This window comes from Streptomyces sp. NPDC057010 (assembly GCF_042673805.1).
Taxonomy (GTDB): Bacteria; Actinomycetota; Actinomycetes; order Streptomycetales; family Streptomycetaceae; genus Streptomyces.
This window is the reverse complement of the sequence record NZ_JBHUSC010000035.1, coordinates 1-55,105: the sequence shown is the minus strand read 5'-3', so window position 1 is coordinate 55,105 and position 55,105 is coordinate 1. Positions and strand designations below refer to the sequence as shown.

Annotated in this window: 53 protein-coding genes and 1 riboswitch (1 of these 54 cut by a window edge); of the genes, 23 read left to right on the top strand and 30 right to left on the bottom strand. The window is 73.5% G+C overall.

Annotation, left to right across the window (positions count from 1 at the left end):
• Together ACFTXQ_RS25490 and ACFTXQ_RS25485 are read left to right on the top strand one after the other, a co-directional pair.
• On the top strand, positions 1-702 hold the 3' portion of the coding sequence (locus ACFTXQ_RS25490) for an SURF1 family protein (RefSeq protein ID WP_382644535.1). Its footprint begins 111 nt before the window's first position; 702 of the gene's 813 nt are visible here — the last part of the coding sequence; the start codon falls outside the window, past its left edge; its stop codon occupies positions 700-702.
• 9 nt (positions 703-711) lie between these two features.
• Entirely contained in the window at positions 712-1,467 is a 756-nt protein-coding gene (locus ACFTXQ_RS25485; protein WP_382644534.1) for an SDR family oxidoreductase, read from the top strand.
• A gap of 156 nt (positions 1,468-1,623) precedes the next feature.
• Here ACFTXQ_RS25485 and amaP read toward each other — a convergent pair whose 3' ends face one another.
• The 8 genes from amaP to ACFTXQ_RS25445 form a co-directional block, all read right to left on the bottom strand.
• Positions 1,624-2,181, bottom strand: coding sequence for an alkaline shock response membrane anchor protein AmaP (amaP, locus tag ACFTXQ_RS25480; RefSeq protein ID WP_382644532.1), 558 nt, complete (start codon positions 2,179-2,181; stop codon positions 1,624-1,626).
• A 4-nt stretch (positions 2,182-2,185) separates the two neighbouring features.
• Positions 2,186-2,719, bottom strand: coding sequence for a DUF6286 domain-containing protein (locus ACFTXQ_RS25475; protein ID WP_382644530.1), 534 nt, complete (start codon positions 2,717-2,719; stop codon positions 2,186-2,188).
• Entirely contained in the window at positions 2,716-3,087 is a 372-nt protein-coding gene (locus ACFTXQ_RS25470; protein ID WP_382644528.1) for a hypothetical protein, read from the bottom strand. The genes ACFTXQ_RS25475 and ACFTXQ_RS25470 overlap by 4 nt, the downstream gene beginning before the upstream one ends.
• Positions 3,088-3,094: 7 nt before the next feature.
• Positions 3,095-3,280, bottom strand: a complete 186-nt coding sequence (locus ACFTXQ_RS25465; protein ID WP_030010792.1) for a hypothetical protein — start codon at positions 3,278-3,280, stop codon at positions 3,095-3,097.
• An 18-nt stretch (positions 3,281-3,298) separates the two neighbouring features.
• Complete coding sequence (locus ACFTXQ_RS25460; RefSeq protein ID WP_382644526.1) at positions 3,299-3,742, bottom strand: Asp23/Gls24 family envelope stress response protein; 444 nt, start codon at positions 3,740-3,742, stop codon at positions 3,299-3,301.
• An 85-nt stretch (positions 3,743-3,827) separates the two neighbouring features.
• Complete coding sequence (locus ACFTXQ_RS25455; protein ID WP_382644525.1) at positions 3,828-4,607, bottom strand: enoyl-CoA hydratase/isomerase family protein; 780 nt, start codon at positions 4,605-4,607, stop codon at positions 3,828-3,830.
• A 194-nt stretch (positions 4,608-4,801) separates the two neighbouring features.
• The gene (locus tag ACFTXQ_RS25450) at positions 4,802-5,023 is read right to left on the bottom strand and encodes a helix-turn-helix domain-containing protein (protein ID WP_030010789.1); all 222 of its coding nucleotides are present in this window, start codon (positions 5,021-5,023) and stop codon (positions 4,802-4,804) included.
• 353 nt (positions 5,024-5,376) lie between these two features.
• A complete protein-coding gene (locus ACFTXQ_RS25445) occupies positions 5,377-6,975 on the bottom strand; it encodes an ABC-F family ATP-binding cassette domain-containing protein (protein WP_382644522.1) in 1,599 nt (532 codons plus the stop codon).
• 275 nt (positions 6,976-7,250) lie between these two features.
• Here ACFTXQ_RS25445 and ACFTXQ_RS25440 point away from each other — a divergent pair, with 275 nt between their 5' ends.
• Entirely contained in the window at positions 7,251-8,141 is an 891-nt protein-coding gene (locus ACFTXQ_RS25440; RefSeq protein WP_382644520.1) for a neutral zinc metallopeptidase, read from the top strand.
• Between the two features lie 69 nt (positions 8,142-8,210).
• On the top strand, positions 8,211-8,606 hold the full coding sequence (locus ACFTXQ_RS25435; RefSeq protein ID WP_382644518.1) for a VOC family protein: 396 nt from the start codon (positions 8,211-8,213) through the stop codon (positions 8,604-8,606).
• 35 nt (positions 8,607-8,641) lie between these two features.
• Here ACFTXQ_RS25435 and ACFTXQ_RS25430 read toward each other — a convergent pair whose 3' ends face one another.
• Both ACFTXQ_RS25430 and ACFTXQ_RS25425 read right to left on the bottom strand, forming a co-directional pair.
• Positions 8,642-10,051 (bottom strand): hypothetical protein, encoded by a 1,410-nt coding sequence (locus tag ACFTXQ_RS25430; RefSeq protein WP_382644516.1) that lies wholly within the window; start codon positions 10,049-10,051, stop codon positions 8,642-8,644.
• 128 nt (positions 10,052-10,179) lie between these two features.
• Positions 10,180-11,349, bottom strand: coding sequence for an alpha/beta hydrolase family protein (locus ACFTXQ_RS25425; RefSeq protein ID WP_382644514.1), 1,170 nt, complete (start codon positions 11,347-11,349; stop codon positions 10,180-10,182).
• A gap of 321 nt (positions 11,350-11,670) precedes the next feature.
• Between ACFTXQ_RS25425 and ACFTXQ_RS25420 the strand changes: the two genes are divergently transcribed.
• The 4 genes from ACFTXQ_RS25420 to ACFTXQ_RS25405 all read left to right on the top strand — a co-directional run bounded on the left by ACFTXQ_RS25420 (position 11,671) and on the right by ACFTXQ_RS25405 (position 15,941).
• Complete coding sequence (locus ACFTXQ_RS25420; protein WP_382644512.1) at positions 11,671-12,933, top strand: anion permease; 1,263 nt, start codon at positions 11,671-11,673, stop codon at positions 12,931-12,933.
• 33 nt (positions 12,934-12,966) lie between these two features.
• The gene (locus ACFTXQ_RS25415) at positions 12,967-13,188 is read left to right on the top strand and encodes a hypothetical protein (RefSeq protein ID WP_382644510.1); all 222 of its coding nucleotides are present in this window, start codon (positions 12,967-12,969) and stop codon (positions 13,186-13,188) included.
• A 137-nt stretch (positions 13,189-13,325) separates the two neighbouring features.
• Positions 13,326-13,409, top strand: a riboswitch (cobalamin riboswitch).
• A gap of 58 nt (positions 13,410-13,467) precedes the next feature.
• Positions 13,468-14,424, top strand: a complete 957-nt coding sequence (locus ACFTXQ_RS25410; RefSeq protein WP_382644508.1) for a cobalamin biosynthesis protein — start codon at positions 13,468-13,470, stop codon at positions 14,422-14,424.
• Positions 14,421-15,941, top strand: a complete 1,521-nt coding sequence (locus ACFTXQ_RS25405; RefSeq protein ID WP_382644506.1) for a cobyric acid synthase — start codon at positions 14,421-14,423, stop codon at positions 15,939-15,941. The genes ACFTXQ_RS25410 and ACFTXQ_RS25405 overlap by 4 nt, the downstream gene beginning before the upstream one ends.
• 109 nt (positions 15,942-16,050) lie before the next feature.
• Here ACFTXQ_RS25405 and ACFTXQ_RS25400 read toward each other — a convergent pair whose 3' ends face one another.
• Positions 16,051-17,271, bottom strand: a complete 1,221-nt coding sequence (locus ACFTXQ_RS25400) for an RNA-guided endonuclease InsQ/TnpB family protein (RefSeq protein WP_382644505.1) — start codon at positions 17,269-17,271, stop codon at positions 16,051-16,053.
• A 146-nt stretch (positions 17,272-17,417) separates the two neighbouring features.
• Between ACFTXQ_RS25400 and ACFTXQ_RS25395 the strand changes: the two genes are divergently transcribed.
• Genes ACFTXQ_RS25395 through ACFTXQ_RS25385 form a run of 3 tightly spaced genes read left to right on the top strand, consistent with a single transcriptional unit; the run spans position 17,418 to position 21,627 of the window.
• On the top strand, positions 17,418-19,523 hold the full coding sequence (locus ACFTXQ_RS25395) for a putative cobaltochelatase (protein ID WP_382644503.1): 2,106 nt from the start codon (positions 17,418-17,420) through the stop codon (positions 19,521-19,523).
• Positions 19,523-20,122 (top strand): cob(I)yrinic acid a,c-diamide adenosyltransferase, encoded by a 600-nt coding sequence (cobO, locus tag ACFTXQ_RS25390; protein ID WP_053678569.1) that lies wholly within the window; start codon positions 19,523-19,525, stop codon positions 20,120-20,122. Before ACFTXQ_RS25395 ends, cobO begins: the two co-directional genes overlap by 1 nt.
• Before the next feature lie 8 nt (positions 20,123-20,130).
• Positions 20,131-21,627 (top strand): cobyrinate a,c-diamide synthase, encoded by a 1,497-nt coding sequence (locus ACFTXQ_RS25385; RefSeq protein ID WP_382644570.1) that lies wholly within the window; start codon positions 20,131-20,133, stop codon positions 21,625-21,627.
• 2 nt (positions 21,628-21,629) lie between these two features.
• On the opposite strand, the gene ACFTXQ_RS25380 is transcribed toward ACFTXQ_RS25385, so the two are convergent.
• Positions 21,630-22,355, bottom strand: a complete 726-nt coding sequence (locus tag ACFTXQ_RS25380; RefSeq protein ID WP_382644501.1) for a ZIP family metal transporter — start codon at positions 22,353-22,355, stop codon at positions 21,630-21,632.
• Between the two features lie 107 nt (positions 22,356-22,462).
• Here ACFTXQ_RS25380 and cobC point away from each other — a divergent pair, with 107 nt between their 5' ends.
• On the top strand, positions 22,463-23,914 hold the full coding sequence (gene cobC / locus ACFTXQ_RS25375; protein ID WP_382644499.1) for an Rv2231c family pyridoxal phosphate-dependent protein CobC: 1,452 nt from the start codon (positions 22,463-22,465) through the stop codon (positions 23,912-23,914).
• A 417-nt stretch (positions 23,915-24,331) separates the two neighbouring features.
• Positions 24,332-25,537, top strand: a complete 1,206-nt coding sequence (locus ACFTXQ_RS25370; protein WP_382644497.1) for a CapA family protein — start codon at positions 24,332-24,334, stop codon at positions 25,535-25,537.
• 43 nt (positions 25,538-25,580) lie between these two features.
• On the opposite strand, the gene ACFTXQ_RS25365 is transcribed toward ACFTXQ_RS25370, so the two are convergent.
• Both ACFTXQ_RS25365 and ACFTXQ_RS25360 read right to left on the bottom strand, forming a co-directional pair.
• A complete protein-coding gene (locus tag ACFTXQ_RS25365; protein WP_382644495.1) occupies positions 25,581-26,489 on the bottom strand; it encodes an SCO1860 family LAETG-anchored protein in 909 nt (302 codons plus the stop codon).
• Between the two features lie 305 nt (positions 26,490-26,794).
• Positions 26,795-27,907, bottom strand: a complete 1,113-nt coding sequence (locus ACFTXQ_RS25360) for an amidohydrolase family protein (protein WP_382644493.1) — start codon at positions 27,905-27,907, stop codon at positions 26,795-26,797.
• A 65-nt stretch (positions 27,908-27,972) separates the two neighbouring features.
• On the opposite strand from ACFTXQ_RS25360, the gene ACFTXQ_RS25355 reads away from it, so the two are divergent.
• Positions 27,973-29,058 carry a pyridoxal-phosphate-dependent aminotransferase family protein gene (locus ACFTXQ_RS25355; protein ID WP_382644491.1) on the top strand — a complete coding sequence of 362 codons (1,086 nt, stop codon included), beginning with the start codon at positions 27,973-27,975 and terminating at the stop codon, positions 29,056-29,058.
• Positions 29,059-29,074: 16 nt separating this feature from the next.
• Here ACFTXQ_RS25355 and ACFTXQ_RS25350 read toward each other — a convergent pair whose 3' ends face one another.
• The 8 genes from ACFTXQ_RS25350 to ACFTXQ_RS25315 all read right to left on the bottom strand — a co-directional run bounded on the left by ACFTXQ_RS25350 (position 29,075) and on the right by ACFTXQ_RS25315 (position 36,909).
• Positions 29,075-30,130 carry an aminotransferase class V-fold PLP-dependent enzyme gene (locus ACFTXQ_RS25350; protein WP_382644489.1) on the bottom strand — a complete coding sequence of 352 codons (1,056 nt, stop codon included), beginning with the start codon at positions 30,128-30,130 and terminating at the stop codon, positions 29,075-29,077.
• 70 nt (positions 30,131-30,200) lie between these two features.
• Complete coding sequence (locus ACFTXQ_RS25345) at positions 30,201-30,908, bottom strand: DsbA family oxidoreductase (RefSeq protein WP_382644487.1); 708 nt, start codon at positions 30,906-30,908, stop codon at positions 30,201-30,203.
• A 67-nt stretch (positions 30,909-30,975) separates the two neighbouring features.
• Positions 30,976-31,467: a GNAT family N-acetyltransferase gene (locus ACFTXQ_RS25340; protein ID WP_382644485.1), complete on the bottom strand. Its 492-nt coding sequence runs from the start codon at positions 31,465-31,467 to the stop codon at positions 30,976-30,978.
• A gap of 63 nt (positions 31,468-31,530) precedes the next feature.
• Complete coding sequence (locus ACFTXQ_RS25335; RefSeq protein ID WP_382644482.1) at positions 31,531-32,985, bottom strand: peptidoglycan D,D-transpeptidase FtsI family protein; 1,455 nt, start codon at positions 32,983-32,985, stop codon at positions 31,531-31,533.
• Positions 32,986-33,047: 62 nt separating this feature from the next.
• Positions 33,048-33,725, bottom strand: a complete 678-nt coding sequence (locus ACFTXQ_RS25330; RefSeq protein ID WP_382644480.1) for a response regulator — start codon at positions 33,723-33,725, stop codon at positions 33,048-33,050.
• Positions 33,722-35,008: a sensor histidine kinase gene (locus ACFTXQ_RS25325; protein WP_382644478.1), complete on the bottom strand. Its 1,287-nt coding sequence runs from the start codon at positions 35,006-35,008 to the stop codon at positions 33,722-33,724. The genes ACFTXQ_RS25330 and ACFTXQ_RS25325 overlap by 4 nt, the downstream gene beginning before the upstream one ends.
• A complete protein-coding gene (locus ACFTXQ_RS25320; protein WP_382644477.1) occupies positions 35,008-35,889 on the bottom strand; it encodes a hypothetical protein in 882 nt (293 codons plus the stop codon). Before ACFTXQ_RS25320 ends, ACFTXQ_RS25325 begins: the two co-directional genes overlap by 1 nt.
• 237 nt (positions 35,890-36,126) lie before the next feature.
• Positions 36,127-36,909 carry an IclR family transcriptional regulator gene (locus ACFTXQ_RS25315; RefSeq protein WP_382644475.1) on the bottom strand — a complete coding sequence of 261 codons (783 nt, stop codon included), beginning with the start codon at positions 36,907-36,909 and terminating at the stop codon, positions 36,127-36,129.
• A 127-nt stretch (positions 36,910-37,036) separates the two neighbouring features.
• Between ACFTXQ_RS25315 and ACFTXQ_RS25310 the strand changes: the two genes are divergently transcribed.
• The 4 genes from ACFTXQ_RS25310 to ACFTXQ_RS25295 all read left to right on the top strand — a co-directional run bounded on the left by ACFTXQ_RS25310 (position 37,037) and on the right by ACFTXQ_RS25295 (position 40,449).
• Positions 37,037-38,587, top strand: a complete 1,551-nt coding sequence (locus tag ACFTXQ_RS25310; RefSeq protein WP_382644473.1) for an aldehyde dehydrogenase (NADP(+)) — start codon at positions 37,037-37,039, stop codon at positions 38,585-38,587.
• Positions 38,588-38,702: 115 nt separating this feature from the next.
• Entirely contained in the window at positions 38,703-38,924 is a 222-nt protein-coding gene (locus ACFTXQ_RS25305) for a hypothetical protein (RefSeq protein WP_382644471.1), read from the top strand.
• 67 nt (positions 38,925-38,991) lie between these two features.
• On the top strand, positions 38,992-40,170 hold the full coding sequence (locus ACFTXQ_RS25300; protein WP_382644469.1) for a TerD family protein: 1,179 nt from the start codon (positions 38,992-38,994) through the stop codon (positions 40,168-40,170).
• Between the two features lie 102 nt (positions 40,171-40,272).
• Positions 40,273-40,449 carry a hypothetical protein gene (locus ACFTXQ_RS25295; protein WP_382644467.1) on the top strand — a complete coding sequence of 59 codons (177 nt, stop codon included), beginning with the start codon at positions 40,273-40,275 and terminating at the stop codon, positions 40,447-40,449.
• 32 nt (positions 40,450-40,481) lie between these two features.
• Here ACFTXQ_RS25295 and ACFTXQ_RS25290 read toward each other — a convergent pair whose 3' ends face one another.
• The 3 genes from ACFTXQ_RS25290 to ACFTXQ_RS25280 form a co-directional block, all read right to left on the bottom strand.
• Complete coding sequence (locus ACFTXQ_RS25290; protein WP_382644465.1) at positions 40,482-41,921, bottom strand: alkaline phosphatase PhoX; 1,440 nt, start codon at positions 41,919-41,921, stop codon at positions 40,482-40,484.
• 243 nt (positions 41,922-42,164) lie between these two features.
• Complete coding sequence (gene argG / locus ACFTXQ_RS25285) at positions 42,165-43,610, bottom strand: argininosuccinate synthase (protein WP_382644463.1); 1,446 nt, start codon at positions 43,608-43,610, stop codon at positions 42,165-42,167.
• 104 nt (positions 43,611-43,714) lie between these two features.
• Positions 43,715-45,190 carry a hypothetical protein gene (locus ACFTXQ_RS25280; protein ID WP_382644461.1) on the bottom strand — a complete coding sequence of 492 codons (1,476 nt, stop codon included), beginning with the start codon at positions 45,188-45,190 and terminating at the stop codon, positions 43,715-43,717.
• Between the two features lie 352 nt (positions 45,191-45,542).
• Here ACFTXQ_RS25280 and ACFTXQ_RS25275 point away from each other — a divergent pair, with 352 nt between their 5' ends.
• From ACFTXQ_RS25275 to ACFTXQ_RS25265, 3 genes are all read left to right on the top strand, one after another.
• On the top strand, positions 45,543-47,384 hold the full coding sequence (locus ACFTXQ_RS25275; RefSeq protein ID WP_382644459.1) for an endonuclease/exonuclease/phosphatase family protein: 1,842 nt from the start codon (positions 45,543-45,545) through the stop codon (positions 47,382-47,384).
• 60 nt (positions 47,385-47,444) lie between these two features.
• Positions 47,445-47,897, top strand: coding sequence for a GNAT family N-acetyltransferase (locus tag ACFTXQ_RS25270; protein ID WP_382644457.1), 453 nt, complete (start codon positions 47,445-47,447; stop codon positions 47,895-47,897).
• 178 nt (positions 47,898-48,075) lie between these two features.
• A complete protein-coding gene (locus tag ACFTXQ_RS25265) occupies positions 48,076-48,330 on the top strand; it encodes a hypothetical protein (RefSeq protein ID WP_382644455.1) in 255 nt (84 codons plus the stop codon).
• A gap of 109 nt (positions 48,331-48,439) precedes the next feature.
• On the opposite strand, the gene dapD is transcribed toward ACFTXQ_RS25265, so the two are convergent.
• Both dapD and ACFTXQ_RS25255 read right to left on the bottom strand, forming a co-directional pair.
• A complete protein-coding gene (gene dapD / locus ACFTXQ_RS25260) occupies positions 48,440-49,420 on the bottom strand; it encodes a 2,3,4,5-tetrahydropyridine-2,6-dicarboxylate N-succinyltransferase (protein ID WP_382644453.1) in 981 nt (326 codons plus the stop codon).
• 9 nt (positions 49,421-49,429) lie between these two features.
• On the bottom strand, positions 49,430-50,659 hold the full coding sequence (locus tag ACFTXQ_RS25255; protein WP_382644568.1) for an MFS transporter: 1,230 nt from the start codon (positions 50,657-50,659) through the stop codon (positions 49,430-49,432).
• A gap of 95 nt (positions 50,660-50,754) precedes the next feature.
• On the opposite strand from ACFTXQ_RS25255, the gene ACFTXQ_RS25250 reads away from it, so the two are divergent.
• Positions 50,755-51,630: a winged helix-turn-helix transcriptional regulator gene (locus ACFTXQ_RS25250; protein WP_382644451.1), complete on the top strand. Its 876-nt coding sequence runs from the start codon at positions 50,755-50,757 to the stop codon at positions 51,628-51,630.
• Positions 51,631-51,831: 201 nt separating this feature from the next.
• On the opposite strand, the gene ACFTXQ_RS25245 is transcribed toward ACFTXQ_RS25250, so the two are convergent.
• Positions 51,832-52,383, bottom strand: a complete 552-nt coding sequence (locus ACFTXQ_RS25245; protein ID WP_382644449.1) for a TetR/AcrR family transcriptional regulator — start codon at positions 52,381-52,383, stop codon at positions 51,832-51,834.
• Positions 52,383-52,703 carry a DMT family transporter gene (locus tag ACFTXQ_RS25240; RefSeq protein ID WP_382644447.1) on the bottom strand — a complete coding sequence of 107 codons (321 nt, stop codon included), beginning with the start codon at positions 52,701-52,703 and terminating at the stop codon, positions 52,383-52,385. The genes ACFTXQ_RS25245 and ACFTXQ_RS25240 overlap by 1 nt, the downstream gene beginning before the upstream one ends.
• 107 nt (positions 52,704-52,810) lie before the next feature.
• On the opposite strand from ACFTXQ_RS25240, the gene ACFTXQ_RS25235 reads away from it, so the two are divergent.
• Positions 52,811-53,623, top strand: a complete 813-nt coding sequence (locus ACFTXQ_RS25235) for a hypothetical protein (RefSeq protein ID WP_382644445.1) — start codon at positions 52,811-52,813, stop codon at positions 53,621-53,623.
• Here the strand turns inward: ACFTXQ_RS25235 and ACFTXQ_RS25230 are convergent.
• Complete coding sequence (locus ACFTXQ_RS25230) at positions 53,610-54,974, bottom strand: hypothetical protein (RefSeq protein ID WP_382644444.1); 1,365 nt, start codon at positions 54,972-54,974, stop codon at positions 53,610-53,612. The two genes, ACFTXQ_RS25235 and ACFTXQ_RS25230, sit on opposite strands and share 14 nt — an antisense overlap.
• Between the last annotated feature and the right edge of the window lie 131 nt (positions 54,975-55,105).

Sequence of the window (55,105 nt, the reverse complement as noted above, 5' to 3'; positions counted from 1 at the left end):
CGGGTCGCGCAGAACGAGCTCATCGAGGCGAACCTGCGGGCGAAGCCGGTCTCCGTGACGGAGGTCACCTCCCCCGGCCACACGGTCCCGCGCGCGGACTTCTGGCGCGCCGTCACCGCGACCGGCACGTACGACACCGCGCACGAGGTGGTCGTACGGATGCGGACCTCGAACGACGACAAGGTCGGCTTCCACGTCGTGACCCCGCTGGTGCTCGGCGACGGCCGGGTGGTGCTGGTCGACCGCGGCTGGGTGCCCGGCGGCGACGACCCCCGCGCCTACCCGCCGGTGCCGGCCGCCCCCGCGGGCGAGGTCACGGTCACCGGCCGGCTGAAGGCCGACGAGACCAGCGGCGGCAGCGGCATCAAGGACCGCAAGGGCCTCCCGGACCGCCAGGTGATGCTGATCAACAGCGCGCAGCAGGCGGAGTACCTGGGCCGGCCCGTCCTCGGCGGCTACCTCGAACTCACCGCTCCGGTCCCCGCGGACGGCAGCCCCGAGACGGTCGCCGAGCCCGACCACGACTCGATCGGGCCCCACATGGCGTACGCGGTGCAGTGGTGGCTGTTCACGGCCGCGGTGCCGGTGGGGTGGCTGGTCCTCGTACGGCGGGAGAAGCGCGACCGCGAGGAAGCGGCCGCGAAAGCCGCATCCGAATCCGAATCCGGCACCGAGTCGGGGCGGGCGACCGCGACGGCGTAGCGTGTCGGCATGGATCTTGGACTGAAGGACCGTGTCTACATCGTCACCGGGGCCACGCGCGGCCTCGGCTTCGCCTCCGCGCGTGAACTGACCGCCGACGGCGCGAAGGTCGTCGTGACGGGCCGGGACGAGAAGCGGGCGGCCGACGCCGCGGCCGCGCTGGGCCCGAACGCCGTGGGTGTGGCGGCCGACAACTCCGACCCGGAGGCGGCGGCGCGGCTGGTGGCGACCGCGCGCGAGCGGTTCGGGCGCCTGGACGGCATCCTCATCAGCGTCGGGGGCCCGGCGCCGGGCATGGCGGCCGACAACACCGACGAGCAGTGGACGGCGGCCTTCGAGTCCGTCTTCCTGGGCGCGGTACGTCTGGCCCGTGCGGCGGCGGCCGAACTGGGCGAGGGCGGGGTCATCGGCTTCGTGCTGTCGGGCTCGGTGCACGAGCCGATCCCCGGCCTGACCATCTCCAACGGGCTGCGCCCGGGGCTGGCGGGCTTCGCGAAGTCCCTCTCCGTGGACCTCGGTCCGCGCGGGATCCGGGTGGTCGGGCTGCTGCCGGCGCGGATCGACACGGACCGGGTGCGGGAGCTGGACGCGCTGTCCGGCGACGCCGCCGCCGCGCGGGCGGGGCACGAGTCGCGCATCCCGCTGCGGCGTTACGGCGCCCCGGAGGAGTTCGGCCGCGCGGCGGCCTTCCTGCTGTCCCCGGCCGCCTCGTACCTGACGGGCATCATGCTCCCGGTCGACGGCGGCTCCCGCCACGGCTTCTGACCCGCCGTCTCTTGGGGCTCCGCCCCAAACCCCGCGCCTCAAACGCCGGCGGGGCTGGACTTGCCCGCGGGCCATCCAGCCGCACCGAGCGGACGGCAGGAGCCGAATCCAGCCCCGTTTTTGAGGCGCGGAGCCCCCGGGAGTGGCGCCGCAGGGCTACGTGACCCGTTGGGCTCGATGGGAGGTGACCCTCAGGCGAGCCTCCGTCGGGAGCTCGGCCAGGCCCGCCGAGTGGCGGGCGTGGGTCAGGACCGGACCGGCGAGGGCTGCCAGGGTGTCGGCCGGAACGGCGTGGGGCTCCAGTTCCAGCGCGACCCGCAGCGCGGGCGAGCCCCGCCGCCCGCGCAACGCGACCCGGCAGCGGGCCACGCCGTCCAGCGCGCCCGCCTCCGCCGCCACCGCCTCCTCCAGGGCGCGCCCCCGCAGCACGGCGAAGGCCCCGTCCCCCGTGTCCACGACCACCGCCGAGAGCCGCGCGCGCCGCAGTTGGGACAGCAGCCACCACAGCGCCAGCAGGACGGCCAGCCCCAGCCCGGCGAGCAGCGCCCACCACCACCAGCCCTCGGCGTGCCAGTACCGGCGCCGGGCCTCCTGCGTCAGCAGCGGGGCGTTCCGGCCGCCGAGCGGCCAGGACGCCGCCAACACCGAGACCCCGGCAGCCAGCAGGACCAGCCCGGCCACCGCGAGCAGGATCCGGTTCACCACCCCGAGCATCCGCTCACCTCCTGACCCGTACCCGCGGATGCGGCGCGTGCGCCAGCCCCAGTTCCTCGATGCCGACCGCGAGCACCGCGTCCAGGTCGGCCCGTACGTCGTCCAGCTCCCGGAAGTGCGAGGTGGCCCGCACCCCGATGTGGGACCGCCCCACCCTGACGCGGACCGACCGCACCCCGGACACCTCCATGGCCCGGTCCCGCAGCACCTGCGCCGCGTCCTTCCGCCCGAGCCCTGCCCGTACGGCCGGATCCGGCGCCCGCATCGGCAGGATCCCGCGCACCCCGGGGGTGAACGCCAGCAGCAGGAGCACCGCCCCGGCCACGGCGAGGGCCCCGCCGCCCAGCAGCACCCCCAGGTCGGCCGGAGTGTGCCGGTCCAGCGCGTGGGCGAGCTCGCGGCGCCAGCCCATGCCGGGCCGGTGGGCGCGCACGGCGGCCAGGTCGTACAGGAACAGCGCCGACGCCCCCAGCAGTACGAGAGCGGTGAGCGCGGCCGGGATCCGCCGGGCGGAGCGGAACCGGTGCGCGCCGCTCACCGCAGCCGCCGGTCCCGGCCGGCGACGGAGCGGGTGTGCGTGGAGTGCAGGTGCTCGATGTCGATGTCCACCTCGGGTACGGACATCTGCGCGCACTCCTCGATGCACCGGACCACCCGGCTCCGTACGGCCGCGCACTGGGCGGCGAGGTCGGAGGGGTAATCGAGCTCCAGGCTCACCCGTACCCGTGCGATGTCGTGGTGCACGGTGACGGTCGCGTGCGGGGCGGCGGCCTGTTCCGGGGGTGCGGCGAGCGCCTCCCGGGCGGCCTGGGCCGCGATCTTGGCGACGACCCGGTCGGCGATACGGGTGGCCCCCCGGTCGGCGGGCGGCACCAGGGGCGGCGTGGCCCGGGACGGAGTGTCCACCGGCGCCTCACCCGCGCCGGTCGTCGCGGCGGCGGAAGAGGTCCCCGGGTTCCAGGTCCCCGTCGAGGAACCGGCCGGCGACGAAGCCGATGGCGCCGAGGGCGGCCACCAGCAGGAAGGCTCCGAAGCCGCCGAAGTATCCGGCGAACGCCAGGGCCATGCCGGCGAAGAGGCCGGCGATCGCCATGCTCATCTGCGTGGCTCCTCTCGGCTACTGGAGCCGGGATTCGGGTTCGTCGTCGGGCTCGTCGGGCAGTTTGACGTCGCTGACCGCGATGTTGACCTCGACGACCTCCAGGCCGGTCATCCGCTCGACCGCCGAGATGACGTTCTCACGGACCGCCCGGGCCACGTCGCGGATCGACACGCCGTAGTCGACGACGATCTCCAGGTCGAGGGCGGTCTGCACCTCGCCGACCTCCGCCTTGACCCCGCGGCTGACGGCGGCCTTCTGCCCCCCGGGGACACGGTCGCGGACGGCGCCGAAGGTACGGGAGAGGCCGCTGCCGCTGCCCATGGCGTGGACGCCGACCACCTCGCGCGCGGCCAGCCCGGCGATCTTCTCGACCACTCCGCCTTCGATGGTGGTGCGGCCCCGGTCGCCGGGCGCCTTGCCGGAGCTCCCGGATGCGGGTGCGGGTGCGGACTCGGTCATCGTTCGTCCCTTCACGCGTGCGGACTCACTCCGCACCACGTTAAGCGCGCACGGCCGCTCCCGCGCCGGGACTACGCCGCTCGCCTCAATCCGACAGGCCCGCCAGGTCGCGCAGGCGCCGCGCCTGAGCGGCGCGCTCGGCGGACCGCTGGTCGTCGTACGGCCGGGACTGCGCGTCGCGCAGCAGGACCTTGGTCTCGATGACGGCGTCCCGCGGCGGCGCCAGCAGCGCGGTGGTGAGGTCCTGGACGGCGGCGTCGAGCTCCTGCGCCGGGACCACGAGGTTGGCGAGGCCGATCCGCTCGGCCTCCTCGGCATGCACGAAGCGGCCCGTCGCGCAGATCTCCAGCGCGCGGGCATAGCCGACGAGCGAGGTCAGCGGCTGGGTACCGGCGAGGTCGGGCACCAGACCCAGGCTGGTCTCGCGCATGGCGAACTGGACGTCGTCCGCGACCACGCGCAGGTCGCACGCGAGCGCGAGCTGGAAGCCGGCGCCGATCGCGTGCCCCTGCACGGCGGCGACGGAGATGATGTCGTTACGCCGCCACCAGGTGAACGCCTCCTGGTACTCGGCGATGGTGGCGTCGAGCAGTTCGTCCGAACCGCGTGCCAGGTCGAGGAAGGACGGCTCGCCCTCGAAACCCTCGGGGGTGAACGCCTGCCGGTCGAGCCCGGCGGAGAAGGACTTGCCCTCGCCGCGCAGCACGACGATCCGGACGGTGCCCGGCAACGACCTTCCGGCCTCCGCCAAAGCCCGCCAGAGCGCGGGGGATTGGGCGTTTCGCTTGGCCGGATTGGTCAGTGTCACCGTGGCGACCGTGTCGTCGACGGTGAGTCGTACGCCGTCCTTGTCGAGCAGAGTCATCCATGCCTCCGGTGTGCAGTCCGCGGCCGCGATCCCGGCCTAAGTGACTGCACAGTAACCACCCAGCCGACCGCGGGGCCGACCGGGGGTCACCGAAGGTTCTGCTGGACCATGTGACGCCTTTGGAGCCTTGCCTTGAAGTGTTGAACGTCGAACATTTGACCTTGAGCCGTTGGTGCCACTGAGAAACGGGGTCAGGCCGTAGCCGCCTTCTTGCCCCGCGTCGCGCCACCGCGACCGCGCAGCGAAACCCCGGACTCACTGAGCATCCGGTGGACGAATCCGTAGGACCGGCCGGTCTCTTCGGCCAGCGCCCGGATACTCGCACCGGAGTCGTACTTCTTCTTCAGGTCTGCCGCGAGCTTGTCGCGCGCGGCGCCGGTTACCCGGCTGCCCTTCTTCAGAGTCTCGGCCACCCGTGCCTCCTCATGGGAAGTGCGCTCTGGACTTCTCATGATCACCCCTCCCACGCTTCCTGGCCACCCATTCAGCAAGGTCGGTACGGTGGCATTTCTCGACTGGTGGACACCCGAGCAGAACGGAATCTTCTCTTCCGCTGCATGACCTCCGTCACACTTCCCCGCCTTCACGGGGAATCGCCAGGTCAGGGGCGGGGCACCGGAAAACGCAAGACCCCGGCCGCTCCCGCTGGGGGGTGCGGCCGGGGCCGTCGTACGCCGTGCAACGGTACGAGACCGTCTCACTCAGATGATGGATCACCCCTGAGCCGAATGATCCATAAGGAATTGGATCAGCGGCCCGGGGGCGGTCAGGCGAGGGCCACCAGGTCCCGGTAGTCCGGTCCCCACAGGTCCTCGACGCCGTCCGGGAGCAGGATGATCCGCTCCGGCTCCAGCGCCTCCACGGCGCCCTCGTCGTGCGTGACGAGGATGACGGCGCCCTTGTACGTGCGCAGGGCGCCCAGGATCTCCTCGCGGCTGGCGGGGTCCAGGTTGTTCGTGGGCTCGTCGAGCAGCAGCACGTTCGCCGAGGAGACGACCAGCGTGGCCAGGGCCAGACGGGTCTTCTCGCCGCCGGAGAGCACGCCCGCGGGCTTGTCCACGTCGTCGCCGGAGAACAGGAAGGAGCCCAGCGTCTTGCGCACGGCGACCAGGTCCAGGTCGGGCGCGGAGGACCGCATGTTCTCCAGGACCGTGCGCTCCGGGTCCAGCGTCTCGTGCTCCTGGGCGTAGTAGCCGAGCTTGAGGCCGTGGCCGGGGGTGACCGTGCCGGTGTCGGGCTTCTCGGTGCCCGAGAGCAGACGGAGCAGGGTGGTCTTGCCGGCGCCGTTGAGGCCGAGGATGACCACGCGGGAGCCCTTGTCGATGGCCAGGTCGACGTCCGTGAAGATCTCCAGGGAGCCGTACGACTTCGACAGGCCCTCGGCGGTCAGCGGGGTCTTGCCGCAGGGCGCCGGGTCCGGGAAGCGCAGCTTGGCGACCTTGTCGGAGACGCGGACGGCCTCCAGGCCGGACAGCAGCCGCTCGGCGCGCTTGGCCATGTTCTGCGCGGCGACGGTCTTGGTCGCCTTGGCGCGCATCTTGTCGGCCTGCGAGTTCAGGGCCGCGGCCTTCTTCTCCGCGTTCTGGCGCTCGCGCTTGCGGCGCTTCTCGTCGGCCTCGCGCTGCTGCTGGTAGAGCTTCCAGCCCATGTTGTAGACGTCGATCTGGGCGCGGTTGGCGTCGAGGTAGAAGACCTTGTTCACGACGGTCTCGACCAGGTCGACGTCGTGGGAGATCACGATGAAGCCGCCGCGGTAGTTCTTCAGGTAGTCCCGCAGCCACACGATGGAGTCGGCGTCGAGGTGGTTGGTGGGCTCGTCGAGGAGCAGGGTGTCGGCGTCCGAGAAGAGGATCCGGGCGAGCTCGACGCGGCGGCGCTGACCACCGGAGAGGGTGTGCAGCGGCTGGGAGAGGACCCGGTCGGGCAGGCTGAGCGCGGCCGCGATGGTGGCGGCCTCGGACTCGGCGGCGTACCCGCCCTTGGTGAGGAACTCGGTCTCCTGGCGCTCGTACTGGCGCAGCGCCTTCTCGCGGGTGGCGCCGGAGCCGGTGGAGATGCGCTCCTCGTTCATCCGCATCTTCTTGAGCAGGACGTCGAGGCCGCGCGCGGAGAGGATCCGGTCGCGGGCCATGACGTCGAGGTCACCGGTGCGCGGGTCCTGCGGGAGGTAGCCGACCTCGCCCGAGCGGGCGATGGTGCCGGCGGCGGGCTGGCCCTCGCCGGCGAGGCACTTGGTGAGGGTGGTCTTGCCCGCTCCGTTGCGGCCGACCAGGCCGATGCGGTCGCCCTTGGCGACGCGGAAGGAGGCGGACTCGATGAGGACGCGGGCGCCGGCGCGCAGCTCGATGCCGGTGGCGGTGATCACGGAAATACTCCAGGGCGGGGGGGACGGCGGAAGGGGGGCAGGACGCGAAGCTTCGACGCCGCTAATCCGCGAGGAGATTTGCCATGGGAGTCATTCTACCGGGGGTGCGCAACTACTTTTCGGGGAGCCGGGGCCCCGGGCGCCTCTCCCGCTTGTCCCCCGTTCGGCCCAGGGATCGCCCCGGCGGGCCGGGGCGCGTATCAGGATGAAGGGGTTGATACTCGCCGCAGGGCGGACAGGTGGCCCCCGGTCGGACGGATAGAGGGCGGTGCGGGATGCAGTTCGACGACGACGCCAGTCTGGACACTTCCGAGGTCGAGGACCGGCGCGGCAGCCGCATCCCCGGCGGGCGGGCCACCGTCGGCGGCGGCATCGTCGGGCTGATCGCCCTGGTCATGGGCCTGCTGTTCGGTGTGGGGCCGGAGCAGCTGGGGCTGTCCTCCGGGGACCAGGAGCCGTCGCCGGCCTCCTCCTCCGTCGACGAGGTGAAGCAGGCCTGCAAGACGGGGCGGTCCGCGAACGCCCGGGAGGACTGCCGGCTGGTCGCCGTGGTCAACAGCACCCAGGACTTCTGGAGGCAGGAGTTCACCCGGCGCGGCGGCACGTACACCCCGGCGTCCACGGTCTTCTTCACCGGCCGGGTGAACACCGCGTGCGGGACGGCCACCTCGGCGGTCGGCCCCTTCTACTGCCCCGGCGACCGCAAGGTCTATCTGGACCTGGGGTTCTTCGAGGACCTGCGGACGAAGTTCGGCGCGAGCGGCGGCCCCTTCGCCCAGGCCTACGTGGTGGCCCACGAGTACGGGCACCACATCCAGAACCTGATGGGGACGCTCCAGCGGGCCCAGGACGGACAGCCGGGCGCCAACAGCAACGCCGTGAAGGTGGAGCTGCAGGCCGACTGCTACGCCGGGGTGTGGGCGCACAACGCGACGCGGACACCGGACGAGTCCACCGGCCGGCCGCTGATCAAGGTCCTGACCGACGCGGACATCAAGGACGGGCTGGACGCGGCGGCCGCGGTGGGCGACGACCGGATCCAGGAGAAGTTCCAGGGCCGGGTGACCCCGGAGTCCTGGACGCACGGGTCGGCCGAGCAGCGCCAGCAGTGGTTCTACCAGGGCTACCGCACGGGCGACATGGCCCAGTGCAACACCTTCCGCTGACGGCTCCGGCTGTCGGTGGCGCCTGCCATGCTGTGACGTGGGTCACCGTCACGAGAGGGAGTGGTCGTCATGGCAGGCGTTCCGTCCATCAGTCCCACGCTGGTCTACCGCGACGCCAAGGCGGCCATCCGGCTGCTGACCGAGGCCTTCGGCTTCAGCCAGGTCGCGGTGTACGAGGGTGAGAACGGCTCGGTGGTGCACGCGGAGCTGGCCTACGGCAACGGCGTGGTGATGCTGGGCAGCAAGGGCACCGGCGGCGTCTTCGACAAGGCCATGGCGGATGCGGGGCCCTCGGGGGTCTATGTCGTCGTCGAGGACGTGGACGCGCACCACCGGCGGGCCGCGGAGCACGGCGCGGAGATCCTGATGGAGCCCACCGACCAGGACTACGGCTCCCGCGACTACATGGCCAGGGACGCCGAGGGCAACATCTGGAGCTTCGGGACGTACGCGCCGCAGGTCTGAGCCGTCAGGGACCCGCGGCGCGTTCGTCCGTACCGCTACGCGCCGCCGGTGTGGACCTGGAAGGCGGCCCGGCGGACCGCCTTGGCCAGGGCCGGGTCGGGGTGGGCGGCGGCCAGCGCGACCAGGACCTGCACGGTGCGCGGATGCCCGACGGCCCGGACCTCGTCCAGCAGCCGCGGGACCGTGGTGCGGACGGCCGAGTCCAGGTGGCGGGCCAGCAGGTCGGCTTCGCCGTGGTCGGCGATGGCCGCCGCGGTGTCCACCCAGAGCCAGGTCGACTCCTCGGGGGTGAGCACGTCCTGCGCGTCGTCGGGGTCGACCCCGTCGTGCTCGGCGAGCCAGAGCAGGGCGTAGGGGCGCAGCGCGGGTTCCCGTACGGTGGCGCGCACCTCCGGCTCGGCGGGGGCCCCGACCACGCGCAGCGCCTCGAAGGCGAGCCCGCGCAACAGGGCGTCCTCGCCGCGGGCGGCCTGCAGGAGCTCGGCGACGGCGTGCCCGACGGGGCGGGCGGCGAGCCAGGCCTGGTACTCGGCGCGGGCCGGGCCGGGGGTGAGCCGGGCGCAGCCGTGCAGCATGGCGGCGGCGGACTGCTCGATGTTCCCGGCGGGGCTCTGCGCGGCGACGCAGATCTGCTCGAGCTTGACCCAGACCGCCCAGCTGCCGAGCGGGGTGAGGGTGGCGCGGGCGGGGCCGAGGGTGACGGCGTCCACGGCGGCGAGTCCGCCCAGTGCCCAGCGCAGCAGCCGGGCGAGCGGGACGGGCCGGTTCTCCGCGGTCCCGGTGGCCGGGGGCCCTGCGTCGTAGGGGACCTCGCACCGCTCGTCGCGCAGTTCGGTGACGCGCTGTCCGAGCAGGTCGAGGAGGTCGGGGACGGTCACGGGGCCGGCCGACAGCTGGAGCAGGGACAGGAGTTGGGGCATCGCCTCGACGACCTCGGCGACGGCCGCGGGGGCGATGTCGGCGGGGGCCGGGTGGACGAGCGACCAGGCGTCGAAGAGGGCGACCCAGCCGCGCAGGACGGCGGTGTCGTCGCGGTCCCACGCGCGCAGCCGCCAGCCGGGCCGGGCATGGCCGCCGTGGACCTCGACGAGTCCGGCGAGCCGGGCGCGGTCCCAGCCGACTCTGATCTGGCCGTGCGTCAGGTTCAGTTCCGCCGCGGCGCGTTCGACGTCGGTGGCGGGCAGGGCGCCCGCGGGGGCGGGCCGGCCCCCGTCCCCGGCACCGAGGTTGCGTTCGGCCCAGCGGGTCAGGCGTACGGCGTCGGCGAGCGAGGCCCGGGCCCGGTTCGCGAGGTCGGCCGTGGCGGGTGTGCCCGCCGGAGGCCTCGGGGCGGGCCGGTTACGTCGGTCCGTCACCGCCTTGCGGGCCGTGGCGACGGAACGCGGGGAGACGAGTCGGAGTCTGGAGTCGCGAGCCAACTGCTCATCAGGCTTTCGGGACGTCACGGAAGCAGTCTCGCCCGTCACTGGCCGAAAGCCCAAACGGAACCGGTCGTTTCCACTGCACACCGGGGGCACATACCGGCATGAACGGCCCTCGGGGTCCCGGCCGCCACAGGCCCTTCACCGTCGCGTCACATGAGGGGGGTCAGGAAACGGCGCAATGCCTCCTCGTAGCGGGCCGGATCGGCGTTCCACATCGCACCGTGGCCGGCCCCGCGCACGGTGTGCAGGGTGACGAGGTCGGGGCGGGCGGCGGCGAGCCGGCGGGAGGGCTCCCAGGGGGCGAGCGTGTCGTCCGGGCCGTGGAAGATCAGTACGGGGACGCGCAGTGCGCCGGGGTCCGCGCCCGGGGGCCGGCGGTCGGCCCGCAGCCCGGCGCGGCCCTCGGCGGCGCGGACCGCGAGCGGCAGCACCACGGCCGGGGTGTGGCGCGCGGCGGCGAGGGCGCGCAGGGTGGCGTGCCAGTCGAGGACGGGCGAGTCCAGGACCAGTCCGCAGATCCGGTCGGCCAGCGCCGAGCGCTCGGCGGCGTGCAGGGCCATGGCGGCGCCGGTGGACCAGCCGTGCAGGACCACGCGCTTGGCGCCGTAGCGCAGGGCGTAGCGGATGCCGGCGTCCACGTCGCGCCACTCCGACTCGCCGAGGTGGCCGAGGCCGTCCGGGGAGGCGGGGGCGCCCAGGTCGCCGCGGTAGGCGAGGTCGAGGACGGGCAGTCGCTGGCGGTGCAGGAAGGGCATGACCACCATCGGGTGCTCCCGGCTGCTGCCGAGCCCGTGCACGGTGATGACCCAGGTGTCGCGGGCCGCGGGCAGGAACCAGGCGGGCAGCGCGCCGAGCTCGCCGGGGACGTCCACGTCGGCGTGGTCGAGGCCGAGGGCGGTGCGCGGGTTCCCGAGGTGGACCTGGGGGGTGAGGGTGACCCGGGTGCCGGGTTCCAGGCTCCCGTGGGTGACGGCGAGGAGCCTGCGTACGACGGTGTCCGGGTCGTGCTCGGCGTCGGTGAGGACCGGTCCGACCACGGCGTGCACCCCGGGGGCGTCCAGTCCGTACGTACCGGGGCGCAGGGAGCCGAGGGTGGGGGCACCCCCGGCCGAAGGCTGGGGGAGGGTCAGGGCGACCCGGCCGGCGGCGGTGGAGTGGACGCTGAGGCGCGGCCCGCCGGGCAGGGGCCGCCCGGGTTCGGGGCGCAGGGCGGCGTCGGCGGCATACCGGCCGCTCGCGACGGCGGCCGCGACGGCGACCGCGCCGGCTCCCAGGAGGGTCGTGGTGACGGCCGCTGCCGTCGTCGTGGCGGTACGCACCGCTCCAGTGTCGAGGCGCACGCTCCGGCGGGCCACCGGAGGAGATCGTTCCGCCCATGGTGCGCAGGAGGCGGAAGCGGAGTGATGTGAGTCACTTCCAGGGTCCCGACGGGGTGGACCTAGGGGGCGGACCAGCCGTGCGGAGGGGTCCGTTCACCCGACTTTGACGTGCATTAATCGATATATCTACGAAAGAATCGGGACGAACAGCCCGATCGCACGCCGACCCAGTACACCGATCGGCCCGAGTCAGTTCACCTTCCGTTCATCCAGGTTGCCTACGGTCGCCGAGCCACTGACGCCAAACAGAAGCCTGGGTAAATGGAGCACATAACGCTTCTCCTCGGGATCGTGATCATCACCGCTCTCGTGTTCGACTTCACGAACGGTTTCCACGACACAGCCAACGCGATGGCGACCACCATCTCGACCGGCGCCCTCAAGCCCAAGACGGCGGTGGCCATGTCCGCCGTGCTCAACCTCGTCGGCGCGTTCATGTCCGTGGAGGTCGCCAAGACGATCTCCAAGGGCCTGGTCAACGAGGAAGGCATCCAGCCAGAAGTGATCTTCGCCGCCCTGGTCGGCGCGATCCTCTGGAACCTCGTCACCTGGCTGGTCGGACTGCCCTCCAGCTCCTCCCACGCCCTGATGGGCGGCCTCATCGGTGCCGCGGTCGCCTCCGCCGGCATCGACGCCGTCAACGGCAGCGTGGTCGTCACCAAGGTGCTCATCCCCGCGATCGCCGCGCCGATCGTGGCCGGTGTGGCCGCGATGCTCGCCGCCAAGGTCACGTACAGGCTGGGCGGCAAGGTCGGCGAGAAGACCGCCACCAAGGGCTACCGCGCCGGTCAGATCGCCTCGGCCGGTCTCGTCTCCCTGGCCCACGGCACCAACGACGCGCAGAAGACGATGGGCATCATCACGCTGGCGCTTGTCGCCGGCGGCGCCCTCTCCCCCGGCTCCAACCCGCCGGTCTGGGTCATCGTCTCCGCCGGCATGGCCATCGCCATGGGCACCTACCTGGGCGGCTGGCGCATCATCCGCACCATGGGCAAGGGCCTGACCGACCTGCAGCCGCAGCAGGGCTTCGCCGCCCAGACCTCGGCCGCCAGCGTCATCCTGGCCTCCTCCTCCCTCGGCTTCTCCCTCTCCACCACCCACGCGTGCTCCGGCGCCGTCATGGGTGCGGGCCTGGGCCGCAAGGGCGGCGTGGTCCGCTGGTCCACCGCCACCCGCATGTTCATCGCCTGGGGCCTGACCCTGCCGGCCGCCGCCCTCGTCGCCTCCGGCGCCGAGTTGGTCATGCGCACCGGTGACGTCGGCGTCGCCGCCGTCGCGGTCTTCCTGGTCGCCGCCTGCGCCGCCATCTGGTTCATCTCCCGCCGCCAGGTCGTCGACCACCACAACGTCAACGACGTGCAGCCGGCCGGCGCCGAGGAGCCGGGTGTCGTCACCACGGCCATGGCCGCCGTCGCCGTCCCGCCCACCGCGGCCGCCGGCACCACCGCCGCCGTGACCGACGAGGACCTCAAGGCCACCATCCCGGCCGCGACGGCTCCGGCGGCTCCGGCCGCCGCGGTCTGACCGGGACACCGAGACACACAGAGGAACGGCAGTATGAAGATCGACTGGGCAGCACTCGGCTCCGTCTTCGGGGTGAGCCTCTCCGCCACCGTCGCGCTCGTGGCCCTGTTCACCCTGGGTCTGGTGGGCCTCTCCAAGCACGAGACCGCCACCGAGCAGGGCGGCACCGCCACCCTCGCCCGCAGCGGTGCCTACGCCTGCTTCGCGCTCGTCGCGGCGGCCGTGGGCTACGGGATCTACCTGATCGTCTCGTAACCGCGGGACACCACGTGTGAACGCTCCCTCCGGGTTCCTCCCGGGGGGAGTTTTCGCGTACCCCGCCGCAGGTCAACGGCGAGTTGACGGGCGTTCGCGGTGCGTGGTGGACTGCCCGAGCCAATACGGCGGCATGGAGAGGAAGTCCGGTGCGAATCCGGCGCGGTCCCGCCACTGTCACCGGGGAGCACGCCCACGTGCGACCCGGGAGCCAGGAACTCTCGCCGCCGGACACGTCGAACCAGGGCGCGGACCCTGAGTGAGGACATACCTGCCACCATGCGTGCCGACCGCGTCTTCGCGTACGGCGTCACGGCGGGCCTGATCGGCGACCGGATCCTCGGGGATCCGCGCCGAGGGCACCCCGTGGCCGCCTTCGGACGAGCCGCCGCCGCCGTCGAGGGCGCCCTGTGGCGCGACGACCGCGCCCGGGGCGCCCTGCACACCCTGATCTGCGCCGGGGGCGCGGCCGCCGTCGGCGCGCTGGGCGCCCGCGCCGTGCGCTCCCGGCCCGCGGCCGCCCGTATCGCACTGACCGCCGCCGCCACCTGGGCCGTCGTGGGCGGCACCTCGCTCGGCCGCGAGGCCCGCGCCATCGGCGGCGCGCTCGCCGCCGGTGACACCGAAGTGGCCCGGGAGCGGCTGCCCCACCTGTGCGGGCGCGACCCGCAGGCCCTGGACGAGCAGCAGATGGCCCGTGCCGTCGTGGAGTCCGTCGCGGAGAACACCTCCGACGCGGTGGTCGGGGCCCTGGTGTGGGGCGCCGTCGCCGGCGTGCCCGGGCTGCTGGCCTTCCGCGCCGTGAACACCCTGGACGCGATGGTCGGCCACAAGTCCCCCCGCCACCTGCGCTACGGCTGGGCCTCCGCCCGCCTCGACGACGTGGCGGGCTGGCCCGGGGCCCGGCTGACCGCGCTGGCCGCCGTCCTGGCCGGACCGGACCGCCGGGGGGCGGTCCGTGCCTGGCGGGCCGACGCCGCCCGGCACCCGAGCCCGAACGCCGGGCCCGTGGAGGCCTCCTTCGCGGGGGCACTGGGCGTACGGCTGGGCGGAACCCTGGCCTACGGCGGGCGCGTCGAGCACCGGGCGGTGCTCAACGGCGCGGCCGGACGCCCGGTGGAGGTCGCGGACATCGAGCGGGCCGTACGGCTGTCGCGGCAGGTCACCTGGCTGGCCCTGGGAGCCTGTGTGGCGGCCCGGGCGCTGGTCTCCCGTACGAGGAGGGGAAAGGCATGAGCGGCACGAAGCGCGGCGGCGGACTGCTGGTCGCGGGCACCACGTCGGACGCGGGCAAGAGCGTGGTCACGGCGGGCATCTGCCGCTGGCTGTCCCGGCAGGGCGTGAAGGTGGCGCCCTTCAAGGCGCAGAACATGTCACTGAACTCCTTCGTGACGCGCGAGGGCGCCGAGATCGGGCGCGCGCAGGCCATGCAGGCCCAGGCCGCCCGGGTGGAGCCGACCGCGCTGATGAACCCGGTGCTGCTCAAGCCCGGCAGCGACCGCAGCAGCCAGGTGGTGCTGCTGGGCAAGCCGGTCGGCGAGATGAGCGCCCGCGGCTACCACGGGGGCCGTCAGGAGCAGCTCCTCGGCATCGTCACGGACTGCCTGGAGCAGCTGCGGGGCACGTATGACGCCGTGATCTGCGAGGGGGCGGGCAGTCCGGCCGAGATCAACCTGCGCCGGACCGACATCGTGAACATGGGCATCGCGCGGGCCGCGCGGTTCCCGGTGGTCGTGGTCGGGGACATCGACCGGGGCGGGGTCTTCGCGTCGTTCTTCGGCACGACGGCGCTGCTGTCCCCGGAGGACCAGTCGCTGATCGCGGGGTACGTGGTCAACAAGTTCCGCGGCGACGTCTCGCTGCTGGAGCCCGGCATGGAGATGCTGCGCGGCATGACCGGGCGGGCGACGTACGGCGTCCTGCCCTTCCGGCACGGGCTCGGCATCGACGAGGAGGACGGGCTCCGGGTCTCCCTGCGGGGAGCGGTACGGGAGTCCGTGGTGGCCCCGCCGCTCGGCGAGGACGTGCTGCGGGTCGCCGTGTGCGCGGTCCCGCTGATGTCGAACTTCACGGACGTCGACGCGCTCGCGGCGGAGCCGGGGGTCGTGGTGCGGTTCGTGGACCGGGCCGAGGAACTCGCCGACGCGGACCTGGTCGTCGTACCCGGTACGCGGGGCACGGTGAAGGCGCTGGAGTGGCTGCGGGAGCGGGGGCTCGCGGACGCGCTGGCGCGGCGGGCCGCCGAGGGGCGGCCGGTGCTCGGCATCTGCGGCGGCTTCCAGGTGCTCGGCGAGCACATCGAGGACGAGGTCGAGTCCCGGGCGGGCTCGGTGGACGGCCTCGGCCTGCTGCCGGTCCGGATCCGCTTCGAGCGGGAGAAGACCCTGGCGCGGCCGGAGGGTTCGGCGCTGGGCGAGGAGGTTTCGGGGTACGAGATCCACCACGGGGTGGCCGAGGTCCTGGGCGGGGAGCCGTTCCTGGACGGCTGCCGGGTCGGGGCCGTGTGGGGCACGCACTGGCACGGCTCGCTGGAGTCGGACGGCTTCCGCCGGGCGTTCCTCCGTGAGGTCGCGGCGGCCGCCGGCCGCCGCTTCGTCCCGGCACCGGACACGTCGTTCTCCGCGCTGCGGGAGGAACAGCTGGACCTGCTGGGCGACTTGATCGCGGAGCACGCCGACACGGATGGCCTGCTGCGGCTGATCGAGTCCGGCGCCCCGGCGGGCCTCCCGTTCCTCCCCCCGGGTGCGCCGTGACACCCCGTGGAGAACTGCCCGCCGCGCCCGGCCGGACGCACCGCGACGCCACACGCCTCACGCGCACTCGTACCGAAGGAGTGAGCAACGCTTGGCTTCCTCCCTTCCCTCAAAGGAAGGGGATTCCCACCCTCGCGGGTGAGGTTTCCTGCTTCACCGCGGACCGCCCCGACCGAGAGGAGGACTCCCGTTGAGGTCTGACACCCGCTCCACAGGCAGCAACCGCCAGCCCGGCGGCCAGAAGATTCACAGCGGCGTTCCCGTCCCGATCATGGGCCGTCCCGCAGCTCGCACACGTCCACTCACGGACGTTGAGGGGCATCTTGTCGGCGAGGGCCCCGCAAGCCGAGCACAGGTGCGTGCTGGGGAACCACCGGTCCACGGTGATCAGCTCCCGCCCGTACCAGGCCGCCTTGTACTCCAGCATGGATCTCAGCTCACGCCAGGCCGCACCCGAGATGGCGCGGGCGAGCTTGTGGTTCTTGAGCATGTTGCGGACGGTGAGGTCCTCGATCACGAGCGTTTGGTTTTCGCGCACGAGTCGAGTCGTCAGTTTGTGCAGGTAATCCCTGCGGCGGTCCGCGATCCGCGCGTGGATCCCAGCCACACGGGTGCGGGCCTTCGCCCGGTTCTTGCTGCCCTTCTCCTTCCGCGACAGTGCCCGCTGAGCACGGACGAGGCGTTCGCGGTCCCTGTGCTCGTGCTTCGGGTTGCCGATCTTCTCACCAGTCGAGAGAGTGGCCAGGGTCGTCAGCCCGACGTCAATGGCCACCGTGCTGGTCGTGACAGGCATCGGGGTGGGAATGTCCTCACACAGCAGGGACACGAACCAGCGCCCGGCACTGTCACGGGAGACAGTGACAGTTGTCGGCTGCAAGCCTGCGGGCAGGGGCCGGGACCGGACGATGTCCAGCGGCTCCGCCATCTTGGCCAGCGTCAGCTGGCCAAGGGCGTAGCGAAACGCGCTGCGCGTGTACTCGGCCGAGGCGTGTGCCTTCCGCTTCGACTTGAAACGGGGGTACTTCGCGCGCTTCCCCCAGAACCCGACGAACGCCGCCTGCAGGTGGCGCAGCGCCTGCTGAAGCGGAACCGAGGACACCATTGCGAGATAAGCGAGTTCCTCGGTTTTCTTCCAGGCCGTGAGCATCACGGAAGTCTGCCCGTACCCCACCCTCGCCCTGCTCGCCGTCCACGCCTCGGTCCGCGCAACGAGGGCCATGTTGTAGACCTTCCGCACGCACCCGAACGTCCTCGACAGCTCAGCTGCCTGCGCGTCGGTCGGATAGAAGCGGTACCTGAACGCCCGCTTCACAGAAGAAGCAGCCCCCACGTCCCAGACGCTAGGGGCGGTCAAGACACGAACACAAGCCCAGGTCACAGCATCACGCAGCGGCACTCCGCCGCTGCCCGGCTCCGAGCCGCGGATGCAGTTCCTCCCCCGGCTGAAGCCGAGGGTTTCCACGCAAGGAGATTGGGATGAGCACGCCCTACCCGTTCACCGCAGTGGTCGGCCAGACCGACCTGCGGCTGGCGCTCCTGCTCAACGCCGTGAGCCCGGCGGTCGGCGGCGTCCTCGTGCGCGGTGAGAAGGGGACCGCCAAGTCCACCGCCGTGCGCGCGCTGTCGGCGCTGCTGCCGCAGGTGGACGTCGTGCCCGGGTGCCGGTTCAGCTGCGCCCCGGCCGCGCCGGACCCGGCCTGCCCCGACGGCCCGCACGAGCCCGGCCCGGGACAGGCACGGCCCGCCCGCATGGTGGAGCTGCCCGTCGGCGCCTCCGAGGACCGGCTCGTCGGGGCGCTCGACATCGAACGGGCCCTCGCGGAAGGCGTGAAGGCCTTCGAGCCCGGGCTGCTCGCCGACGCCCACCGGGGGATCCTCTACGTGGACGAGGTCAACCTCCTCCACGACCACCTGATCGACCTGCTGCTCGACGCCGCCGCCATGGGCGCCTCGTACGTGGAGCGCGAGGGCGTGTCCGTCCGGCACGCCGCCCGGTTCCTGCTCGTCGGAACGATGAACCCCGAGGAGGGCGAGCTGCGGCCGCAGCTCCTGGACCGCTTCGGGCTGACCGTCGAGGTCGCCGCCTCCCGCGAGCCCGCCCAGCGGGTGGAGGTCGTACGCCGCCGGCTCTCCTACGAGGACGACCCGGCCGGTTTCGCGGCCCGGTTCGCCGATGACGAACGGGACGTACGGGCCCGGGTGGTGGCCGCCCGGGCCCTGCTCCCGCAGGTGGCGCTCGGCGACACCGCGCTGCTGCAGATCGCCGCGACGTGCGCCGGCTTCGAGGTCGACGGCATGCGGGCCGACATCGTGATGGCCCGGACCGCGACCGCGCTGGCCGCCTGGGCCGGGCGGACCTCCGTACGGAAGGAGGACGTACGGCAGGCCGCCCTGCTGGCGCTCCCCCACCGGCGCCGCCGCAACCCGTTCGACGCGCCGGGCCTGGACGAGGACAAGCTGGACGAGATCCTGGACCGGTTCGAGGACGAGGAGCCGGAGCCCGAGCCGGAGCCGGACAACGGGCCCGACCCGGAACCGGAGGGCCCGGACGACGACGGCGGCGGCCCCGAGGGGGGCGGCGTACCCCCGCAGGGCGGACCCGAGGGCGGCGGCCCCGCGGAGAGCACCGAGGCCCCCTCGCAGGCACCGGAGCAGCCCGCGCAGCCCGAGGCCCCGCAGCCCTCCGCCCAAGGGGCCGGCGGGCCCGAACAGGCCGCCGTACAGGCCTCCGAGCCGTTCCGTACCAGGATGCTGAGCGTGCCGGGGCTCGGCGAGGGCGCCGCCGGGCGGCGTTCGCGCGCCCGCACCGCCCACGGCCGGACCACCGGCGCCCAGCGCCCCCGCGGCCACCTCGGCAAGCTGCACCTGGCGGCCACCGTGCACGCGGCCGCCCCGCACCAGAAGGTGCGCGGGCGCAGCGGGCCCGGCCTGGTGATCCGCAAGGACGACCTGCGCCAGGCCACGCGGGAGGGCCGCGAGGGCAACCTCGTCCTGTTCGTCGTCGACGCCTCCGGCTCGATGGCCGCCCGGCAGCGCATGAGCGCGGTCAAGGGCGCCGTGCTGTCGCTGCTCCTCGACGCCTACCAGCGCCGGGACAAGGTCGGCCTGATCACCTTCCGGGGTGCCGCGGCCGAACTGGCGCTGCCGCCCACCTCCTCGGTGGACGCCGCCGCGGCCCGGCTGGAGCGGCTGCCCACCGGCGGCCGCACCCCGCTGGCCGCCGGGCTGCTGAAGGCCCGCGAGGTGCTGCGGATCGAGCGGCTGCGGGATCCGAGCCGGCGCCCGCTTCTCGTCGTCGTCACCGACGGGCGGGCCACCTCGGCCGGGGCCGTCGGAGGGGATCCCCGGGAGCTCTCCGCGCGCAGCGCCCGGCTGCTGGCCGCCGAGGGCATCGCCTCGGTCGTCGTGGACTGCGAGTCCGGGCCGGTCCGGCTGGGGCTGGCCGGGGTGCTCGCCGCCGACCTCGGCGGGCCCGCCGTCACGCTGGACGGGCTGCGGGCCGACTCGCTGGCCGGGCTCGTGAAGAACGTACGTACCGCAGTGACATCCACCGCATCCGACACCAACAGGAGGGCCGCGTAATGCCTCAGGGACAGCCGTCCGTCGTTCCGGACGACGGGCTCACGACGCGCCAGCGCCGCAACCGTCCGCTCGTCTTCGTCCACACCGGTCCCGGCAAGGGCAAGTCCACGGCGGCCTTCGGGCTGGCGCTGCGCGCCTGGAACCAGGGCTGGCCGATCGGGGTGTTCCAGTTCGTCAAGTCGGCGAAGTGGAAGGTCGGCGAGGAGAACGCGCTCAAGGTGCTCGGCGCCTCCGGCGAGGGCGGCTCCGTCGTCTGGCACAAGATGGGCGAGGGCTGGTCCTGGGTCCAGCGGGACGCTCAGCTCGACAACGAGCAGGCGGCCAAGGAGGGCTGGGAGCAGGTCAAGCGCGATCTCGCCGCCGAGACGCACCGGCTGTACGTGCTCGACGAGTTCGCGTACCCGATGCACTGGGGCTGGATCGACGTCGACGAGGTCATCGAGGTGCTGCGGAACCGGCCCGGTACCCAGCACGTGGTGATCACGGGCCGGAACGCGCCCGAGAAGCTGGTGGAGTTCGCGGACCTGGTCACGGAGATGACCAAGGTCAAGCACCCGATGGACGCCGGCCAGAAGGGCCAGAAGGGCATCGAGTGGTGACCTCGTCCCTGTTCAACGTGCCTCGGCTGGTCATCGCCGCGCCGTCCTCCGGCAGCGGCAAGACCACCGTGGCCACGGGTCTGATGGCGGCCTTCTCGGAGCGCGGCCTGGCCGTGTCCCCGCACAAGGCCGGGCCCGACTACATCGACCCCGGCTACCACGCGCTGGCCACCGGCCGGCCGGGCCGCAACCTGGACGCCTTCATGTGCGGGCCGGAGCTGGTCGCTCCGCTGTTCGCGCACGGGGCGTCCGGGTGCGACCTGGCGGTCGTCGAGGGCGTGATGGGCCTGTACGACGGGGCCGCGGGCCGGGGTGAACTGGCGTCGACGGCGCAGGTGGCGAAGCTGCTGCGGGCGCCGGTGGTGCTGGTCGTCGACGCCTCGTCGCAGTCGCGTTCGGTGGCTGCGCTGGTGCACGGCTTCGCGTCCTTCGACCCGCAGGTGCGGCTGGGGGGCGTGATCCTGAACAAGGTCGGCTCCGACCGGCACGAGGCGATGCTGCGGGAGGCGCTGGAGGAGGCGGGGATGCCGGTGCTCGGCGTCCTGCGGCGGGCTCCGCAGGTGGCGGCGCCGTCGCGGCACCTGGGCCTGGTGCCGGTCGCCGAGCGGCGGGCCGACGCGCTGGCCGCGGTCGCGGCCCTCGCCGACCAGGTCCGCCAGGGGTGCGACCTGGACGCGCTGCTGGCCCTGGCCCGCACGGCCCCGGCGCTGACCTGCGAGGCCTGGTCTCCGGCCACTGCGCTGACGCGCAGCCGGGGCTCCGCCCCGGACCCCGCTCCTCAAACGCCGGAGGGGCTGGAATTGCCCTCCGGGCAGTCCAGTCTTGCGGACGGACGGCCGCAGCCACATCCAGCCTCGCCGGCGTTTGAGGCGCGGGGTCTGGGGCGGAGCCCCAGTCGGCGACCGGTGGTCGCAGTGGCCGGCGGGGCCGCGTTCACGTTCTCGTACGCCGAGCACGCGGAGCTGCTCACCGCCGCCGGGGCGGAGGTCGTCACCTTCGACCCGCTCCGGGACGCGGCCCTGCCGGCCGGCACCACCGGCCTGGTGATCGGCGGCGGGTTCCCCGAGGTGTACGCGCCCGAACTGTCCGCCAACGCACCGCTCCGCAAGGCCGTGGCCGCCTTCGCCGCGGCCGGCGGCCCGGTGGCCGCCGAGTGCGCCGGGCTGCTGTACCTGGCCCGCTCCCTGGACGGGAAGCCCATGTGCGGGGTGCTCGACGCCGACGCCCGGATGTCGGAGCGCCTCACCCTCGGCTACCGCGAGGCCGTGGCGGTGTCCGACAGCGCGCTCGCCCCCGCCGGGACCCGGCTGCGCGGGCACGAGTTCCACCGGACGGTGATCGAGCCCGGCGCCGGCAGCGCCCCCGCGTGGGGGTTCACGCATCCGGAACGCCGCGTCGAGGGCTTCGTACAGCAGGGGGTGCACGCCAGCTACCTGCACACGCACTGGGCGGCGGAGCCGTCCGTCGCCCTCCGCTTCGTCGAGGCGGCGGCGGCCCGGCCGTGAGATCAGTCCGCGAGGCCCACCACGAGCCAGATCCCGGCCACCCCGCCCACCGTGCACATCAGCGTGGACAGGGCGGGGTGCCGGTGGTGGGCCTCGGGCAGGATCTCGGCGGCCGCCAGGTACAGCAGCACCCCGCCGAAGAAGCCGAGGTACGCGCCGAGCGGTTCCTCCGGAAGGGTGAACAGCAGAGTGGACGCCGCGCCGACCACCGGTGCGGCGGCGTCCGCGAAGAGCATCAGCAGGGCCTTGCGGCGGGCGTTCCCGTAGAGCCTGGTGAGGGTGTACGTGTTGAACCCGTCGGCGAAGTCGTGGGTGATGACGGCCAGCGCCACGGCGACGCCCATGCCCCCGCCGACCTGGAAGGCCGCGCCCAGCGCCACGCCGTCGGCGAGGCTGTGGCCGACCATGGCCGCGGCGGCCGTCAGCCCGACCTGCGGGACGCGGGCGCCGTTCTCGGCGCCGTGCGCGGCCTGACGCACGGCCAGGACGCGTTCCACGACGTGCGTGACGAGGAAGCCGGCCACGAAGAGCAGCAGGGCGAGGGGGACGCCGAAGACCTCTCCGCCCGCCGCGTGGAGGGCCTCCGGGAGCAGGTCGAGGCCGACGACGCCGAGCATGAGCCCGCCGGCCAGGCCCAGCACGAGGTGGCGGCGGTCGGTGACGCGTTGCGCCGTCCATCCGCCCGCCAGGGTCATCAGGAACGCGCCCAACGCCACCATCACGGCCATGTGCCCCTGAATACCGACTCCTCGCGCCGCGCGCACTTCCGCGCGCGGGTGGCCTGTGTCGGACTGTTGACGACGGATACGACCGGCACGACTGGCACGACTGACCGATGACGGTGACTACGGAGGGAGGACCCCCGGTGGGCGAGTACGACACGCAGCTGGTGGTCGGGGTCGGCGGACGCGCGGGGGTTTCCGTGGCGGAGGTCTGCGCCCTGGTCGAGGAGACGCTGCGGGGGGCCGGGCTGGCCTCCGGGGCGGTGACGGCGCTGGCCACGGTGGACTCGAAGGCGGGCGAATCGGGGCTGACGGGCGCGGCGGAACGTTTCGGCGTGCCCCTCCTCAGCTACCCCGCCCAGCAGCTGGCCGCGATCACGGTGCCGCACCCCTCGGACGCGGCCCGGTCCGCCACCGGAACGCCCTCGGTGGCGGAGGCCGCGGCGCTCGCGGGCGGCGGGGAACTCCTCGTGCCGAAGCGCCGGTCGGTGGCGGCGACCTGCGCGGTGGCCACGGCCCAGGCGCACGACCTGCGGCACCACGGGGACGCGGAGGTGATGGACGCGGGCTCGGCGCTGGTGGACCTCGCGGTCAACGTACGGGCGGACACTCCCCCGGAGTGGCTCAAGCAGCGGATCGCCGCCTCCCTCGGGGACCTCTCGGCGTACCCCGACGGCCGGTCGGCCCGCGCGGCGGTCGCGGATCGGCACGGGCTGCCGGTCGAGCGGGTGCTTCTGACGGCCGGGGCGGCGGAGGCCTTCGTGCTGATCGCGCGGGCCCTGGGTGCCGTACGGCCGGTCGTGGTGCACCCGCAGTTCACCGAGCCGGAGGCGGCCCTGCGGGATGCCGGGCACCGGGTGGAGCGGGTGGTGCTGCGGGCGTCGGACGGTTTCCGCCTCGATCCGGCGGCGGTGCCGGAGGACGCGGACCTGGTGGTGGTCGGCAATCCGACCAACCCGACGTCGGTCCTGCACCCGGCGGCGACGCTGGCCGCGCTGGCGCGGCCGGGGCGGATCCTGGTCGTGGACGAGGCGTTCATGGACGCCGTGCCCGGCGAGCGGGAGGCCCTCGCGGGGCGGATGGACGTGCCGGGGCTGGTGGTGCTGCGGAGCCTGACGAAGACGTGGGGGCTGGCGGGGCTGCGGATCGGCTACGTGCTGGCCGAGCCGGAGGTCATCGCGAAGCTGGCGGCGGCGCAGCCGTTGTGGCCGGTGTCCACGCCGGCGCTGGTCGCGGCGGAGGCCTGTGTGGCTCCGGCGGCGCTGGCCGAGGCGGAGGCCGCCGCGGGGCGGATCGCGGCGGACCGGGCGCATCTGCTGGCCGGGCTCGCCGAGTTCGAGGAGGTCACGGTCGTCGGGGTGGCGGAGGGGCCGTTCGTCCTGATCCAGGTGCCGGGCGGGGCGGAGGTCCGCACCCGGCTGCGCGCGCTGGGCTTCGCGGTGCGGCGGGGGGACACGTTCCCGGGGCTGGACCACTCCTGGCTGCGGCTCGCGGTCCGCGACCGGGCTACTACGGGGCGGCTGCTGCAGGCCCTGGACCACGCCCTTGCGCTGGCCGGGCGTTGACGGTGCCGGGGCGCTGGCCGCGCGGCGGTGTGGGGCCGGCGCTGGGGACGGGGTGGGGTGTCGTCCGGGACGGGCTTCGATGTTCGGCGCCCTGTCCGAACCTGTTCTGCCGAGCGGGAGCGTGCGCCGAATTCATCTCGTTTTAGTCCCGGCCGACACCCCACCCCGTCCCCACCCCCGGCCAACCCAGCCCCTCCGGCGTTTGAGGAGCGGGGTCTGGGGCGGAGCCCCGGGGGGTTCAGCCCGTCCGGCGTTTGAGGACCGGGTCCGGGCGGAGCCCGGGGAACGGGGGAAGGGCGGGTAGGGGACCGCTCCGCGCAGCGGCACCACGATCCCCCGGATGGCCTACCTACGATGGCTACGGGGGCGGGGGCGGGCAAGGATCCCCGCATCGGTACACGACATCGGGGGTTGGGAATGAAGGCATCCGTCAAGATGGGTGCGGCCCTGGCCGGGCTGGCCCTCGTGGGCGGGGGCATCGTCGCCGGGATGCGGTTTACCGACGGCGGGGCCGCCGAGCAGCGGTTCCAGGGCAAGCCTGCGCAGAGGGAGAGCGTCGCGGCGCCGGGGCAACCGTTCACGCTCGTGGCCACCGGCGACATCATCCCGTACCCCTCGATCGTCCAACGCTCGGCGGACGACGCCGGCAAGAGCGGGGAGTACGACTTCCGGAAGATACTGGCCGGGGTCAAACCCCTGGTCTCCGCCGCCGACCTGGCGATATGCCATCACGAGATACCGTACGGGCGGCCCGGCGGCCCCTACACCGGCTATCCGACCTTCAAGGCCCCGCACCAACTGGCCGACGCCCTCAAGGACGCCGGGTACGACAGCTGTTCCACCGCCTCGAACCACACCCTGGACGACGGCTACGAGGGCCTCACCCGCACCCTGGAGCACCTCGACCGCGTCGGCGTCCGGCACGTCGGCTCGGCCCGCAGCGCGGAGGAGGCCAAGGCCCCGGCCCTGCTCTCGGCCGGCGGTGCGAGCGTCGCCCAGCTCTCGTACACGTACGGCACGAACGGCATTCCGCTCCCCCAGGACAGGCCGTGGGCCGTCAACCTGATCGACGAGGACCGGATCATCGCCGACGCCCGTGCCGCGCGGGCGGCCGGCGCGAACGTGGTGGCGGTGAGCGTCCACTGGGGGACCGAGTGGCAGACCGCGCCCGATGAGCAGCAGCGCGAGCTGGCGCAGGCGTTGACCGCCTCCCGCGCCGCCGACGGCCTCCCCGACATCGATCTGATCATCGGCACGCACAACCACGTTCCGCAGCCCTACGAGAAGATCAACGGAACCTGGGTCGTCTTCGGCATGGGCGACCAGGTCGCCAGTTTCGTGCCGGCCGACAAGCTGCGCGGCAACCAGTCGTCCATCCCCCGTTTCACCTTCGCCCCGGCGGCGGCCCACACGGGCCGCTGGGAGGTGGTCAAGGCCGAATTCCTCACGCAGTACTCGGACATGGGGCCGCCGTTCCGTGTCGTCTGCGCCTCCTGCGCGGCCACCGACAGCACGCTCCCGGCCGCCAAGCGGAGCGAGTACGCCCGGATCGACGAGCAGGTCAGCGCCGCCGTGCTGTCGCGGGGTGCGGCCGCGCAGGGCCTGGAGCACGCCGCCCGCTGAGCACTCCCCTCCGTGTGCTCCTCGGGCGGCGCCCCCCGCGGTGCTACGAGGCCCTGCCCCGCCGGGACACGACGAGTGCGGCCGCCCCGATCCCGAGCAGGACCAGCGCGCCGCCCGCGACGTACGGGGTCAGCGAACCCCCGCCGGTCTCCGCCAGGTTGGCATCGGTGGTGATGCCGGTCCCGGTCCCGGTCTGGGGCTTGACGTCCGGCTTCGCGGACGGGGACGGCGCCGGGCCGGTCGGGGACTCGCAGTGCGCCTCGGCGAGGACGACCTCGCCCTCGACCTGCGCCACGCCCAGGTTCAGCGGGTTCACCGACACCTTGAGGCGGAGCGCGGCCGCGGCGGCCGTGGTGGAGGTGGTCTGCGTACCGGACAGCTCCAGGCTGACCACGCCGACGCCCGGAACCTCCAGCTTGGTGGGGCCGCCCGCCGACAGCGTGATCTTCTTGCCGAGCGCGGTCACCGTGCCGAGGACGTTCGCGCTGGCGACCGGCTGCTTGCCCGCCTCGCAGACGGCCTTGGAGGTGACCTTCTCCACCTCGATGAGCGAGAGCGCCGGCAGGCCCGGCACGTGCACCCGGGCCTTGGCGAGGTTGGCCTCGGCCTCGGCGCGGGTCTTGTCCGCGGTCGCCTTGGAGGTGGCCACGTCGGCGCGGAGCACGCTGACGGGCGCGCCTCCCTCGACCCCGTCCAGGGTGACGGTCAGCGCCGTCTTCTCGGCGGCGGACGCCGGGGCGGTGACCTCGTTGAGGGTCGCCTTCAGCGGGATGTGCACGGTCTTGTTGAGCAGGCCGACGTCCAGTCCGGTGCGCAGGACGACGGCGCCGGCCCTGCCCTCGCTCCCCGCGCCGGGGCCGCCCGTGGCGAGGGCGGGCGGCGCGGTGAGCAGGGCTACCGCTCCCGTGGCGAGCAGGACGGCCGCGGGCATGCGGAAGGTGTTGCTGTTCAAGTTGGTGGAACCCCCGGGGAGATGGGTGCCGTCGCGGCGCCGATGGGGGACACCGCGCGCGTCGACGGCTTCGTCCCCGGAATCTTTACGCACTGTGAGTGAACGGGCGGCAACCTGACGTGAGTTCACCCCAAAGGGTGGTTTCCACGCATGTATTCGATTTTCTTCACCTCACGCGTCCCGTGAGTGTCCTTCTGTCGCTGCGACGTTTGATTCGGCTGCCCGCGCGGTCGTCTACAACGACCGACCGGCCGCAGATGTCACGCGGCGTCAACATGCCGACGCGGCGGCGGGAGCGCGGGCGCTCAGGCCCGGACCGTGCCGTTCACGACGACGCGCAGCGGCTGCGCGAGAGCCCGTACGTCCTCGCGCGGATCGGCGGCGTAGACCACGAGGTCCGCCGGCGCCCCCTCGGTCAGGCCCGGCCTGCCGAGCCAGGCGCGTGCCGCCCAGGCCGTCGCCGAGAGCGCGTCCAGCGGCGGGATCCCGGCCTTCACCAGCTCCGCCACCTCCGCCGCGACCAGGCCGTGCGGCAGGGAACCTCCCGCGTCGGTGCCGACGTACACCTGGATGCCCGCGTCGTAGGCGGCCCGGACGGTGTCGTACCGCTTCTCGTGGAGCCGGCGCATGTGCGCCGACCAGTCCGGGAACTTCGCCTCGCCGCCCGCCGCCAGCTTCGGGAACGTCGCGGTGTTCACGAGCGTCGGGACGATCGCCACCCCGCGCTCCGCGAAGAGGGGGATGGTGTCCTCGGTCAGGCCGGTCGCGTGCTCGATGCAGTCGATGCCCGCCTCCACCAGGTCGCGCAGCGAGTCCTCGGCGAAGCAGTGCGCCGTCACCCGGGCGCCCAGCCGGTGCGCCTCCGCGATGGCCGCCTCGACCTCGGCGCGCGGCCAGCAGGCGGCCAGGTCGCCGACCTCGCGGTCGATCCAGTCGCCGACCAGCTTCACCCAGCCGTCGCCCCGCCGCGCCTCGCGGCCCACGTACGCGACGAGGTCGGCGGGCTCGATCTCGTGCGCGTAGTTGCGGATGTAGCGGCGGGTGCGCGCGATGTGCCGGCCGGCCCGGATGATCTTCGGCAGGTCCTCGCGGTCGTCGATCCAGCGGGTGTCGGAGGGCGATCCGGCGTCGCGGATGAGGAGGGTGCCCGCGTCCCGGTCGGTCAGGGCCTGGCGCTCGGCGGTCGCGGCGTCGACCGGGCCGTGGGAATCGAGGCCCACGTGGCAGTGCGCGTCGACCAGTCCGGGCAGGGCCCAGCCGGCCACGGTGGTGACCTCGCGGGCGGTGCTCGGGCGCTCGTAGGAGATCCGCCCCCCGACCACCCAGAGCTCGTCGCGGACCTCGTCGGGCCCGACGAGCACCCGCCCCTTCACGTGCAGCACGTCGCCCGCGCGGCTCACATCGCTCACATCGCTCATGGCGGCACTGTACGTGCGGGCTCGGTACGCTCGGGCGGGTAACCCCGGACGAAGAGAGCACCACCGTGACCCACCCCCTGCTGGACCTCCCGCCGCTCACCGCGGAGCGCTTCGCGTCGATCGAGCAGGGGGTCGCGGACCTCCTCGCCACCCGGCAGGACGTGGTGATCACCCAGGGCGAGGCGCTGCTGCCGCTGGAGGGGTGCATCCGGTCGGGCGCCCGGCCCGGTTCGACGGCGCTGAACGTCGTCACCGGCCCCTACGGGACCACCTTCGGCAACTGGCTGCGCGACTGCGGTGCCACCGTGGTGGACCTGGCGGTCCCCTTCGACACGGCGGTGACGGCGGAGCAGGTGGCGCGGGCTCTGGCCGAACGCCCGGAGATCGACTTCGTCTCGCTGGTCCACGCGGAGGCGGCGACCGGCAACACGAACCCGGTGGCGGAGATCGGCGAGGTCGTACGGGCCCACGAGGCGCTGTTCATGCTGGACGCGGTGGCTTCGGTGGGCGCGGAGCCGCTGCTGCCGGACGCGTGGGGCGTGGACCTGTGCGTGATCGGCGCGCAGAAGGCGATGGGCGGCCCGGCGGGCGTCTCGGCGGTGTCGGTGTCGGAGCGGGCGTGGGACCGGTTCGCGCAGAACCCGGCGGCCCCGCGCCGCTCGTACCTCTCGCTGCTGGACTGGAAGGAACGCTGGATCGACGGCGGGCGCACGACGCTGCTGCACGCCCCGGCGCAGCTGGAGATGCTGGCGCTGGAGGCGTGTCTGGACCGGATCGCGGCGGAGGGGCTGTCGTCGGTGACGGCCCGCCACGCGGCCGCGGCGGCGGCGACCCGCGCGGGTGCGGCGGAGCTCGGGATCGCCCCGTTCGTGGGCCGGGCGTCGGAGGCGGCGCCGGTGGCCACCACCCTGCGGGTCGCCGACGCCTCGACGGTGGTGGCCAAGGCCCTGGCGGCGGACCCGGCGGCTCCGCTCGCCGCGGGCGGCGGCGCGCTCGCGCAGGAGATGGTGCGGGTCAACCACTTCGGCACGGCGGCCTCGCCGGCCGTGGTCCGGGCCTCCCTGACGGCCCTCGCGGCGGCCCTGGGGGCCGAGCCCGGCGCGGCGCTGGCCGCGGCGGACGCGGCCTGGGCGGCGGCCGGCCGGGGCTAACCCCCGTCCCAGCCCGTCAGGACAGGGCGTCGAGCAGCCGGTCCACGTCCGCCTCGGTGGTGTAGAGGTGGAACGAGGCCCGCAGGGCGCCCGCGCGGGCGGAGGTGACGATGCCGGCCGCCTGCAGGGCGGGCTGCCGGCCGGCGAGCCCGGGCACCGAGACGATGGCCGCCGCGCCGGGCACCGGTTCGTGGCCGAGGCGGGCGAGCCCGGCCCGGTAGCGGGCGGCCAGGGCGGTGTCGTGCGCGTGGACCGCCTCGATGCCGATCCGCTCCAGCAGGTCCAGCGAGGCCTCGGCCGCGTGGTAGGCGAGGAAGGCCGGGGACTCGTCGAACCGGCGTGCGTCGTGGGCGAGTTCCGGCATGGGCCCGTAGGTGGCGTCCCACATGGACCGTGCCGCCACCCACCCGGCGTGCAGCGGGGTCAGGGTGTGCTGGGCCTCCTCCGACACGGTCAGGTACGAGGCGCCGCGGGATCCGAGCAGCCACTTGTACCCGGCGGTGACCGTGTACTCGTACGGGGAGGCGTCGAAGGGCAGCCAGCCCGCCGCCTGCGTGGCGTCCACCAGCATCCGGGCGCCGTGCGCGGTGGTCGCCGCGCGTACGGCGGCGAGGTCGGCCATGCGGCCGTCGGCGGACTGCACGGCGCTCAGCGAGACGAGTGCGGTGTCGGGGCCGACGGCCTCGGCGAGGGATTCCAGCGGTGCGAAGCGGACCTTGAGGTCGCCCCGCAGCAGGAACGGGTTGATCACGGAGGCGAAGTCGCCCTCCGGGCAGAGGACTTCGGCGCCGGCCGGGAGCGAGGCGGAGACGAGGCCGACGTGGGTGGCCACGGCCGAGCCGACGGCGACCCGTGCGGTGTCGACGCCGACGAGCCGGGCGAAGGCGGCCCGGGCGCGGTTCACCCGGTCGAAGTCGCCGAATCCGGCGGGGATCGCGGCCCCCGCCGCCTCGGCCAGCTCCCGTACGGCGGCGACCGTGGAGCGTGGGAGCACCCCGTAGTTGGCGGTGTTGAGGTAGGTGGTGGAGTGGGTGAACTCGGCACGGGCCGCTTCGGCGAGTGGAAGATCCATGCCTACCACTCTGCTCCGACAAGGACTCAAAGTCCATTGCCGGGTTTTGCGTGCCGAGCCAAAGAATTACTTATGACTGCGGGACCGCGCACGACCCGTCGGGCTCGCACGCCTCGGCGCCGGCGGCCGGTTCGGTCACCTCGCGCCCGGCCCAGGCCTGCTCCAGGGCGCGGGTGAACACCTCGGCGGGCTGCCCGCCGGAGATCCCGTAGCGGCGGTCGAGGACGAAGAACGGCACGGCGTTGGCGCCCAGTTCGGCGGCCTCGCGCTCGTCGGCCCGGACCTGGTCGGCGTAGGCGGAATCGTCGGCGAGGACGGCGCGGGCCTCGGCCTCCTCCAGCCCGGCCTCGACGGCGAGCGCGACCAGCACCTCGGGGTCGAAGACGGAGCGCTCCTCACCGAAGTTGGCCCGGTAGGCCAGGTCCAGCAGCTCCTCCTGGCGGCCGCGGGCCCCGGCCAGGTGCAGCAGGCGGTGGATGTCGAAGGTGTTGCCGTGGTCGCGCCCGTCGATGCGGTACTGCAGGCCCTCGGCGCGGGCGGCGTCCGCGACGTGCTCCTCCATGCCGCGCGCCTCCTCGAGGGTGCGGCCGTACTTCCTGGCGAGCATCTCGGTGACGGGCGCGGTGACGCCCTTGGCGGCGTTCGGGTCGAGCTCGAAGGAGCGGAAGACGACCTCCACCTCGTCGCGGTGCGCGAACTCGGCCAGCCCCTTGGCGAAACGGGCCTTGCCGATGTAGCACCAGGGGCAGGCGATGTCGCTCCAGATCTCGACGCGCATGAATCCTTCTTCTCTCCGGGTCCGGGGGGACGAAACAGTTCTCGCTTCAACGACCCGGAGGTCCGTCTCATTCCCCGGACGGCGGGGGCACCTCCAGCCACAGGACGCGGTGGGAGCCGGAGGCGGTGGAATGCGGGTCCGGGAGCCAGCCGTGGGTGGCGTAGAAGGCCTGGGCGCGGAGGTTGTGGGCGTAGACCTCAAGGCGGACCCGGTGGATTCCGGCGCGGCGCCAGGCGTCGAGGCAGGCCGCGTGGAGGGCGGCCCCGGTGCCCTTGCGCCAGTGGACCGGGTCGACGTGGAGCTGGGTGAGGGTGGTCTCGCCGGCCGCGGTGCGGAAGGCGGCGACCCCGGTGAGCTCGCCGTCCTGCTCGGCGCACAGGACCCCGCCGTCGGACTGGGCGCGGGCGACGGCCCGGGACCAGCCCTCGCGGGTACGGGCGAGCTCGGCCGCGCCGCTGTAGGCCTCCTCGGGGATGCGGCCCTTGTAGTAGGTCGCGCGGGCCCGGGCGTGCAGGGCGGCGATCGCGTCGAGGTCGGCGGGGCGCGCGGCTCTGATCATGGAAAGGGGAACGCGCCGGGAACCGTGTCGGTTCCCGGCGCGCCGGCCGCACGGACCGCGTGGCTACTTCTTCAGCCACGCCTCCATCATCTTCTGGGCGATGGGGGCGGCCAGCTTTCCGCCGCCGATCTCGGAGCGGTCGGTGTCGGAGTTCTCGATCACGACGGCGACGGCGACCTGCTTGCCGTTCAGCTTCCCGTACGAGGTGAACCAGGCCAGCGGCGGCAGGCTGTTGTTCACGCCGCGCTGTGCGGTACCGGTCTTGCCGCCCACCTCGGCGCCCGTCACCTGGGCGGGCTTGCCGCCGCCCTCGGTGGCGACCGTGCGCATGGCGTCGCGGAGCATCGAGGCGGTCCGCTCGCTCATGACCTGCTGGGACTTGGTGTCCTTGAAGCTCTCCAGCACGTTGCCTCCGGAGTCGGTGACCTCGGAGACCATGTGCGGGGCGACGAGCTTGCCGCCGTTCTCGATCGCGGCCGTCACCATCGCCATCTGCAGCGGGGTGGCCTGCACGTCGAACTGGCCGATACCCGTCTGCGCGACCTGGTCGACCGACATCTTCTTCGTCGGGTACTTGCTCGGCGGGTTGGTGCGGACCGGGGTGTCGATCTGCGTGTTGAAGCCGAGCTTCTCGGCCATCGCACGCATCTTGTCCTGGCCCAGCCGGTGCGCGAAGTCGGCGAAGACGTTGTTGCAGGAGAGCCTGAGCGCGGTGCGCGGCGAGACGTTGTTGCACATCTCGTCGGGCACTTCGCTCCGGAGCTTGGTCCTGGTGCCGGGGATGGTGTAGTCGCCCGGCACGGAGGTGGTCTGGTCGATCGAGGAGACCAGGCCGTTCTCGATCGCCGCGGCGAGGGTGACCAGCTTGAAGGTGGAGCCGGGGGCCTGCGGCTTGCGCAGGGCCACGTTCTCCATCGCCTTGCCCTGATCGGCGGAGAGCTCCTTCCAGGCCGCCTCGTCGTTGGCGCCCGTGATCCGGCCCGGGTCGAAGGAGGGGTTGTTGACGACGGCGAGGATCTGGCCCGTGGAGGGGTCGATGGCCACGGCGGCCCCCTGCAGGTTCTTGCCCTGGAACGCCTCGTACGCGGCTTTCTGCACGTCCGGGTCGATGGTGGTCAGGACGTTGCCCGGGGCGGCCCGCTTGTCGGTGAGCACGTCCATCATGGTCTTCAGCCGGCTGTCGGAGCCGTTGAGGATGTTCTTGTAGACGCCCTCCAGCATGCTCGTGCCGAAGGCCTGGGAGCTGTAGCCGGTGATCGGCGCGTAGAGCGGGCCGTTGGTGTAGGTCCGCTTGTAGCCGAAGTCCTTGCCGCCCGTCTTGGCCGAGCCGGTGACCGCCTCCCCGCCCACGATGATGTTGCCCAGCGGGTTCTCGTACTGCCCGATGAGGTTCCGCCGGTTGTTCTTGTCGTCTGCGAGGGCCTGGCCTTGGTACGCCTGCACCCAGGTGACACGGACCAGCAGGGCCAGCACCAGAAGCAGACAGAAGACCGACGCACGCCTGATCGTCTTGTTCATCCCCCAGAAGGACGCACCAGCGGCCCCAGGCGTTCCGCTCTGCCCCGATTGTGGCGGGGTTCTCAGCTTTTCTTCATGAAGCCTCCTTCGTAAGCCGCGATGACCGCCTGGGTGCGGTCGCGCGAGCCGGTCTTGGCGAGGACGGCGGCGACGTGGGTCTTGACCGTCTGCGGGCCGACGCCGAGGCGCTCGCTCATCTCGTGGTTGGACAGTCCGGTGGCCATCAGGCGCAGGACGTCGGCCTCCCGGTCGGTGAGCCGGGCCACCCACGGTGCGGCGGGCGGGGCGCCGGCCGTGTGCGCCGCCGCGAGGGAGCGGACGGCGGCCGGGAAGAGCAGCGAGTCGCCGCGGGCGACGAGCCGGACCGCGCCGATCAGCTCGTCGGGGTCGGCCCGCTTGAGGAGGAACCCGGAGGCTCCGGCGCGCAGCGCGCCGTAGACGTAGGAGTCGTTCTCGAAGGTGGTGACGACCACGATGCGGGGCGGCTCGGCCATGGTGGCGAGGATCTGCTCGGTCGCCCGGATCCCGTCGATCTCGGGCATCCGGACGTCCATCAGCACCACGTCGGGCGCGAGCGAGCGCACCAGCGGCACGGCCTCGGCGCCGGTGGCGGCCTCGCCCACGACCTCCAGGTCGGTTTCGGCTTCGAGGATGACCCGCAGGGCGGTGCGGACCATGCGCTCGTCGTCGCACAGGACGATGCGCAGCGGCGGGCGGGACGCCGGGGCCGGTGTGCTCATCGGTCGCCTCCGGCGAGCGGGAGGACGGCCCGCAGCCGCCAGTGGCCCTCGTGCGGGCCGGCCTCGATGCTGCCGCCGAGCAGCGCGGCCCGTTCGGCGGCGCCGCGCAGCCCGCGGCCCCCGGTGGTGCGGGGCTCCCGGTGCTGCGGTGCGGCGGGCGGATTGGTCATGGTGATCTCCAGTTCACGGTGTCCGGTCCCTTCCCGGTCCTGGACGCGGATCCGGACGTCCACCGGGCCCGCGCCGTGGCGCAGTGCGTTGCTGAGGCCCTCCTGGACGATCCGGTACGCCTCGCGGGAGGCGATGGCCGGAAGGGCCTCCCAGTCCCGGGCGGGTCCCGGGTCCTGGTGGGCGGTGACGGGGGTGCCGCCGGCCCGGGTGCGGGCGAGCAGCCCTTCGAGGTCGGCGGCGAGGGTCGGCGCGGGGGCGGCGTCCGGCCGGGCCGGGTCCCCGTCCCGCAGCAGGCCCAGGACGGCGTCGAGCTCGCCCACCGTCCGCCGGGTGGTGTCCTCGATCGCGGCCAGCGCCTCCCGTACGAAGGCGGGGTCGCTGTCGAGCACCCGGCGGGCGGCGACCGCCTGGAGGGTGACGGCGCTCAGTGCGTGCCCGACCGCGTCGTGCAGTTCCCGGGCGAGCCGGTTGCGCACGGCCAGGTCGGCGGCCCGCTCCTCGGCCGCGGCCAGCCGGTCGGCTGCCGTCGGCCCGAGCAGTACGGGCGCCAGCCGGGCCAGCAGCGCCCCGGCCCCGGCGGCGCACAGGGCGAGTCCGGCCAGCAGACCGGCCCCGAGCAGCGGCGCCACGTACGGATCGGCCTCGGTGTTGAACCAGCCGAGCCCGAGCCGGGTCCTGCGCAGCCCGCTCACGAACGGCAGCGTGATCAGTACCACCGCCATGGGCGGCACCGCGAGGGTGAGCCCGCTGACCAGCGCCCCGACCCCCAGGTGCAGGGTCCACCAGGCGGAGGTCCGCCCCCGTGCGGCCCAGGACCGCGCCGGCCCCTCGGCGAGCCGGTCCCCGGGCACCCCGCACAGCGCCCGCACCGCCGCCACCGACAGGGGCCGGACCAGCCCGAACACGGCCGTGGCCGCGACGAGCGGCAGGGCGGCCGCGTAGGCGGCGAGGGAGAGCGGCAGGGAGCTGAGGGCGTTGACCCCGCCGGCCGCCATGCCGACCCCCACCTGGGTGAGGAGGAAGTACGGCATCAGCAGGGCCCCGCCGAGTATCAGGTGGACCCAGCGCAGCCGGGCCCGTGCCCCGAGCAGCCTGCCCAGACCGTCCCCCATCACCCCTCGCGGCGGGAGGCGAGGAAACGTATGAGGACAGTGGCGGAGAGCAACCCGGTGATCATCTGCCCAGCGTAGGTCAACAGGCCGGCCGCGGAAGGCCCTTCGCCGCCGCCCACCTGCGGTCCCAGCGCGCCGATCAGCATCCAGGCCCCCCAGCTCAGCGTCGCCGCCCCGCCGATCCAGGCGAGGCCGAGCGGCCACCGCGCCGGGAGCGCCCCGCCGCGGGCCAGGAGCAGGGCCCCCGCCCCGGCGGCGAGCGCGCCCATCGCGTGGACCGCGCTCACCACGGCGGTTTCCGCGGTGTACGCGGCCGCCCGCTCGGCGCTCAGCCCTGCGCTGCCGCCGAAGGCCCAGTACAGGTGCACCGCCGCGATCGCCAGCCCTGCCGCCGCCGCGGCTGCCGCCACCACCCCCGTGGACGACGGCAGCCGCGACCCCGTCACGCCCTGCCACCGCCGGCCCCAGCGCTCCCGCGCATAGGGGACGAACAGTCCGGCCAGGGCGAGTCCTTGGACCGTGAAGCCGGTGTAGACGACGTTGAACACCCAGGGGTCCAGGAAGGGCTCCCGCACCGCCTCCGCGGCGGGCTCCGCCCCGAAGCCGAGTGCCCGCATGAGCAGTTGGCCCGAGAATCCGAAGAGGATCGGCGCCAGCAGGCCGGTCGCGACGAACACCGGGACGGTCAGCAGCCAGGCCGGCACCCGTGTGCCCCAGGGTCTGGTGAACACCAGCACGAGCAGGATGACGCAGGCGTCCATCGCCACCGTGACGGCGTTCGCCGCCATGAGGAACGGTCCGGGATCCAGCAGCACGCTGCCGTCCGGTATCCCGATCCGGCTCCCGGCCAGCCAGGCGGCCTTGAGCGCCAGATACGGCACGGTGGCGGCCAGGGCGACCGCCCGCAGGCTCCGCCGCCCGGCCCCCGGGGCGGGAGCCTCCGACGGCCGGGGCGCGTACTTCGACGGGTGGGACGAACGAGATGAACGAGATGAACGGGCCGGGTGAACTGCTCGCGTGGTCATGACCCAACGGTCCCGCGTCCGCCGCCCCGCCACCTCCCCCTCCAAGGGGAACCGCCTCCCCCGGCCGGGGGAGGAACCACCGCCTCCGCCGCCTCACATCCGCCGCGTCACCACCGACAGCCGGTCCCGCGCCTCGAACAGCGCCTCCTTGATGGCCCGTTCGTGCCCCGCCGTCAGCCGCGCCACGGGCACCGAGCAGCTCACCGCGTCCCGCGCCGGCGTCCGGTACGGCACCGCCATCCCGAAGCAGCACAGGCCGAGGGTGTTCTCCTCCCGGTCCACCGCGTACCCCTGCTCCCGCACCAGCGCCAGTTCCTCGATCAGCTGCTCGCGGTCGGTGATGGTGTGCTCGGTGACCGCTTCCAGCCGCCGCGGCAGCAGGCCCCGCACCTCCTCGTCGGTGTGCGTGGCCAGCAGCGCCTTGCCCAGCGCCGTGGAGTGCACCGGCAGCCGCCGCCCGACCCGGGTGAAGGGCCGCAGGTAGTGCTGGGACTGGCGGGTCGCGAGGTACACCACGCTCGTGCCGTCCATCCGGGCCAGGTGGATGGTCTCCGTCGTGTCGTCGGAGAGCCGGTCCAGGGTGGGCCGGGCCGCGGCGACGACCTCGTCGCCGTCGATGTACGAGCTGCCGACCAGCAGCGCCCGTACGCCGATGCCGTAGCGCGTGCCCGTCGCGTCCGTCTCCACCCACCCCAGGTTCACCAGCGTGCGCAGCAGCATGTACAGGCTGGACTTGGGCAGGGAGAGGTCGTTTTGGATGTCGGCCAGGCTGTGCAGACCCGGCCGCGCCGCGAAGTGTTCCAGCAGTACGACGGTGCGGACCGCCGATTTGACCGCCGCCGTCTGGGCCGGGGGCCCCGCCTCGGTCGTCGTCATGCGCGCGCTTCCCCTCTGGTCGCCTCTTGTCACGCGGAGGACGCGGAAATAGAGTCCGCAGCAGATGTGATCATTCATCCACCGGAACGGCGTTCAGAATACTGAACGATCCAGGAGGCAGCGGGTCATGACGACGACACCAGTCTGGAGTGTGGACCCCCGCACCGGGAAGCAGCGCGAGCAGGTTGCGGTGGAGGCCACAGCCCAGGAGGTGGACGAAGCGGTACGGGCCGCCCACGCGGCCCGCGGCGCGCTCGCCGACGCCGGCGCCCGTGCCACCTTCCTGCGTACGGCCGCCGCACTGCTCGACGAGGCCGCCGCGCACGTCATCGAGGCCGCCGACGCCGAGACCGCCCTCGGCCCGGGCCGGCTGACCGGCGAGCTGGCCCGCACCACCGGCCAGCTGCGCGCCTTCGCCGACGCCGTGGAGGAGGGGAGCTACCTCGACATCCGGATCGACCGCGCCGATCCCTCCCTCAGCCCCCCGCGCCCCGAACTGCGCCGCTACAAGGTGCCGCTCGGCGTGGTCGCGGTCTACGCCGCCTCCAACTTCCCGCTCGCCTTCTCCGTCCCCGGCGGGGACACCGCGAGCGCGCTGGCGGCCGGCTGCCCGGTGGTCGTCAAGGCGCATCCCGACCACCCCGCCACCTCGGAGCTGTGCGCCTCGCTGCTGCGCCGGGCCGCGGTCGCCGCCGGGCTGCCGGCCGACACGGTCCGCGTGGTCCACGGGTTCGACGCCGGCCTGGAGCTCATCCGCCACCCGCTGGTGGCCGCCGCCGGATTCACCGGTTCCATCCGGGGCGGGCGGGCCCTGTTCGACGCGGCCGCCGCCCGGCCCGTGCCCATCCCCTTCCACGGGGAACTCGGCTCCCTCAACCCCGTGGTCGTCACCCCGGCCGCCGCCGCCGAGCGCGCCGAGGAGATCGGTACGGGGCTCGCCGGCTCCGTCACCCTCGGCGTCGGCCAGTTCTGCGTGAAGCCCGGCCTGGTCCTGGTCCCGGAGGGCTCGGACGGCGACCGGCTCACGGACGCGCTGACCAAGGCGATCGGGGAGACCGAGCCGGGGGTGCTGCTCGACCACCGGATGCGGGAGAACTTCATCGCCGGGGTCCGCGAGCGGGCCGCGCTGCCCGGCGTCGCCGCGCCCGTCACCCCGGGCTCCGGCGGGGACCACACCGTCGGGGCGGGATACCTGACCGTGCCGGCCGGTGTCCTCCTCGAGAGCTCCGGGGGAGGCGAGGAGACCGGCGGCCACTCCCACGAGGTACTCCTGGAGGAGTGCTTCGGCCCGGTCACGGTCGTCGTCCGGTACGCCGACCAGGACGAGGCGGCCGCGGTGCTGGGCCGGCTCTCCGGGAACCTGAGCGCCACCCTCCAGTTGTCGGCCGCCGAGACCGAGGGGGCCCCGGGCCCGGCCTCCGAGCTGATCGCCCGGGTCACGGGCCTGGCGGGCCGGATCGTGGTCAACGGCTGGCCGACCGGGGTGGCCGTGGCCCCCGCCCAGCACCACGGCGGCCCCTACCCCGCGGCGACCTCCCACTCCACCTCCGTCGGCGGGACGGCCATCGAGCGCTGGCTGCGGCCGGTGGCGTACCAGTCCGTCCCGGACCCGCTTCTGCCGCCCGAGCTGCGGGAGGCCAACCCGCTGGGACTGCCGCGCCGGGTGACCGGGGGCTGAGCCGGGGCCGCCGGGTGGGTTGGGGGCCCCGCCACCCGGGCGGAGTGCCGGGCGGCGGCTGCGGTACCGGTAATTGCGTTGCCGCCTCCGCCCGGGGCGGGGCAGGCTGCGGTCCATGCCGAAGCCGCACGGGTTCTCGTACGAACAACACCGCGACCACTCCGTCGTCATCACCCACCAGGGCCGCACCGCAGCCACCCTCCGCGGGAGCCGGGCCGGCAAGTTCCTCGCCGAGGTGGGGGCCGGCGACGCGCAGCTGGTGATGGCCCGCTGGACCGGCGCGTACAAGTTCGGCAACGAGCGGATGGCGAAGAACCACCCGCGCAACCGGCGCTGAGCCCGCACCCGCGGAATCCGGCGCAAGGGTAAGGGAACGGCAAAGCACCCTCGGTCGTTCTCCGGTCATGACCGCTATGACCCCTGGTTCCAACCTGCCGCTCAATGCCGTCCGCGTGACGGTGGACGTGGCCGCCCCGGTGCGGCTCGACGTCTCGGGGCTCCTCCTCGCGGCGAACGGCAAGGTGCGCTCCGACGCCGACTTCATCTTCTACAACCAGCCTTCCGGCCCCGGCGTCAGCTACCGGTCCGGCGGCGGTGCGGCGCCGGATTCGATCACCGTGGACACCGGCGGGCTGCCCCCGGGCATCGAGCGGATCGTGGTCACGGCCAGCCCCGATGCGGCCGGGCAGACCTTCCAGGGCATCGAGCCCACCGCCACCGTGCGCAACGCGGACGGCGGCGCGGTGATCGCCACCTTCACCCCGCCGCGGCTGGGCTCCGAGACGGCGCTCGTCGTCGTCGAGGTCTACCTGCGCGGCGGCGTGTGGAAGGTGCGCGCGGTCGGCCAGGGGTACGCGAACGGCCTCGCCGGCATCGCGACGGACTTCGGCGTCTCCGTGGACGAGGAACCGGCGGCCGCGGCCCCCGCGCCCGCCGCCGTCGCCCCGCCCGTACCCCCCGCTCCCCCGGCGGCCCCCGCCCCCGTCGCCGCGGCGCCCGGCGCCGGGAAGATCAACCTGGACAAGGGCCGGGTCAGCCTCCAGAAGAACCAGACCGTCTCCCTGGTCAAGGGCGGCCGCCCGCTGCTCTCCCAGGTGAAGATGGGCCTCGGCTGGGAGCCGGCGTTCGGCGGCCGGGACATCGACCTCGACGCGTCCGTCATCGCGTACGGCCCGCAGCGCAACCACATCGACAGCTGCTACTTCGGCAAGCTGTCCATCCTCGGGGGCGCCATCAAGCACTCGGGCGACAACCTCACGGGCGAGGGCGCGGGCGATGACGAGGTGATCGTCGTGGACCTCGGCCGGCTCCCCGCGGAAGCCACCGGGCTGGTGTTCACGGTCAACTCCTTCTCCGGGCAGAAGTTCACCGAGGTGGCCAAGGCCTACTGCCGGCTCATCGACGCGGCGAGCGGGGAGGAGCTGGTGCGCTTCGACCTCACCGGTGCCGAGCCCCAGACCGGGGTCATGATGGCCAAGCTGATCAAGCAGTTCTCGGGCGAATGGGAGATGACCGCCATGGGCGAGTTTGTGAAGTCGCGCACAGTGCGGGGCATGGTCAAGCCGGCCTCCCAGGCACTCTGAGCAGGTGGGCGGGCACATGCGGCCACAGCGGAGGAACGCGGGTGATGGATGCCACGCGTAATCCGGGGGTGGCTGTCAGTGTCGGCCCGTAGCCTTGAAGGTATGCACGAGTCACTCACCATCGCGGGTCCCGCCCGCCCGTCCGCCGCGGAGGCGAACGAGGCGATACGGCACCTTGTCGAGACCCGGGTGGACGGCGAGTGGCCCTCGGAGGCGTATGAGTTCCTCCTCGCCGAGTGGGCCGCGGCCTCCCGGGCGGAGGTCTCCGCGGCCCAGTAGGCGCCGTAGGCGAGGCGTCCGTACGCGAGGCGTCAGTGGGCGCGCCGCCACGGCCCGGTGATGGCCAGCATGATCCCCGGGTCCTGGATGTTGGCGTAGAGGGTGCGCCCGTCCGGAGAGAAGCAGACACCGGTGAATTCGGAGTACTCGGGCGCCTCGGCCGTCCCGATGTTCAGCTCGTTGCGGGCGAGGGGGTAGGTGCGGCCCGATTCGGTCGCGCCGAACAGGTGCTGGAGGCCCGAGCCGTCCTCGGCGATGACGAGACCTCCGTACGGCGACACGGTGATGTTGTCGGGGCCGTCGTAGCCGCCCTCCGCCGACGGGTCGGCGTTCACCCCGATCAGGACGGTCAGCCGGACCGTGCGCCGCTTGGGGTCGTAGAACCACACCTGGCCGTCGTGCGCCGCGCCCGGGCTCTCCTCACGGGCGTAGGACGAGACGAAGTACGCGCCGCCGTCCGCCCACCACATGCCCTCCAGCTTGCGCGCCCGCGTCACGACGCCGTCCGTGAACTGCTTGCGCACGGACACGGTGCGCGCGTCGCGGTCCGGTACCTCCACCCAGTCGACCCCGTAGACGGTGCCGATCTTCGTGGCGCGCGAGAGGTCGTCGACGAGGCGGCCGGAGCTGTCGACGCACTTGGCGGCCTGGAGCACTCCGGCGTCGGCGGCGAGCGTACGGAGCCTGCCGCGGCCGTGCCGGAGGCCGGCCGGCGGGGTCCAGCGGTAGAGGAGCCCGTTGGGGCCGGAGGCGTCCTCGGTCAGGTAGGCGTGGCCCCGGTGCGGGTCGATGACGACGGCCTCGTGCGCGTACCGCCCGAAGGCCTTGACCGGCTGCGGGTCGCGGTTGGCGCGGCGGTCGTGCGGGTCGACCTCGAAGACGTAGCCGTGGTCCTTCGTCATGCCGTTCTTGCCGGCTAGGTCCTCGGTCTCCTCGCAGGTCAGCCAGGTGCCCCAGGGGGTGGCACCGCCCGCGCAGTTGGTCGACGTACCGGCGACGCCCACCCATTCGGCGACCTCGCCGCCGCGCCGGACCTCGACGACCGTGCAGCCACCGGCCGCGGCCGGGTCGTAGACGAGGCCCTCGGTGAGCGGGACGGGGTGGGCCCAGTTCGCCCGCTTGCCCTTGAGCTCGTGGTTGTTGACGAGGAGGGTGACCCCTCGGGGGCCCTCGAAGGCGGCGGTCCCGTCGTGGTTGGACGGGGTGGTCTCGCCGGACTCCAGCGTGGTGACACCGCTGTGCGTGATGACGCGGTAGGTGAAGCCGGCGGGGAGGGCGAGGAGGCCCGCCGGGTCGGGGAGGAGGGCGCCGTAGCCGGGCTCGCAGGGCCGCCCGTTCTCGTCGCGGCCCGTGCTGTCGTCGGCGGCCAGCGCCCCGGGTGCGGTGGCGAGGGCGCCGACGGTCCCCGTGAGCGCGACTCCCGCGCCGGCGATGACGGTGCGGGCGGTGAAGTCTCTACGGCTGAGCGGCATCGGGTCTCCAGGGGTGGGGAGGTGGTGCGCCTGTCGTGCGGTCGTCGGCGCACACGCTCCCGCCCGCACGTGAACGGCGGCTGAACTACCCGCTACGCGGAGCCGACCCCTTGCCCGCGGGCGGAATGGCCAACTCCACCCCAGGAACGGCGCGTTGTCGACGCCCCACGCCGGGCCGACGCAAACGGCCGGCCCGGCGCCGTGGGGCGCCGGGCCGGCCGGGAACGGCTCAGGTCCGTATCGTCAGTCCGTGCCGAACTCCATCGCGGCGCGGTCCAGCATCTCCTCTTCGCCGGAGACCTCGCCGCGGGAGGCGATGGCCTCGGCGCCGCCTTCCGGCAGGGTGCCGATCAGGCCGGTCGCGGCCGCCTGGGCGGCACCGATGGCGGGGCTGCCGGTGCCGATCAGGCCGAGGCCGGCGTACTGCTCCAGCTTGGCGCGCGAGTCGGCGATGTCGAGGTTGCGCATGGTGAGCTGGCCGATCCGGTCCACCGGGCCGAACGCGGAGTCCTCGGTGCGCTCCATCGACAGCTTGTCCGGGTGGTAGCTGAACGCGGGGCCCTTGGTGTCGAGGATCGAGTAGTCCTCACCGCGCCGCAGCCGCAGCGTGACCTCGCCGGTGACGGCCGAGCCGACCCAGCGCTGGAGCGACTCGCGCACCATCAGCGCCTGCGGGTCGAGCCAGCGGCCCTCGTACATGAGGCGGCCGAGCCGCCGGCCCTCGTTGTGGTACTGCGCGAGGGTGTCCTCGTTGTGGATCGCGTTGACGAGGCGCTCGTACGCGGCGTGCAGCAGGGCCATGCCCGGGGCCTCGTAGATGCCGCGGCTCTTGGCCTCGATGATCCGGTTCTCGATCTGGTCCGACATGCCCATGCCGTGGCGGCCGCCGATGGCGTTGGCCTCCATGACCAGGTCGACGGCGGAGGCGAACTTCTTGCCGTTGATCGTCACGGGGCGGCCCTGGTCGAAGCCGATCGTCACGTCCTCGGTGTCGATCTGGACCGAGGGGTCCCAGAACCGCACGCCCATGATCGGCTCGACGGTCTCGACGCCCGTGTCGAGGTGCTCCAGGGTCTTCGCCTCGTGGGTGGCACCCCAGATGTTGGCGTCGGTGGAGTACGCCTTCTCGGTGCTGTCGCGGTAGGGGAGGTCGTGGGCGACCAGCCACTCCGACATCTCCGTGCGGCCGCCGAGCTCGGTCACGAAGTCCGCGTCGAGCCAGGGCTTGTAGATCCGCAGGTGGGGGTTGGCGAGCAGACCGTAGCGGTAGAACCGCTCGATGTCGTTGCCCTTGAAGGTCGAGCCGTCGCCCCAGATCTGTACGTCGTCCTCGAGCATCGCCCGGACCAGCAGGGTGCCGGTGACGGCGCGGCCGAGCGGCGTGGTGTTGAAGTAGGCACGCCCGCCCGAGCGGATGTGGAACGCGCCGCAGGTGAGCGCGGCCAGTCCCTCCTCGACCAGTGACGCGCGGCAGTCGACCAGGCGCGCGATCTCGGCACCGTAGGTCTTCGCGCGTCCGGGCACCGAGGCGATGTCGGGCTCGTCGTACTGGCCGATGTCGGCGGTGTAGGTGCACGGGACGGCACCCTTGTCGCGCATCCACGCGACCGCGACGGAGGTGTCGAGGCCGCCGGAGAAGGCGATGCCGACGCGTTCGCCGGCGGGCAGGGAGGTGAGGACCTTGGACATAGGAAGAGTATGCATGACTGCGTATGTTCATGCAAAGGGGTGGGGCCCGATCGATCCCCGGACCCTGCCGGGGACGCTCGGGCTCCCCACGGGCCGACCCCTGGTCAGGGCTGGCGGGACCGCGCCTTGAACGCGGCCTTGCGCGCTTCCTTGGCGGCCTTCTTGTCCGGGTGGAGGCGGCCCATCGCCTCCAGGACGTAGGCCGTCGCCGGGTGCTCCACCCGCCACACCTGGTCGAAGAACCCCGTGTGGTGGGCGGTGAGGCCCTCCATGAGGAGCGGCAGCTCCTCGGTCTCCCCGTCGGCGGCGAGCTGCGCCGCGATCGTGTCGACCGTCAGCCAGAAGACCATCGCCCCGTCCGGCGCCGGTACGTCGGCCGCCCCGCGCTCGGCCAGCCAGACCCGGGCGAGCCCGCCGAGCTGCGGGTCGTCCAGCACGGCGCGGACGGCGGGCTCGGCCTGCGGCCCGGCCGGGGCGAGGGCCTGCTGGCAGCGCAGGCGGCGCAGCGGGGCGCCCGGGTCGTCGCCGCGCGCAGCGTCGAGCAGCTCGACCGCGGCGTCGGACAGGGCGCGGCCGGCCAGCCACAGCTCCATCTCGGCCTGGGCGGCGCTCTCGGGATAGCCGGAGACCACGTCGAGCAGGGCGTCCGCGCCCTTGTCGGCCAGTTCGCCGACGGCGGGGGCCTCGACCCCGGCCTCCAGCATGCGGGCGCGGACCCCGTACAGGCCGAGGGGGGTCAGCCGGACCATTCCGTAGCGGGAGACGTCCTCGTCCGCGCCCGCCGCCGGGTCTGGTTCGAAGACGCCTTCCGCCTCCGCCATCAGCGCCTCGTCGACCGGCCGGTACTCGACCAGTCCGATCGGCTCCAGCTGCCGGAACTGGTCGTCGAGGCGCATCATCGCGTCCGAGACCTGCTCCAGGACGGCGTCGGTCGGCTCCCCCATGTCGTCGGGCACGACCATGGACGCGGCGAGCACGGGCAGCGGAACCGGCCCGTCCGCCGCCCCGCCGTCGGCGACGGTGAGCAGGTAGAGGTTGGCGAGGACCCCGTCGAGGAAGTCCGCCTCGCGGCGCGGGTTCCAGTCCAGCTGCTCGAAGTCGATCTCGCCGCCCGCGTCGAGCGCGTCGACGAGGTCGTCGAGGTCGGGCACCGCCGCGTCGGCGAGCACCGTGTCCAGGGCGGCCAGCCACAGGTCGAGCACGTCGCCGGGCGCGCCGCCCGTCACCAGTTCCAGGTCCTCACCGGGCAGTGCGGTACCGGCCTCTTCCGCTCCGGAGTCCCCCGCGTCCTCTTCCGGTTCGGTCACGTCGACGAGGCCCGTGTCCACGGCGACCCGCCAGGCCTGGCTCGCGTGGGCCGCGGAGTCCGGGTCGGCGGCGTCGAGGCCGAGCTCCCGGACGGCCTCGGGGAGCTGGGCGGCGACGAGTTCGCCCCCGACGTCGACGCGAGTGTCGGGTCCGGACCAGCGGGCCAGCCGTACGGCGCGGGCGAACAGCGGGGCGACGAGGGCGTCGCGGGCCAGTTCCGCATCGGAGTGCAGCCGTACCGGCGGCAGCGTGGGGTGCGGCTCTGCGGACATGACGGTTCTCCTCGCGGACGCGGTGGGCGCGGTGGGGCGGGCGGTGACGGCCCGTCGGCCGGCCTGTCGGACGGTGGATCCCGGCCGTCCGCTCCGCCCGGTCGGACGGTCGGTCAGTCGGCCGGCCCGGCGCCCCAGAGTAGACGCATTTCGGGCGCCGACGGCCAGTCATCGCCTTTGGTTCATCCCACAGTCAGCTGTCGTATTCCCTGGAGGCCTTGACAACTTTGCTGGCCACACAGGAAATTGACGCGCGTAGATGTTTTGGGGGCCACGAGCTCCCCGCAGATCTCGCGGCTCTCACCGCCGCACCCTCCCGCTTCTCCCTCATCCCACACCGGAGTTCCCGCCCATGCGCTCCTCGCATCCCCGTTCCGCCGCCGTCGCCGCTCTCGTCGCCACCGCGCTCGCCACCGGCCTGCTCGCGGGCTCCGCCGACGCGGCCGAAGGCGCCGTGTCCGCCGATCCGATACGCATCCACGACATCCAGGGCACCACCCGGATATCCCCGTTCAACGGCAAGCAGGTCGCCGGTGTCGCGGGCATCGTGACGGGCGTGCGTACGTACGGCTCGCGCGGGTTCTGGATCCAGGACCCGGACGCCGACGACAACGACGCCACCAGCGAGGGCGTGTTCGTCTTCACGAGCTCGGCGCCCACCGTCGCCGTCGGCGACGCGGTCAAGGTCTCCGGCACGGTCGGTGAGTACGTCCCCGGCGGCGTCAACTCCGGGAACCAGTCGGTGACCCAGATCTCCAAGCCGACGGTCACCGTGGTCTCCTCGGGCAACGCACTGCCCGAGGCCACCGCGATCAACGAGTACTCGGTCCCGGCCGAGTACGCCCCGGCCGGCGACGCGGCCGCCGGCGGCAGCATCAACGGCCTGCCCCTGGAGCCCTCGCGCTACGCCCTGGACTACTACGAGTCCCTGGAGGGCATGAACGTCCGGATCGGCACCTCGCGCGTGGTCGGCGCCACCGACCCGTACTCCGAGCTGTGGGTCACGGTGAAGGGCTGGGAGAACACCGCCAAGCGCGGCGGGACGATCTACGGCTCCTACGAGTCCCAGAACACCGGCCGCCTCCAGATCCAGCAGCTCGCGCCGATCGCGCAGCAGCCCTTCCCCGTGGCGAACGTCGGCGACAGGCTGACCGGCACCACCGAAGGCCCGCTGGACTTCAACCAGTTCGGCGGCTACACCCTGGTGGCCCGCACCCTCGGCCCCGTCAAGGCCGGCACCCTCGCCCCCGAGAAGACCAAGGCGCAGAGCCCGGGTGAGCTCGCGGTGGCCACCTACAACGTCGAGAACCTCGACCCGAGCGACCCGCAGGAGAAGTTCGACAACCTCGCCAAGGCGGTCGTCGAGAACCTCGCCTCCCCCGACATCCTCGCCCTGGAGGAGATCCAGGACGACAACGGCGCCAAGAACGACGGCACCGTCTCGGCCGAGCAGACGCTGACGAAGTTCACGGCGGCGATCGCGGCCGCCGGCGGCCCCGCCTACCAGTGGCGGAGCGTCAACCCGGAGGACAAGAAGGACGGCGGCGAGCCCGGCGGCAACATCCGCCAGGTGTTCCTCTTCAACCCCGCCCGGGTCTCCTTCACCGACCGCGCCGCGGGTGACGCGACGACCGCGAACGGCGTCGTGCGCGAGAACGGCCACGCGGCCCTCACCCACTCCCCCGGCCGGATCGACCCGGCGAACCCGGCGTGGACCGACAGCCGCAAGCCGCTGGCCGGCGAGTTCGTCTTCCGCGGCCGCACCGTCTTCGTGATCGCCAACCACTTCGGCTCCAAGGGCGGCGACGAGGGCCTGGCTTCGCACCACCAGCCGCCGGTGCGCTCGTCGGAGGCCAAGCGGCTGCTCCAGGCGCAGGCCGTGAACGCCTTCGTGAAGGAGATCCTGGCGGCGGACAAGAACGCCAACGTCCTCGCCCTGGGCGACATCAACGACTTCGAGTTCTCGGCGACGACGAACGCGCTGGCCGACGGCGGCGCGCTCTACCCGGCGATCAAGTCGCTGCCGAAGGCGGAACGATACTCCTACGTCTACCAGGGCAACGCCCAGGTGCTGGACCAGATCCTGACGAGCCCGGCGATCAAGTCCTTCACGTACGACAGCGTGCACATCAACGCGGAGTTCTCGGCCCAGAACAGCGACCACGACCCGCAGGTGCTGCGCTTCAAGCCGTGACCCGGGACACCGCAGGGCCCGGCCGCCGTTCCGGCCGGGCCCTCTGCCAGACTCCTGGCCATGATCTTCCGCACCGCCACCCGCGACGACCTGCCCGCCGTGCTCGCCCTGCTGGCCGACGAGGAGCGGGTGGTGGACCCCGCCTCGATCGTGGTCGGCGAGGCGCACGAGCGGGCCTTCGCCGCGATCGGCGCCGACCCCCGCAACGAGGTGCTCGTCCTCACGGACCCGGACGGGCCGGTGGTCGGCTGCCTGCAGCTGACGTACATCCCGGGCCTCGGCCAGAGCGGCCGCGAGCGGGCCCTGGTGGAGGCGGTACGGATCCGGGCGGACCGGCGCGGCGGGGGCCTGGGCGCGGAGCTGATGGAGCTGGCCGTGGACCGGGCGCGCGAGCGCGGCTGCGGCCTGGTGCAGCTGACCAGCAACAAGCGGCGGGGCGCCGCGCACCGGTTCTACGAGCGGCTGGGCTTCGCCCGCAGCCACGAGGGCTTCAAGCTGCCCCTGGAGCCGTAGCGGGGCCCCGGCGGGACAGCGTGCCCGGGGACCGTTCCGGGACAAGGTGGGGACTTTCGGCCCTGGCGTGACGCTCGCCACATCCCTACCGAATCGGCCGCGGGTGGTGTTGAGTGTCCCCACGCCCGATCTTGCACCGCCTCGTACCCCGGTACCCCGCACTCTCCCGGAGGACCGCGTGTTCCCCTCCATCTCCCTCGCCCAGGAAATCGGCCTCGCCCTCCTGCTCGTCGCCGCCCTCGTGTGGGTCGTCGGCCTCGGCCACATGCTGTGGGACAGCCGCTTCCACCACCCGGAGCCGGGCGCCTTCGAGGGCCTGGCGGTGATCCCGGCCCAGCGCACCGCCGCCGCGCACCCGATGGAGTCGGTGGAACTGACCGAGGCGGAACAGCAGGCCTTCGCAGGCCTGGTCCGCACGATCCCGCTGAGCTGACCCACCCGCACGCCTGCGGCGAACCGCCTGCGGTGAACGCGATGAGGCCCTCCCACCCCGGCCGGGGTGGGAGGGCCTCGTCGCGTTCGCCGCAGGCGGCAGCCGGGCGTCAGTTGTGGCTGTGCAGGACCTCGTTCAGGCCGCCCCAGGCCGCCTTGTACGGGCGGGCCTCGACGGTGCCGGTGACCGAGTTGCGGCGGAAGAGGATGTTGTTGGCGCCCGAGAGCTCCAGGGCCTTGACGATCTGGCCGTCCGGGAGGGTGACGCGGGTGCCCGCGGTCACGTAGAGGCCGGCCTCGACGACGCACTCGTCGCCCAGCGCGATGCCGACGCCCGCCTCGGCGCCGACCAGGGTGCGCTCGCCGATCGAGATGATCTGCTTGCCGCCGCCGGAGAGGGTGCCCATGGTGGACGCGCCGCCGCCGATGTCGGAGCCGTTGCCCACGACGACACCCGCGGAGATGCGGCCCTCGACCATGGAGGTGCCCAGGGTGCCGGCGTTGAAGTTGACGAAGCCCTCGTGCATGACGGTGGTGCCCTCGGCGAGGTGCGCGCCGAGGCGGACCCGGTCCGCGTCGGCGATGCGGACGCCCTTGGGGGCGACGTAGTCCGTCATCCGCGGGAACTTGTCGATCGAGGTGACCTGGAGGTGCAGGCCGGCGGCGCGCGCGTTGAGGCGGACGGTCTCGACCTGGTCGACCGCGACCGGGCCCAGCGAGGTCCAGGCGACGTTGGCCAGCAGGCCGAAGACACCGTCCAGGTTCTGGCCGTGCGGCTTGACCAGGCGGTGGCTGAGCAGGTGCAGGCGCAGGTACGCGTCGTGCGCGTCCAGCGGCTTGTCCTCGAGGGAGGCGATCACCGTACGGACGGCCACGACCTCGACCCCGCGGACCTCGTCCTGGCGGATCGCCTTGGCCGCGGCGGCGCCCAGCAGCTCCACGGCCTGGTCGGCGGTGAGGCGCTCGGTGCCGGCCGGGCCGGGCTCGGCGACCAGCTCGGGGGCGGGGAACCAGGTGTCGAGGACGGTGCCGTCGGCGGTGAGGGTGGCAAGGCCGGCGGCGACGGCGCCGGTGGTACGCGTAGCAGTCATGCCTGAAACCTAACCGGCGACGGCCTGAGGTCGCGAACCGGTCTCATGTGCCGGTCGGAGCGCGTGTCGCCGCTGCCGCGCCGAGGCCCACAGCACCGCCCCGCCCGCCGCCACCGCGAGCCCGGCGCACAGCGGCCACAGCAGGCCGGGCGCGGCCGAGTACAGCGCCCCGCCCAGCGGCGGGCCGATGACGACCCCGCTGACCGAGATTCCGGCGTAGAGGCTCTGGAACCGCCCGACGGCGTGCTCGGGCGACTCGTCGGCGACGTAGGCGGTGGCGGTGGTCTTGTAGAGGATCTCCCCGAGGCTCAGCAGGACCATCATCACCACGGCGCTCGCGATCCCCGCCCCGAACAGCAGCGCCCCGTACCCGGCCCCGACCAGCACCAGCCCGGCGGCGATCACCGGCAGCGCGGGCCGCTCACGCAGGGCGACGGCGGCGGGCAGCTCCAGCAGCAGGATCACGCCGCCGTTGAGGGCGATGACCAGGCCGAAGGCGCGCGGGTCCATGCCGTGGTCGGTGAGGAAGACGGGGAAGGTGTAGTACTGCTGGCGGTAGACGACGTCGGTCACCAGGATCGCGCCGAGCAGCAGCAACAGGGCCGGCCGGGCCCGCAGTTCGGCGGCGAGTCCGCGGCCCCGACCCCCGTCCGGGGCCGCGGAGGCCTTGCGGGACGCGCCGCGCGCCGGGATGACGAGGGCGGTCCAGAGGGCGAAGACGAGGGTCCCGACGCCGTCGGCGACGAAGAGCCAGTCGTAGGAGAGCCCGGTCGCGACCAGGGCGCCCAGCGGCGGCCCGAGGGTGAACCCGCCGTTGGAGACGCAGCGCACGAGGGCGAAGGCCTGGCGGCGGCCCCCCTCCGGGACGGTGACCGCGACCAGCGCGGAGTTGGCGGCCCTGATCACACCGGAGGCGTACTGGGCCACCGGCATGGCCGCGAAGAGGAGCGGCGTGGGCAGCAGCGGGACGGCCGCGAGGGTCACTCCGGCGAGGGTGGCGGCGGCCAGGAGGACCCGTCGGTGGCCGAAGCGGTCCCCGTACCAGCCGCCGCTGAGGTTTCCCGCGACCAGGCCGATGCCGCCGATCCCGGTGACGATGCCGGCCTGGGCTGCGCCGAGGCCGCGCGGGCCGGTCAGGTAGAGGAAGACGAAGACGAACGTGAAGCTGACGACGGCGTTGACGAATACCCCCGCAGCCAGCAGCCACACGACCCTCGGTATGTCCTTGAACCCCTGCAGCACACCCGTGCTCCCCCCGCTCCCACCAGTTAGTTCCTTTTGGGAACTGAATATGTCAGCATGACAGCCTTGGGTCAACGGACGAAGGAGTTCCCATGGCCCAGCGCACACACCTCGGCGACGCGGACTGCGCCATCGCCCAGGCCCTCGACGTGGTGGGCGACTGGTGGACGCTGCTGATCGTGCGCGACACCGCCCGCGGCCTTCACCGCTTCGACGAGCTCCAGCGCGAGCTGGGGGTGTCCCGCAAGGTGCTCGCGGAGCGGCTGAAGCTGCTCGTGGAGGCCGGGGTGCTGTCGCGCGAGCCGTACCAGGAACGTCCGGTGCGGCACGAGTACCGGCTGACCCCGCGCGGGCGGGGGCTGCTGCCGGTCCTGGTGGCCCTCCAGGACTGGGGCGACACCTGGGTCCTGGGAGAGGGAGAGATGACGGCGACGACCGACGAGGCATCGCGCGAGGCGGAACGGGTGCACTCACTGCACGGCACGCGGGTGCCACCGCTCCTGCTGCCGGACCGTTTCGGCGGGCTCGGCGACCCGGTGGCGGACACGCCGTTCACGGTCCTGTACTTCTTCCCGGGCGCGTACGCCCGGGCCGAGTCCTACCCGCCCGGCTGGGCGGGGATCCCGGGCGCCAAGGGCTGCACGTTCGAGTCGTGCACGTACCGCGACCAGCTCGCGGAGTTCACCGCGGCCGGCGCCACCGTGCAGGGGATCTCGACCCAGCGCCCGGACGAGCAGCGGGAGTTCGCGGAGCAGGAACGGCTGCGCTTCCCGCTCCTCTCGGACGCCGACTTGGCGCTGACGGCCGCACTGCGCCTGCCGACCTTCCGCGCGGCGGGGGTGAGCCGGATCAAGCGGCTGACCCTGGTCGTGGACCGCGACCGCACCGTCCGCGAGGTCTTCTACCCGATCCAGGACATCGAGGCGAGCGTGGCCGCTGCGCTGGCCGCCGTCCGCGGTGCCGCCTGACGGGCCGGCGGGGGCTGGATGCTGACCCAGGTTCCGGTGGGGACGGGTGTGTGCCGGGGCGCCCCCGCAGGGCGCCGGACTCACTCCCGATGCCACCCTCCGCCCCCGGGCCCCGTTCGGCGCCCGAGGAGGTGCCCCGGCGCGCGCCCGGCCCCGCCGGAACCGCCCCCGCAGCCCCCGCCCCCGCCCCCGGCGGAGCCGCTAGGCGAGACGCAGCACCCGGCTCAGGATCTCGCGCGCGTACCGCTCGTCGTAGGCGGCGTCCGTCAGCAGGACCTGCAGGCCGATGCCGTCCATCACCGCCACCAGGGCCCGGGCCGTCACCGGATCCGTGCGCGCGGCCAGCGCGGCGGCCGCGGCCTCGCACCACTGCGCCGCCACCGGCCGCAGCGCCGGGCGGCGCAGGGCCGCCAGGTAGAGCTCGTACTCCAGCTCCGCCCGCCCCCGGTCCGCCGCCAGGAACTCGCCCAGCAAGCCTGCCAGCGCCCCCGCGAGGTCCGCCTCCGGATCCGCCAGCGCGGGCGAGTCCGCGACCGCCCGCGCGAACCCCTCGTTCGCCTGCCTCAGCGCTGCGACCAGCAGGTCGTCGAGCGTCTCGAAGTGGTACGTCGTCGACCCCAGCGGTACGTCGGCCTCCGCCGCCACACTGCGGTGGCTCAGCCCCGCGATGCCCTTGGCACCCACCACCCGGATCGCCGCGTCGATGATCCGCTGCCGCCGGTCGGGGTCGTAGCGCCGCGCCGCGGGGGCCATCAGTGCGCCCCGCCGAGATTGAGCAGGACCACCCCGCCGATCACCAGCAGGATCCCGGCGATCTTCGCGGCGGTGGCCGCCTCCCCCAGGAACACCATGCCGATGGCGGCGATGGCGGCCGTCCCGACCCCGGCCCATATCGCGTACGCCGTGCCGACCGACATCGACTTCAGCGTCTGCGCGAGCAGGGTGAAGGCGATGGCGTAGCCCAGCAGCGTGCCCAGCGAGGGCCACAGCCTCGTGAAGCCCTCGCTGTACTTCATGGAGGTGGTACCGGCGACCTCGGCGGCGATGGCCGCGGCAAGCAACACGTAAGGCATGTGTACCAGCGTACACATCGTTGCGTACACCTGTACACATGCACGACCCGGGACTCCTGGACCCCACGGCGCTACCCTGTCCGCCTCCAGCGGAGAGGGGCCCGCGCATGGCGCAGCACTGGACCCACCGGGGCGGCGGCTGGCTGCCCCCGCAGTCTCCGCGGCCGGGCGTGATACCCCTGCGGCCGCTGGGGCCCCGGGAGATCCTCGGCGGCGCCCTCACCACCGTGGGCCGGTACGGGGGCCGGCTGCTCGGCGCCCTGCTCCTCGGCCAGCTGGCGGGGCTGCTCGTGCTCGCCGCCGTCGCGGGGGCGGCCACCCTGGCCTCCCTCACGCGCACCGCCGGCAGCCGGGTGTTCGTCTACACCCTCGTCCCCGCCACCGCCCTGTTCCTGCTCTTCGCGTGGGCGCTGGCCACGGCCCTGGCCACCGCGCTGCTCCGGCCCGCCGTGCTCGGCCGGCCGGTCACCGCGCTCGGGCTGGTGCGGGCCGCCGCGCCCCGGATCCCCGCCGTGTTCGGGGCCCGGCTGCTGGCCCTGGCGGCCGCCGCGGGCCCCGCCGCGGCCGCCCTCGCCGCGGGCCTCCCGCCGCTCGCCGTGCTGCCCCTGGCCCCCGTCGCACTCTGGCTGGGGGTCCTCTTCGCCCTGGCGCCCACGGCCGCCGGGTACGAGGCGCTCGGCCCGGTGGCCGCCCTGCGCCGCTCGGCCCGCCTGGTGCGGGGGGCCTGGTGGCGGACCCTCGGCATCACGGTCCCGGCCGGGGCGCTCGCGCTGGGCGCGGCGTACGCCGTCCAGTTCCGGTTCGGCGTACTCGGCTCCCTGCTGGCCCCGGCCCTGCTGCTGACCCTGCCCCAGCTGGGCGCGGGGCTGCTCTACATGGACCGGCTGCTGCGCCGCGAACCGGGCGTCACCCCAGGGTGAACCAGGCCGCCCGCGCCTTCTTCCACTCCGGGTGCGTCAGGTCCTTGGCCTCGATGCCGTCCCCGTACAGGTCCGCGGACCCGCTGTCGGTGATCAGCTGCACCCGCGCGCCCGCCACCGTCAGGTCCGGCACGTCCACGATGGCCTCCCAGCCGCCCGGGTCGGCCGTCGGCAGGTCGGCGCGCTTGACCGGGGCGTGGCCGGGGACGCCGTCCCACTGGTAGAGCGCGTACGGGTCGCTGTTGTCGTCGGCGGCCCAGGACCCGGCGAGGATCAGGTACTGCCCGGCCGCGTTCTTGCGGATGTCCCGGATGGACAGCCCGCCGAGGTCGAGCTCGATGCCCGCCCCGAAGGCCGCCCCGGCGCCCGAGGCCAGGACCTGGTCGAAGTTCGTCACCGGCACGAGCAGCGCCCTGCCGCCGGGCACGGCCGGCGCCAGCGGGGCCCGGAACCCCAGGTAGGCGGTGGTCGTGGAGCCCGGCGCGAACTCCAGCCCCTCCACGTTGAACCCGTCGATCTGCTTGGGCGCCTCACCCGCCGCCGTCCCGGCCGCGAAGCCGTAGCGGTTCCCGTGGGCCGCGTCCCAGGCCACCAGATCCTCGCGGAGCTTCTTGTACGAGCGCCCGTACGCGAGCTGCGTGCCCGTCCCGGAGCCGCTCACGGTGGTGGTGAACACCGTGTTCCGCGGCGCCTTGTACTCGCCGTCCTTGTTGTTGCCGAGCGAGCCCGTCCAGTAGATGGTGTCGCCGATCCGGGTCGCCCCTTCGATGTCCACCTCCTTGGTGACCCCGAGCTGCGAGCTGAAGTCCCAGGTCCGCACCGGGGCGCCCGAGCGGGAACGGTCGTACAGGCGCAGCACGTTGGACTCGTCGTCGGCGACGACCGCGTACCCGCCGCCCACGTCCACCGCGGCCGAGGCGTCCGAGGAGCCGGTGAAGTACCGCGCGTCGGCCGGGTTCTGCACGGCGGCCGAGGCCGCGTAGTACAGCGTCTTGGTGGCGCTCTTTCCGCCCAGCCCGGTCACCTTGACGGTGAGGTCGGTGTAGCCGCGGCCGCGCGCGGTGACGGCCAGCTGCCGTACCGCCCCGGTGCCCGTGACGGTGACGTCCCCGGTCCCGGCGACCGAGGCCCTGCTCGACGCGGTCGCGCTGACCGTCAGCGCGGAGGCGTCGGCCCCGCTCTGCCCCACGGTCACGCCGACCACCGGGTCCCCGACCGCCCCGACGGCCCCGGACAGGTAGGACGCGGACAGCCCGATGGTCGGTGTCCCGTACGTCACGGCCCGGGCGGGTGCACTCGCCGCGACGAGCAGCAGTGCCGCGATCCCTGCGATGGACAACTGCTTCTTCATCGGTGACCCCCACGAACGAACCCGTACGGCCGACGCGTCGTGACGGCCGTCGAGAAGATTCGGCCACGGTGGCCAACTCCGCGTGCACGGCACCCGTCCACCCGGAGAACACGGACCGCAAAACAGGGAGG

Coding starts and splice junctions, on each gene's coding strand:
- ACFTXQ_RS25340 (WP_382644485.1), bottom strand. CDS start 31,467: ATGATCAGAGCCGCGCGCCCCGCCGACCTCGACGCGATCGCCGCCCTG.
- ACFTXQ_RS25420 (WP_382644512.1), top strand. CDS start 11,671: ATGGAGCACATAACGCTTCTCCTCGGGATCGTGATCATCACCGCTCTC.
- ACFTXQ_RS25305 (WP_382644471.1), top strand. CDS start 38,703: ATGCCGAAGCCGCACGGGTTCTCGTACGAACAACACCGCGACCACTCC.
- ACFTXQ_RS25275 (WP_382644459.1), top strand. CDS start 45,543: ATGCGCTCCTCGCATCCCCGTTCCGCCGCCGTCGCCGCTCTCGTCGCC.
- ACFTXQ_RS25435 (WP_382644518.1), top strand. CDS start 8,211: ATGGCAGGCGTTCCGTCCATCAGTCCCACGCTGGTCTACCGCGACGCC.
- ACFTXQ_RS25315 (WP_382644475.1), bottom strand. CDS start 36,909: ATGACGACGACCGAGGCGGGGCCCCCGGCCCAGACGGCGGCGGTCAAA.
- ACFTXQ_RS25440 (WP_382644520.1), top strand. CDS start 7,251: ATGCAGTTCGACGACGACGCCAGTCTGGACACTTCCGAGGTCGAGGAC.
- ACFTXQ_RS25330 (WP_382644480.1), bottom strand. CDS start 33,725: ATGAGCACACCGGCCCCGGCGTCCCGCCCGCCGCTGCGCATCGTCCTG.
- argG (WP_382644463.1), bottom strand. CDS start 43,610: ATGTCCAAGGTCCTCACCTCCCTGCCCGCCGGCGAACGCGTCGGCATC.
- ACFTXQ_RS25345 (WP_382644487.1), bottom strand. CDS start 30,908: ATGCGCGTCGAGATCTGGAGCGACATCGCCTGCCCCTGGTGCTACATC.
- ACFTXQ_RS25460 (WP_382644526.1), bottom strand. CDS start 3,742: ATGACCGAGTCCGCACCCGCACCCGCATCCGGGAGCTCCGGCAAGGCG.
- ACFTXQ_RS25395 (WP_382644503.1), top strand. CDS start 17,418: ATGAGCACGCCCTACCCGTTCACCGCAGTGGTCGGCCAGACCGACCTG.
- ACFTXQ_RS25290 (WP_382644465.1), bottom strand. CDS start 41,921: ATGCCGCTCAGCCGTAGAGACTTCACCGCCCGCACCGTCATCGCCGGC.
- dapD (WP_382644453.1), bottom strand. CDS start 49,420: ATGACTGCTACGCGTACCACCGGCGCCGTCGCCGCCGGCCTTGCCACC.
- ACFTXQ_RS25325 (WP_382644478.1), bottom strand. CDS start 35,008: ATGGGGGACGGTCTGGGCAGGCTGCTCGGGGCACGGGCCCGGCTGCGC.
- ACFTXQ_RS25300 (WP_382644469.1), top strand. CDS start 38,992: ATGACCGCTATGACCCCTGGTTCCAACCTGCCGCTCAATGCCGTCCGC.
- ACFTXQ_RS25360 (WP_382644493.1), bottom strand. CDS start 27,907: ATGAGCGATGTGAGCGATGTGAGCCGCGCGGGCGACGTGCTGCACGTG.
- ACFTXQ_RS25280 (WP_382644461.1), bottom strand. CDS start 45,190: ATGTCCGCAGAGCCGCACCCCACGCTGCCGCCGGTACGGCTGCACTCC.
- ACFTXQ_RS25350 (WP_382644489.1), bottom strand. CDS start 30,130: ATGGATCTTCCACTCGCCGAAGCGGCCCGTGCCGAGTTCACCCACTCC.
- ACFTXQ_RS25455 (WP_382644525.1), bottom strand. CDS start 4,607: ATGACTCTGCTCGACAAGGACGGCGTACGACTCACCGTCGACGACACG.
- ACFTXQ_RS25380 (WP_382644501.1), bottom strand. CDS start 22,355: ATGGCCGTGATGGTGGCGTTGGGCGCGTTCCTGATGACCCTGGCGGGC.
- ACFTXQ_RS25240 (WP_382644447.1), bottom strand. CDS start 52,703: ATGCCTTACGTGTTGCTTGCCGCGGCCATCGCCGCCGAGGTCGCCGGT.
- cobO (WP_053678569.1), top strand. CDS start 19,523: ATGCCTCAGGGACAGCCGTCCGTCGTTCCGGACGACGGGCTCACGACG.
- ACFTXQ_RS25405 (WP_382644506.1), top strand. CDS start 14,421: ATGAGCGGCACGAAGCGCGGCGGCGGACTGCTGGTCGCGGGCACCACG.
- ACFTXQ_RS25415 (WP_382644510.1), top strand. CDS start 12,967: ATGAAGATCGACTGGGCAGCACTCGGCTCCGTCTTCGGGGTGAGCCTC.
- ACFTXQ_RS25245 (WP_382644449.1), bottom strand. CDS start 52,383: ATGGCCCCCGCGGCGCGGCGCTACGACCCCGACCGGCGGCAGCGGATC.
- ACFTXQ_RS25410 (WP_382644508.1), top strand. CDS start 13,468: ATGCGTGCCGACCGCGTCTTCGCGTACGGCGTCACGGCGGGCCTGATC.
- ACFTXQ_RS25335 (WP_382644482.1), bottom strand. CDS start 32,985: ATGAACAAGACGATCAGGCGTGCGTCGGTCTTCTGTCTGCTTCTGGTG.
- ACFTXQ_RS25370 (WP_382644497.1), top strand. CDS start 24,332: ATGAAGGCATCCGTCAAGATGGGTGCGGCCCTGGCCGGGCTGGCCCTC.
- ACFTXQ_RS25270 (WP_382644457.1), top strand. CDS start 47,445: ATGATCTTCCGCACCGCCACCCGCGACGACCTGCCCGCCGTGCTCGCC.
- cobC (WP_382644499.1), top strand. CDS start 22,463: ATGACGGTGACTACGGAGGGAGGACCCCCGGTGGGCGAGTACGACACG.
- amaP (WP_382644532.1), bottom strand. CDS start 2,181: ATGCTCGGGGTGGTGAACCGGATCCTGCTCGCGGTGGCCGGGCTGGTC.
- ACFTXQ_RS25250 (WP_382644451.1), top strand. CDS start 50,755: ATGGCCCAGCGCACACACCTCGGCGACGCGGACTGCGCCATCGCCCAG.
- ACFTXQ_RS25310 (WP_382644473.1), top strand. CDS start 37,037: ATGACGACGACACCAGTCTGGAGTGTGGACCCCCGCACCGGGAAGCAG.
- ACFTXQ_RS25295 (WP_382644467.1), top strand. CDS start 40,273: ATGCACGAGTCACTCACCATCGCGGGTCCCGCCCGCCCGTCCGCCGCG.
- ACFTXQ_RS25230 (WP_382644444.1), bottom strand. CDS start 54,974: ATGAAGAAGCAGTTGTCCATCGCAGGGATCGCGGCACTGCTGCTCGTC.
- ACFTXQ_RS25235 (WP_382644445.1), top strand. CDS start 52,811: ATGGCGCAGCACTGGACCCACCGGGGCGGCGGCTGGCTGCCCCCGCAG.
- ACFTXQ_RS25465 (WP_030010792.1), bottom strand. CDS start 3,280: ATGAGCATGGCGATCGCCGGCCTCTTCGCCGGCATGGCCCTGGCGTTC.
- ACFTXQ_RS25485 (WP_382644534.1), top strand. CDS start 712: ATGGATCTTGGACTGAAGGACCGTGTCTACATCGTCACCGGGGCCACG.